Source organism: Streptomyces sp. NPDC001502 (assembly GCF_042894785.1).
Taxonomy (GTDB): Bacteria; Actinomycetota; Actinomycetes; order Streptomycetales; family Streptomycetaceae; genus Streptomyces; species Streptomyces kutzneri.
Window position 1 is genome coordinate 115,344 of the sequence record NZ_JBIAVW010000007.1, and the last position, 57,103, is coordinate 172,446.

45 protein-coding genes, 1 pseudogene and 1 riboswitch (2 of these 47 only partly in view) are annotated in these 57,103 nt (G+C 73.5%); of the genes and pseudogenes, 17 read left to right on the forward strand and 29 right to left on the reverse strand.

Annotated elements, in window-relative coordinates; all coding sequences use genetic code 11:
• The 4 genes from ACFY0D_RS14100 to ACFY0D_RS14115 all read right to left on the reverse strand — a co-directional run.
• Positions 1-678 carry the 5' end (the start) of an ATP-binding protein gene (locus tag ACFY0D_RS14100; RefSeq protein WP_390798591.1) on the reverse strand. The gene continues 924 nt to the left of window position 1, outside the view, so 678 of the gene's 1,602 nt are visible here — the first part of the coding sequence; the start codon lies at positions 676-678; its stop codon lies beyond the left edge, outside the window.
• Positions 679-765: 87 nt separating this feature from the next.
• A complete protein-coding gene (locus ACFY0D_RS14105; RefSeq protein WP_390798592.1) occupies positions 766-1,260 on the reverse strand; it encodes a cupin domain-containing protein in 495 nt (164 codons plus the stop codon).
• Positions 1,261-1,403: 143 nt separating this feature from the next.
• Positions 1,404-1,826 (reverse strand): DUF4267 domain-containing protein, encoded by a 423-nt coding sequence (locus ACFY0D_RS14110; RefSeq protein WP_390798593.1) that lies wholly within the window; start codon positions 1,824-1,826, stop codon positions 1,404-1,406.
• A 48-nt stretch (positions 1,827-1,874) separates the two neighbouring features.
• The gene (locus tag ACFY0D_RS14115) at positions 1,875-2,582 is read right to left on the reverse strand and encodes a hemerythrin domain-containing protein (protein WP_390798594.1); all 708 of its coding nucleotides are present in this window, start codon (positions 2,580-2,582) and stop codon (positions 1,875-1,877) included.
• A 118-nt stretch (positions 2,583-2,700) separates the two neighbouring features.
• On the opposite strand from ACFY0D_RS14115, the gene ACFY0D_RS14120 reads away from it, so the two are divergent.
• Positions 2,701-6,072: a BTAD domain-containing putative transcriptional regulator gene (locus ACFY0D_RS14120; RefSeq protein WP_390798595.1), complete on the forward strand. Its 3,372-nt coding sequence runs from the start codon at positions 2,701-2,703 to the stop codon at positions 6,070-6,072.
• Positions 6,073-6,191: 119 nt separating this feature from the next.
• Here the strand turns inward: ACFY0D_RS14120 and ACFY0D_RS14125 are convergent, their stop codons facing one another.
• Positions 6,192-7,427 carry a citrate/2-methylcitrate synthase gene (locus ACFY0D_RS14125; RefSeq protein ID WP_390798596.1) on the reverse strand — a complete coding sequence of 412 codons (1,236 nt, stop codon included), beginning with the start codon at positions 7,425-7,427 and terminating at the stop codon, positions 6,192-6,194.
• 65 nt (positions 7,428-7,492) lie between these two features.
• On the opposite strand from ACFY0D_RS14125, the gene ACFY0D_RS14130 reads away from it, so the two are divergent.
• Positions 7,493-8,659: a citrate synthase gene (locus ACFY0D_RS14130; protein ID WP_390798597.1), complete on the forward strand. Its 1,167-nt coding sequence runs from the start codon at positions 7,493-7,495 to the stop codon at positions 8,657-8,659.
• A gap of 24 nt (positions 8,660-8,683) precedes the next feature.
• The gene (locus tag ACFY0D_RS14135) at positions 8,684-9,784 is read left to right on the forward strand and encodes a CobW family GTP-binding protein (RefSeq protein WP_390798598.1); all 1,101 of its coding nucleotides are present in this window, start codon (positions 8,684-8,686) and stop codon (positions 9,782-9,784) included.
• 69 nt (positions 9,785-9,853) lie between these two features.
• Here ACFY0D_RS14135 and ACFY0D_RS14140 read toward each other — a convergent pair whose 3' ends face one another.
• Together ACFY0D_RS14140 and ACFY0D_RS14145 are read right to left on the reverse strand one after the other, a co-directional pair.
• Positions 9,854-11,932 (reverse strand): restriction endonuclease, encoded by a 2,079-nt coding sequence (locus ACFY0D_RS14140; protein WP_390798599.1) that lies wholly within the window; start codon positions 11,930-11,932, stop codon positions 9,854-9,856.
• Positions 11,933-12,031: 99 nt separating this feature from the next.
• Positions 12,032-14,488 carry a DNA topoisomerase (ATP-hydrolyzing) subunit A gene (locus ACFY0D_RS14145; protein ID WP_390798600.1) on the reverse strand — a complete coding sequence of 819 codons (2,457 nt, stop codon included), beginning with the start codon at positions 14,486-14,488 and terminating at the stop codon, positions 12,032-12,034.
• Between the two features lie 285 nt (positions 14,489-14,773).
• Between ACFY0D_RS14145 and ACFY0D_RS14150 the strand changes: the two genes are divergently transcribed.
• The 4 genes from ACFY0D_RS14150 to ACFY0D_RS14165 all read left to right on the forward strand — a co-directional run bounded on the left by ACFY0D_RS14150 (position 14,774) and on the right by ACFY0D_RS14165 (position 19,580).
• Positions 14,774-16,135: a M16 family metallopeptidase gene (locus ACFY0D_RS14150; protein WP_382540965.1), complete on the forward strand. Its 1,362-nt coding sequence runs from the start codon at positions 14,774-14,776 to the stop codon at positions 16,133-16,135.
• 20 nt (positions 16,136-16,155) lie between these two features.
• The gene (locus tag ACFY0D_RS14155) at positions 16,156-17,523 is read left to right on the forward strand and encodes a M16 family metallopeptidase (protein WP_390798811.1); all 1,368 of its coding nucleotides are present in this window, start codon (positions 16,156-16,158) and stop codon (positions 17,521-17,523) included.
• A 217-nt stretch (positions 17,524-17,740) separates the two neighbouring features.
• A riboswitch (cyclic di-AMP (ydaO/yuaA leader) is annotated at positions 17,741-17,900 on the forward strand.
• 12 nt (positions 17,901-17,912) lie between these two features.
• Entirely contained in the window at positions 17,913-18,716 is an 804-nt protein-coding gene (locus tag ACFY0D_RS14160; RefSeq protein ID WP_351156431.1) for a peptidoglycan DD-metalloendopeptidase family protein, read from the forward strand.
• Positions 18,717-18,902: 186 nt separating this feature from the next.
• On the forward strand, positions 18,903-19,580 hold the full coding sequence (locus ACFY0D_RS14165; RefSeq protein ID WP_351156433.1) for a GntR family transcriptional regulator: 678 nt from the start codon (positions 18,903-18,905) through the stop codon (positions 19,578-19,580).
• Positions 19,581-19,884: 304 nt separating this feature from the next.
• On the opposite strand, the gene ACFY0D_RS14170 is transcribed toward ACFY0D_RS14165, so the two are convergent.
• Positions 19,885-20,166, reverse strand: a complete 282-nt coding sequence (locus tag ACFY0D_RS14170) for an HPr family phosphocarrier protein (protein WP_030012489.1) — start codon at positions 20,164-20,166, stop codon at positions 19,885-19,887.
• Positions 20,167-20,349: 183 nt separating this feature from the next.
• On the opposite strand from ACFY0D_RS14170, the gene ACFY0D_RS14175 reads away from it, so the two are divergent.
• From ACFY0D_RS14175 to ACFY0D_RS14190, 4 genes are all read left to right on the forward strand, one after another.
• On the forward strand, positions 20,350-23,139 hold the full coding sequence (locus ACFY0D_RS14175) for a GNAT family N-acetyltransferase (protein WP_390798601.1): 2,790 nt from the start codon (positions 20,350-20,352) through the stop codon (positions 23,137-23,139).
• 50 nt (positions 23,140-23,189) lie between these two features.
• Positions 23,190-23,789 (forward strand): DUF5998 family protein, encoded by a 600-nt coding sequence (locus tag ACFY0D_RS14180; RefSeq protein ID WP_069924106.1) that lies wholly within the window; start codon positions 23,190-23,192, stop codon positions 23,787-23,789.
• Positions 23,789-24,991 carry an alkaline phosphatase family protein gene (locus ACFY0D_RS14185; RefSeq protein WP_390798602.1) on the forward strand — a complete coding sequence of 401 codons (1,203 nt, stop codon included), beginning with the start codon at positions 23,789-23,791 and terminating at the stop codon, positions 24,989-24,991. The genes ACFY0D_RS14180 and ACFY0D_RS14185 overlap by 1 nt, the downstream gene beginning before the upstream one ends.
• Positions 24,992-25,059: 68 nt before the next feature.
• Positions 25,060-25,710 carry a thymidine kinase gene (locus tag ACFY0D_RS14190; RefSeq protein ID WP_390798603.1) on the forward strand — a complete coding sequence of 217 codons (651 nt, stop codon included), beginning with the start codon at positions 25,060-25,062 and terminating at the stop codon, positions 25,708-25,710.
• Positions 25,711-25,873: 163 nt separating this feature from the next.
• Here the strand turns inward: ACFY0D_RS14190 and ACFY0D_RS14195 are convergent, their stop codons facing one another.
• The 17 genes from ACFY0D_RS14195 to ACFY0D_RS14275 all read right to left on the reverse strand — a co-directional run bounded on the left by ACFY0D_RS14195 (position 25,874) and on the right by ACFY0D_RS14275 (position 46,198).
• Complete coding sequence (locus ACFY0D_RS14195; RefSeq protein WP_390798604.1) at positions 25,874-26,992, reverse strand: NADase-type glycan-binding domain-containing protein; 1,119 nt, start codon at positions 26,990-26,992, stop codon at positions 25,874-25,876.
• Positions 26,993-27,033: 41 nt separating this feature from the next.
• Entirely contained in the window at positions 27,034-27,606 is a 573-nt protein-coding gene (locus tag ACFY0D_RS14200; protein WP_390798605.1) for a phage tail protein, read from the reverse strand.
• A complete protein-coding gene (locus ACFY0D_RS14205) occupies positions 27,603-29,570 on the reverse strand; it encodes a putative baseplate assembly protein (protein ID WP_390798606.1) in 1,968 nt (655 codons plus the stop codon). The genes ACFY0D_RS14200 and ACFY0D_RS14205 overlap by 4 nt, the downstream gene beginning before the upstream one ends.
• Positions 29,570-29,992 carry a GPW/gp25 family protein gene (locus ACFY0D_RS14210; RefSeq protein WP_030722541.1) on the reverse strand — a complete coding sequence of 141 codons (423 nt, stop codon included), beginning with the start codon at positions 29,990-29,992 and terminating at the stop codon, positions 29,570-29,572. Before ACFY0D_RS14210 ends, ACFY0D_RS14205 begins: the two co-directional genes overlap by 1 nt.
• Complete coding sequence (locus ACFY0D_RS14215) at positions 29,992-30,309, reverse strand: PAAR domain-containing protein (protein WP_390798607.1); 318 nt, start codon at positions 30,307-30,309, stop codon at positions 29,992-29,994. Before ACFY0D_RS14215 ends, ACFY0D_RS14210 begins: the two co-directional genes overlap by 1 nt.
• Positions 30,310-30,366: 57 nt before the next feature.
• Positions 30,367-32,184: a VgrG-related protein gene (locus ACFY0D_RS14220; RefSeq protein ID WP_390798608.1), complete on the reverse strand. Its 1,818-nt coding sequence runs from the start codon at positions 32,182-32,184 to the stop codon at positions 30,367-30,369.
• Positions 32,181-32,915 (reverse strand): LysM peptidoglycan-binding domain-containing protein, encoded by a 735-nt coding sequence (locus tag ACFY0D_RS14225; RefSeq protein WP_383509427.1) that lies wholly within the window; start codon positions 32,913-32,915, stop codon positions 32,181-32,183. Before ACFY0D_RS14225 ends, ACFY0D_RS14220 begins: the two co-directional genes overlap by 4 nt.
• Positions 32,916-32,988: 73 nt before the next feature.
• Positions 32,989-33,414, reverse strand: a complete 426-nt coding sequence (locus tag ACFY0D_RS14230) for a phage tail protein (RefSeq protein ID WP_390798609.1) — start codon at positions 33,412-33,414, stop codon at positions 32,989-32,991.
• 53 nt (positions 33,415-33,467) lie between these two features.
• Positions 33,468-36,506 (reverse strand): hypothetical protein, encoded by a 3,039-nt coding sequence (locus ACFY0D_RS14235; RefSeq protein WP_390798610.1) that lies wholly within the window; start codon positions 36,504-36,506, stop codon positions 33,468-33,470.
• Positions 36,507-36,510: 4 nt separating this feature from the next.
• Entirely contained in the window at positions 36,511-36,669 is a 159-nt protein-coding gene (locus tag ACFY0D_RS14240; protein ID WP_167739575.1) for a DUF6760 family protein, read from the reverse strand.
• A complete protein-coding gene (locus ACFY0D_RS14245) occupies positions 36,666-37,163 on the reverse strand; it encodes a hypothetical protein (protein WP_390798611.1) in 498 nt (165 codons plus the stop codon). The genes ACFY0D_RS14240 and ACFY0D_RS14245 overlap by 4 nt, the downstream gene beginning before the upstream one ends.
• Positions 37,160-37,600, reverse strand: coding sequence for a phage tail protein (locus ACFY0D_RS14250; RefSeq protein WP_030388073.1), 441 nt, complete (start codon positions 37,598-37,600; stop codon positions 37,160-37,162). The genes ACFY0D_RS14245 and ACFY0D_RS14250 overlap by 4 nt, the downstream gene beginning before the upstream one ends.
• A 34-nt stretch (positions 37,601-37,634) precedes the next feature.
• Positions 37,635-39,191, reverse strand: a complete 1,557-nt coding sequence (locus ACFY0D_RS14255; RefSeq protein ID WP_390798612.1) for a phage tail sheath family protein — start codon at positions 39,189-39,191, stop codon at positions 37,635-37,637.
• 198 nt (positions 39,192-39,389) lie between these two features.
• Positions 39,390-41,462 (reverse strand): ATP-binding protein, encoded by a 2,073-nt coding sequence (locus tag ACFY0D_RS14260; protein WP_390798812.1) that lies wholly within the window; start codon positions 41,460-41,462, stop codon positions 39,390-39,392.
• A 17-nt stretch (positions 41,463-41,479) separates the two neighbouring features.
• Positions 41,480-42,184 (reverse strand): DUF4255 domain-containing protein, encoded by a 705-nt coding sequence (locus tag ACFY0D_RS14265; RefSeq protein WP_390798613.1) that lies wholly within the window; start codon positions 42,182-42,184, stop codon positions 41,480-41,482.
• Complete coding sequence (locus ACFY0D_RS14270) at positions 42,181-45,348, reverse strand: hypothetical protein (RefSeq protein ID WP_390798614.1); 3,168 nt, start codon at positions 45,346-45,348, stop codon at positions 42,181-42,183. The genes ACFY0D_RS14265 and ACFY0D_RS14270 overlap by 4 nt, the downstream gene beginning before the upstream one ends.
• Before the next feature lie 178 nt (positions 45,349-45,526).
• Positions 45,527-46,198, reverse strand: coding sequence for a LuxR C-terminal-related transcriptional regulator (locus tag ACFY0D_RS14275; RefSeq protein ID WP_390798615.1), 672 nt, complete (start codon positions 46,196-46,198; stop codon positions 45,527-45,529).
• Between the two features lie 178 nt (positions 46,199-46,376).
• On the opposite strand from ACFY0D_RS14275, the gene ACFY0D_RS14280 reads away from it, so the two are divergent.
• Positions 46,377-47,735, forward strand: coding sequence for a hydrolytic protein (locus ACFY0D_RS14280; RefSeq protein ID WP_390798616.1), 1,359 nt, complete (start codon positions 46,377-46,379; stop codon positions 47,733-47,735).
• 220 nt (positions 47,736-47,955) lie between these two features.
• Here ACFY0D_RS14280 and ACFY0D_RS14285 read toward each other — a convergent pair whose 3' ends face one another.
• Positions 47,956-50,016, reverse strand: a complete 2,061-nt coding sequence (locus ACFY0D_RS14285) for a DUF4157 domain-containing protein (protein WP_390798617.1) — start codon at positions 50,014-50,016, stop codon at positions 47,956-47,958.
• A gap of 285 nt (positions 50,017-50,301) precedes the next feature.
• On the opposite strand from ACFY0D_RS14285, the pseudogene ACFY0D_RS14290 reads away from it, so the two are divergent.
• From ACFY0D_RS14290 to ACFY0D_RS14310, 5 genes and pseudogenes are all read left to right on the forward strand, one after another.
• Positions 50,302-50,910 (forward strand): annotated as a pseudogene (locus ACFY0D_RS14290) (thymidine kinase); the annotation flags it as partial.
• Between the two features lie 138 nt (positions 50,911-51,048).
• A complete protein-coding gene (locus ACFY0D_RS14295) occupies positions 51,049-51,504 on the forward strand; it encodes a hypothetical protein (RefSeq protein WP_390798618.1) in 456 nt (151 codons plus the stop codon).
• 132 nt (positions 51,505-51,636) lie between these two features.
• Positions 51,637-51,789: a hypothetical protein gene (locus ACFY0D_RS14300; RefSeq protein WP_390798619.1), complete on the forward strand. Its 153-nt coding sequence runs from the start codon at positions 51,637-51,639 to the stop codon at positions 51,787-51,789.
• A gap of 119 nt (positions 51,790-51,908) precedes the next feature.
• Positions 51,909-53,390: a UDP-N-acetylmuramoyl-L-alanyl-D-glutamate--2,6-diaminopimelate ligase gene (locus ACFY0D_RS14305; protein WP_390798620.1), complete on the forward strand. Its 1,482-nt coding sequence runs from the start codon at positions 51,909-51,911 to the stop codon at positions 53,388-53,390.
• A gap of 65 nt (positions 53,391-53,455) precedes the next feature.
• Positions 53,456-54,568: a M20 family metallopeptidase gene (locus ACFY0D_RS14310; protein ID WP_390798621.1), complete on the forward strand. Its 1,113-nt coding sequence runs from the start codon at positions 53,456-53,458 to the stop codon at positions 54,566-54,568.
• A 249-nt stretch (positions 54,569-54,817) separates the two neighbouring features.
• On the opposite strand, the gene ACFY0D_RS14315 is transcribed toward ACFY0D_RS14310, so the two are convergent.
• The 3 genes in view from ACFY0D_RS14315 to ACFY0D_RS14325 are tightly spaced (each overlapping or abutting the next) and all read right to left on the reverse strand, a layout consistent with a single transcriptional unit that may run on beyond the window.
• On the reverse strand, positions 54,818-55,828 hold the full coding sequence (locus ACFY0D_RS14315; RefSeq protein WP_390798622.1) for a pyridoxal-phosphate dependent enzyme: 1,011 nt from the start codon (positions 55,826-55,828) through the stop codon (positions 54,818-54,820).
• Entirely contained in the window at positions 55,749-56,819 is a 1,071-nt protein-coding gene (locus ACFY0D_RS14320; RefSeq protein WP_390798623.1) for a GHMP kinase, read from the reverse strand. Before ACFY0D_RS14320 ends, ACFY0D_RS14315 begins: the two co-directional genes overlap by 80 nt.
• Positions 56,816-57,103, reverse strand: partial view of a Rossmann-like domain-containing protein gene (locus ACFY0D_RS14325; protein ID WP_390798624.1) — the 3' end only. 570 nt of this gene lie beyond the right edge of the window; only the last 288 of its 858 coding nucleotides appear in the window; its start codon lies off the right edge, out of view; the stop codon is at positions 56,816-56,818. The genes ACFY0D_RS14320 and ACFY0D_RS14325 overlap by 4 nt, the downstream gene beginning before the upstream one ends.

Below are 57,103 nucleotides of genomic sequence, written 5' to 3' on the forward strand. Positions count from 1 at the left end.
GGAGTGCAGCATGGCCTCGCGCTCGGCGAGCAGGCCGGCGATGTCGGAGAAGGCCAGATCGCGGGTCTGCCGCTGGATCCTGCGGGAGAGCAGGTAGGCGGCGAGGGCGCCCGCCGCCAAGGCGCCGCCCGCGTAGGCGAGCAGACCGGGGATCGCGCCGAGCAGGCGGTCCCGGACGCTGTCGTAGGCGATGCCGACCGAGACGGCGCCGACGATCTCGCCGTCGGCCGCGAGGAGTGGGACCTTGCCGCGGGCGGAGCGGCCCAGGGTGCCCTCGTCGATCTCCATGACCTCGCGCCCTGCCAGGGCATCGCTCGGGTCGGTGGAGACGGGCAGCCCGATCCGGTCCGCGCTCGGGTGCGAGCGGCGGATGCCGTCCAGGTCGAGCACGACCACGTACTCGGCTCCGGTGGCCCGGCGGATCCGCTCGGCCGAGGACTGCACGGGGCTGTCGGCCGAGGCCCCGGAGTCCAGGACCCCGGCGGCCAGCGCGGGATCGGCCGCGGCGCTCTGCGCGATGGCCAGGGCGCGCCGCATGGCCTGGTCGTCGAGCTGGGCGCTCAGCGGCGCCAGGAACAGTCCGGTCGCCAGTACGGCGACCCCGGCGGCGATGGCCAGCTGGGTCAGCAGGATCTGGGAGACGGCCCGTCTGGGCAGCCCGAGGCGCCGAGCGCTCATGAGGGGGAACCGCATGGGCAGCAACGGTAGGTCGGCACCGGCACAAGCGGAACGCTTACGCCCGACTTGTCGGGTACCCCACTCCCGTCATGTCCGGACCGTGTTCCACACCTCACTGCGGGTGAAGTAGGTGTCGTAGAGCTCCTGGACGTCCAGGAGGGACTCCGGCGGCACTTTCCCGTAGGCGATCCGTTCCAGGTGGCGGAAGTACTCGAACCGTTCGATGCCCGGCGTGATGACGATGAGGATGTCGGCGTTCTCACCGGGCGCCGCGGCGAACGCGTGGTCGAGGCCGGGCGGCACGATGACGAGGTCGCCGCGTTCCGCGGTCACGACCTGGTCGCCCGACAGGAGCTGCGCGGTGCCGTCGAGCAGGTAGAAGAGCTCGGCGGACCGGGAGTGGTGGTGGGGCGCGGCCCCGTCGGCGCCGTCCAGCAGGCTCACCCGCTGTGTCGACAGGGCGCCGCCGGTGGAACCGCTGTCGGCGAGGAGCCGGATGGTGGTCGGGGCGCCGCCGATCGTCTCGGCCTCGGCCGAGCGCACGATCACCGATTCGTCGAAGGAAGGCACGATCAGGGACATGTCGTCTTCTCCTGGGGGATGGGGGATGGGGGATGGGGGATGGGGGATGGGGGATGGGGGATGGGGGATGGGGGATGGGGGATGAGGGATGAGGGATGGCGGATGGGGGATGTGGATCGGAGCCGGCGAGGGCGGGCGGGTGGTCAGGCCCGGGCCGGCTCGGTTGCGGCGCGGACGGCAGGGGCCGGACGCTCGCGCAGCAGGAGGCCCGCGGTCAGGGCGACGGCGAGGGCCGTGGCCCCGTGGACCCCGTAGGCATGACCCGCGGATCCGTCGTTGGCGAGGACGATCACCATGTCGCCGGCGGGGACGAAGGTGATCGCCGCCAGCACCCAGCCGAGCGCCCGGCGCTGCCCCGTGAGCAGGAGCGCGAGGACGACCAGACCGGTCGCGACATCACGTACGCCCTTGACGGCGAGGAAGGCGGCGCCGTCGTGCTGCGGCCAGGTCGGCAGCCCGAAGCCGGCGGCGGTGGCCTGCGGCGCGAACAGATAGCTGAGTCCGACGTACAGGATGAACGCGCCGCCGATGGCGGCCAGGGCGGTGGTGAGGTGCTTGAGGGACATGGGAGTTCTCCTGAAGGTGGGTGAGAGGGTCGGCGGAGGGCAGGGGGATCAGCGCGAAGCGGCGGCGCGGCGGACGGTGCGCATCCGGCGGACGTAGGCGGGACGCCCGACGGTGTGCCACAGCAGGCGCCCGGCGAGGGGCAGCGCGGCGAGCATCGCCGCGCGCTCGGCCCGGTCCGCGTCCTCCAGGACCATCCCGAGGAAGAACAGCAGCTTGGGCTTGGGCGTGGAGGCCAGGAAGTGCTCGCCCAGCCGGTCCCACTCGTGCGCGGACAGGTGGCGGGCGGCGAGCGGCAGGAGCGATTCCTCCTCGTCGTCCAGGTGTTCCAGCAGTACGGTCCGGTGCTCGGCGAGGACCGACACGAGCGTGTCGCGTTCCGCCTCCCCGGCCCGGTTCTCCCAGGCGGGCAGGGCCTCCCCGGCGGCCGCGAGAGACGCAGCCACCCGCTCGTGCTGGGCCTCCATGCGCAGGACGAGATCCGCTTCGAGGTCGACCCGGGCCATCAGCGGCGGCCACAGGTACGCGTCCTCGCCGTGGTGGTGGCCCGTCAGGCCGAGCCGGTAGTCGCGGAAGTGGTCCCCGAGGACCCGTGCCCGCGCCGTGTCGCCGGGGGCCACCGCGGCGATCAGCTCGACCAGCAGGCGTGCCTCGCGGCGCAGGCCGCGGTGGATGACCACCATCTCGTGGGTGTTCGGCCGTGCCGCGCTCCGGTCCGATCGCGGAGCTCGTGCCGTCTGTGGCTGCGTCGTCTTCATGGAAGGAGACTCGACGTCGGTACATGGAGGGTTCTTGGAAGGTACTTGGAAGGTTCCATGACGCCATTCGGCCTTGTGCGGAACGGAGTTGACCGATTCGGCGTACGTTGGTGGCGTCATGGTCCACATACGCGTACTCGGCTCCTTCGCGGCCGAGCGGGACGGCGAGGCGATCCCGCTCGGCGGCCACCGCCAGCGCTCCGTACTGGCCCTCCTCGTATCGGCGCGCGGCCGGGTCGTGTCCGTCGACCGGATGATCGAGGAGCTCTGGCAGGGGGCGCCCCCCGCCCGGGCCGTCGCCTCGCTCCAGGCCTACGTCTCCAACCTGCGCCGCCTCCTCGAACCGGGCCGGGCGCCGCGCACCCCCGCGCGGCTGCTGGTGAGCGCGCCGCCCGGGTACGCACTGCGGCTTCCCGAGGACGCCGTCGACGCCTGGCGCTTCGAGCGGCTGCTCGGCCGGGCCCGCACGGCCCTGCCCGCCGAGCCGGACACCGCCGGAGCCCTGCTCCGCGAGGCGCTGGCGCTGTGGCAGGGGCCGGCGTACGCCGAGACTGCCGACGAGCCGTGGACCCACGCCGAGATCATGCGGCTCGGCGAGCTGCGGCTGGCCGCCCGCGAACTCGGCATCGCCGCCGGGCTGCGGGGCGGCGCCGACATCGCCGGGGCGGTCGCCGAGGCCGCGTCGCTGACCCGGGACGAGCCGCTGCGGGAGGAGGCCTGGCGGCTGCACGCCCTCGCGCTGTGGGCGGCGGGGCGGCAGGCCGACGCGCTCTCGGCGCTGCGCCGGGCCAGGACGGTACTCGCCGACGAGGTGGGACTGGATCCGGGTGCAGCCCTGGTCGAGCTGGAGAAGGCGGTCCTGGCCCAGGACGACCGGGTGCTGCGCGAGGCCACGCGGTCACCGGAGCCCGTGGTGACCGTGGTGCCCGCATCGCCCGAGCCGTCCGTGGCGCCGGGCCCAGCGGCACGGCCGGTGCAGCCCGCGGCGCCGGCCGCCACCGGGGCCGAGCTGTTCGTCGGGCGCGAGGAGGAAGTGGAGCGGCTGACAGCGGCGGCGCACCGGGCCCGCGCGGCCGGCCCCGGCGTCGCGCTGGTCACCGGCGAGGCCGGGCTGGGCAAGACGGCGCTGCTGCACGCCCTCGGCGACCGGCTCCGTGCCGAGGGCTGGCTCGTCGCCTTCGGGCGCACCACCGACGCCGAGGGCGCGCCCCCCGCCTGGGCCTGGGTCGAAGCACTGCGCGCCGTCGCGGTGGCCGCCCCGCCCGGGCCCGCGGTGGTCGCCGCGCTCGCGCCCCTCCTGGCCGAGGGCGCTCCCGCCACCGGCCGTTCGGCCGGCGGCGAGGATGTCGCGGCCGGGCGGTTCAGGCTGCACCGCGCCGTCGGCCGGTGGCTGGCGGAGGCCGCGCGCGGGCGGCCCGTCGCCGTGGTCCTGGACGACCTGCACTGGGCCGACGCCGAGACGCTGGCCCTGCTGTCGGGCGCGGCAGAACTCCCCGCGGGCACCGCGCTCCTCGTCGTGGGCGCGTACCGGCCGGAGGACACGGAGGGCCGGCTCGGCGACACCCTGGCCGGACTGGCACGGCGTTCACCGGCCCGGATCGCGCTGCGCGGCCTCACCGAGGAAGCCGTGGCCGAGGTGGTCCGTGCCGTGGGCGGCCCGCAGGTCGACGCGGAGGTCATGACCGCGCTGGCCGAACGTACGGGAGGGAACCCCTTCTACGTCCGGGAGAGCGCCAGGCTGCTGGGCAGCGAGGGCTCGCTCGTGGCGCTGTCTGAGGTGCCCGAGGGCGTACGGGACGTGCTGCGCCGACGGCTCGGACGCCTCCCCGAGGCGGTGGTGGCCGTACTGCGCCTGGCCGCGGTGGCGGGAAGGGAGTCCGGCGTCGAGGTCCTGGCCGGGGCGGCGGACACCGGCGAGGACGGCGTACTGGGCGCGCTGGAGGCCGGTCTGCTCGCCGGGCTGCTGGTCGAACCCGAGCCCGGGCGGGTCCGGTTCGCCCACGCGCTGGTACGCGACACCCTGCTGGCGGACCTCAGCCGGCTGCGCTCCTCGCGGATGCACGGCCGGATCGCGGCCTGCCTGGAGCGACTCGCCCCGGACGATGTCTCCGCGCTGGCCCACCACCACGTACGCGCGGCCTCCTCGGCGACGGCGGCGAAGGCGGTCGGGTACTGCCTGCGGGCCGCCGGGCTCGCCGAGAGCCGTTTCGCCCATGACGTGGCCGCCGCGCTGCTCGCCGAGGCGGTGGAGTGCTTCGAGCGGATTCCCGCCGCGTCCGGCGGCGACCGGGACGCCGAGCGCGCCGAGCTGCTGGGCCGGCTGGTACGGGCCCAGGTGCGGGCGGGGGCGGTCATGGCGGCCCGCACGACCCGGCGTACCGCGATCGACCGCGCGGTCGGCGCCGGCCGGGACGACCTGCTGATCGCGGCGTTCACCGCATGGACCGAGCCGACCCCCTGGCAGACGCGGCCCTACGGCGTGGTCGACGGGCCGGTGGTGGAGCTGCTGGAGCGCCTGCTGGCGTGGCCCGGTCACGAACCCGCCGTACGGTGCGGGCTGCTGGGCGCGTACGCGGCCGAGCTGTCCGACGCCAAGGTGGCGGGCGTACGGGCGGCGGCGCGTGAGGCGCTCGCCCTCGCGGAGGGCACCGGGGACCCCGTGCTGCGGGCGGGGGCGCTCGCGGCGCTGGTCAAGGAACTCGACGCCGACCTGGAGTGGCCCGAACGCGCCGCACTGGGCGGGGAACTCGAACGGATCGGCGCCGCGCACGAGCTGCCGGGCCACCAGTGGTACGGGATGTTCATCCGCTCCACGGCGCTGGCCGCCGAGGGCGATGTGGCCGGTGCCCGTGGGCTCGTGGAACGGTGGACACGGTTCGCGCGGACCTACCGGATGTCCGGGCCGGTCGCCGTCGGCGAGACAGTCGAGGCGACCTGGGCCCACGTCGAGGGGCGGTTCGAGGAGGCGGAACACCTTTACCGGCTGGCGGCCGCGCGGATGGCCCGGCAGGGATCCCCGCACGCGGAGGGGATCCTGGCGGTCGCGATCGCGACGCTGCGGGTGAGCCAGGGGCGGCTCGCGGAGTCGCTGCCGCGGCTGCGGCAGGTGTACGCGGCCTTCGGCCCGCCGGCCGGGGACCTGCTCGCGGTAGCGCTGGCCGCCGCGGGCGAGGAGCGGGAGGCCCGCGAGGTCCTCGACCGGGCGGGGCCGCTGCGGACGGACTACTTCTTCAAGATCTTCGCGACCTTCCGGGCGATGACCCTGGTCATGCTGGGGGAGCGGACGGGCGCCGAGGAGCTGTACGCGGCCCTGCTGCCGTACCGCGACGCCCCGCCGCCCTCCTCCGGGTTCACCGTGGCGGTGCGCCCGGTCGCCCGGACCCTGGGCGAACTGGCCGTGCTGCTGGGCCGCGAGGACGAGGCCGTCGGCCACTTCGCGCGCGCGACGGCCATCGCCGAGCGGTGGCACAGCCCGTGGGGGGCCGCCTGAGGTCCGGGGCCGGAGCCCGGGCGAGCCCGACCCGATCCGATCCGACCAGACCCGACCCGATCCGACCCGATCCGACCCGACCCGACCCGATCCGACCCGGCCCGATCCGACCCGGCCCGTCACGGCATCGGCTGGGGCGGGCGGGGGCCGTGGTACTGACCGCTGGGCCGCATCCGCAGCGGCCGCTCCTGGTACTCCTCCAAGGCGTGCGCCATCCAGCCCGCCGTACGGGCCACCGCGAAGACCGTCTCCCCGGCCTCCGGCGGCATCCCGCACGACACCGTCAGCACGGCCAGCGCCAGGTCCACGTTGGCGTGCAGCCCGCCCTGCCGGGCCATCACCGCAGCCACCTCGCGCGCCGCACCCAGCGCCGGACCCGCCTGCTCCAGCCCTTCCAGCCGGGCGAAGAGCGCCCGCGCGCGAGGGTCCTCGCCCCGGTACAGCCGGTGGCCGAGCCCGGGGACCCGGCGTCCCGCCCTCAGGTATTCCGCCACCACCGGCGCGGCCCCGCCCTGTTCCAGCACCTCCACCAGCATCCGGTGCGCGAGCCGTCCGGCCGCGCCGTGCAGCGGGCCCTCCAGGGCCCCGAGCCCGGCGGACACCGCCGCGTACGGATGGGCGCGCGCGGAGGCGGCCACCCGTACGGCCAGGGTCGAGGCGGCCAGGTCGTGGTCGACCAGCAGGGCCAGCGCGAGGTCCAGCACGGCCAGCGCGTCCGGGTCCGGCTCCCGGGCGGTCAGCCGCGACCACAACTGCCGGGCGATCCGGCCGTCCCCGGGCCACTGGGCCGGGCCCGCCGCGGGCAGCGCGCCGACCAGCGTGGGGATCAGGGCGCGCGCGGAGCCGAGGACCGCCTCCTCGGACAGGTCGAAGCGCAGCGGATCCGCCACCGCCGCGGCGGCGACCGCCACCCGCAACCGGTCGATGGGGCCGCCGTGTTCCGGCAGCGCGGCCACCGCCCGCCGGGCCGCCTCCAGGGCCTGCGGGGGCGCGGTGAACCGGGCCCCCGGCGTGAGGGTGCCCGTCCAGAGCCACTCGGCGACCTCCTCGTAGCGGTACCGGGAGGCCAGCTCCACGGCGTCCACGCCGCGGAAGAAGTACCGGTCGGGCTCGATGAGGGTGAGCGCCGTCCGGACGGAGAGTTCCCCGGTGGGGGCCGCCGCCTCGCGCCGGCTCCGCCGGGCCAGCGCCTCCACCTCGGCGGCGTCGAAGCTGCTGCCCCGCCCGGCTGGATCGCGGCGGCTGGTGAGCTGGCCCCGGCTGACGTACGCGTACACGGTCGCCGGTTTCACCCCGAGTGCGCGGGCCGCCTCCTGCGTGCTGAGCCTGCGCCCGCTGTCCGTCTGGTCGCTCATGACGAACACCCTACAGATGGACGGATATATTGATTCAATCAATATTGACAGCGATTGAATCCATCATGGATGGTCGATCCATGAACACCACCTTGGAAGTACCCCGCGGCCTCGCGGGAGTCGTGGTCACCGAAACCGGGCTGGGCGACGTCCGGGGCCGGGAAGGCTTCTACCACTACCGCCAGTACTCGGCCGTCGAGCTCGCCGCCACCCGCAGCTTCGAGGACGTGTGGCACCTGATGTTCCGGGGCGCGCTCCCGGCCGACGCCGCCGAGCGCGCCGCCTTCGCGGCCGAGATCGCGCCCCTGCGCCGACTGCCCGAGGAGGTGCGGGACGCCCTGTCGGCCCTGGCCCGGGCCACCCGGCTCTCCGGCCCCCTGGCCGGGCTGCGCACCGCGCTCTCGCTGCTCGGCGCCTGCGCCGGCTTCCGCCCGGTCTACGACCTCGACCCCGGCCGCCGGGCCGCCGACGCGCTGGCCGCCTGCGCCGCCGTACCGACCCTGCTGACCGCCCTGCACCGGCTCGGGCAGGGCCTGGAGCCGGTGGAGCCGCGCGAGGACCTCCCGTACGCCGCCAACTACCTCTACATGCTGACCGGCCGGGAACCCGACCCGGTCCGGGCCCGCGCGGTCGAGCGGTACCTGATGTCCACCGTCGACCACGGCTTCAACGCCTCGACGTTCACCGCCCGGGTGATCGCCTCCACCGGAGCCGATGTCGCCGCCTGCCTGACCGGGGCGATCGGCGCGCTCTCCGGCCCCCTGCACGGCGGCGCCCCCAGCCGGGCCCTGGACACCCTCGACGCCATCGGTACCGTGGACCGCATCGGGCCGTGGATCCGCGAACGGGTCCTGGCGGGCGACCGGATCATGGGCTTCGGCCACCCCGTCTACCGCACCGAGGACCCCCGTTCCCGCATGTTGCGCGAGATCGCCCTCCAGTTCGGCGGTCCCCTCGTGGACTTCGCCGTCGAGGTCGAGCGCCAGGTCGAGGAGATCCTCGCCGAACTGAAGCCCGGCCGGGAACTGCACACCAACGTGGAGTTCTACGCGGGCGTGGTCATGGAGCTCTGCGGGCTCCCGCGCGAGATGTTCACACCGACCTTCTGCGCGGCCCGCGTGGTCGGCTGGAGCGCGAACATCCTCGAACAGGCCACCGACTCGAAGATCATCCGTCCGGCCGCCCGGTACACCGGCCCCACCCCGCCCCACCCGGTGCCGTCCCTGCGCTGACGGAGCCTCGCTACGATCGACCGGGTGAACAGCAGGCAGCCCATCCCCGTCGTCGTCCTCGCCGGTTTCCTCGGATCCGGCAAGACCACCGTGCTGAACCACCTCCTCGCCAGTCGCGGGGGCACCCGCATCGGGGTCGTCGTCAACGACTTCGGATCGATCGAGATCGACGCGATGTCGGTGGCAGGACAGGTCGGGGACTCCATGGTCTCCCTCGGCGGCGGCTGCCTGTGCTGCGCCGTCGACGGCAGCGAACTCGACGCGTACCTGGAGAAGCTCTCCGCCCCCGCCCACCGGATCGACGTGATCGTCATCGAGGCGAGCGGACTGGCCGAGCCCCAGGAGATGATCCGGATGCTCATGGCCAGCGAGAACCCGGCCATCCGGTACGGCGGCATGGTGGAGGTCGTGGACGCCGCCGAATTCGACGCCACCCGGACCAGACACCCGGAGACCGACCGCCACCTCGCCGTCGCGGACCTGGTGGTACTCAACAAGACCGACCGGGTGGACGCGGCCGAGCAGGCCCGGATCGAGCAGGAGCTCGCCGTGCTCTGCGCCCCGGGCACCCCGGTCATGGCCACCGACCACGGGCGGATCGATCCGGAACTGCTCTTCGACCGGCGGCCCTGGACCGAGACCCGCGGGCAGCTCTCCTTCGAGGACCTGCTCGCGGAGGCCGACGGCCACGGCCACGACCACGGCCACGACCGCTGCGGTCACACGCACGCCGCGTACGAGAGCACGGAGTTCACCTCCGAACAGGCCCTGTCCCCGCGCCGGTTCATCGACTTCCTCGACCGGCGTCCGGCCGGGCTCTACCGGATCAAGGGCTTCGTCCACTTCGGCGTACCCGGGCACGAGGAGCGCTACGAGATCCACGCGGTCGGCCGCTTCCTCCGCTTCGCCCCGGGACCCTGGGGGCGGGGCGAAGCGCGCGTGAGCCGGCTCGTCCTGATCGGCTCCGGCACCGACGGGCCGGGTCTGCTGCGCGAGCTGGAGGCCTGCCGCGAACCGGCCCCGCACGAGGCGCCCCCCGAGAGCATGTGGGGCGTACTGCGGTACGTCGCCCGGCCCGCGGAGCCCGGGCACGAGGTCCCCGGGACCGGCCCGGACGAGACCTGAGGGTGTCACCACCCTCACTCCGCTCACAGCACTAGGCCGCCCCATCCGGCAAGATCCGGAAGAGACGGCCTAGGCGACCTCGACCCCGAACTCGCCCAGCAGGTCCTCCAGGCCGCCGCGGTAGCCCTTGCCGCCGATCACGAAGTCCCAGTCACCGTTGGAGCGGTGCCGGAACGAGCCGAGGACCAGGGCGGTCTCGCCGGCACGCCCGTCGGAGACGTCCAGTCGGCCCAGTTCCTCGCCGCCCGCGGACAGCAGCCGGATGTGGGCATCGGTGAACCCGGCCAGGTCGGCGTGGGGATCGACCTCCGGGTCGATCGCGGCCACGAGGACCAGCCGGTCGGCCTGCGACGGCAGGGCGTCGAAGGAGACCTCCAGCGCCGCCTTGTCGGGCGCCGCGTGTTCGCGGGCCCGTACCGAACCGTCCGGGGTCCGCGGGTTGTTGAAGAAGACGAAGTGCTCCTCGCTCAGCACCCGGTTGCCCGTGCAGACGAGCGCGCACACGTCGAGGGCGACCGAACCCGACCAGGACATGCCGAGCACGTTGTGGTCGGCCGGGGGAGCCGGCTCCGGCTCGGGCGCCCGCCGCGCGGGCGCCGCGGCGCTGCCGCCGCCGAGCCGGCCACGCAGTCCGTACTGGTGGAGCAGCTCGACCAGGTCCGCCCCGGGAACCAACTCCAGCGGCTTGCCGTTGGCAAAGGTGTACGACCCCGGTCCGAAGGACGCGGTGGTGACCAGCACCCCCTTGTTCGCCCCCTTGTCCTGGACCGTGCCGTACAGATCACGCACGGCCGTCGGCGGCACCGTGTTCCGGTAACGCTTGACCTGCACCACGATCCGCCCGCCCCGGATCGGCGCCGGGTCCACCGCCTCCACGTCCACCCCGCCGTCGCCCGACCGCTGCGTGGTCACCGCCTCCATGCCCATCGCCCGGAACAGCTCGGCGACCAGGTTCTCGAAGGCGATCGGGTCCATCACGAAGAGATCCGGCTCGTCGTCGTCCGCGTCGCCCGCGTGCCCGCCGTGGCTGACGACACCTCCGCCGACCTCGTCGGGCCGGCGGCCGGGGCGTACCGCCGTCAGCTGGTCGGGCCGCGCCGACAGCAGGCCGCCCAGCCCCGAAACCAGACAGTCCACCGCGCTGACCTGCTCCAGCCGCAGCCCGGCGAAGGCGTCGCGCGCCGCCGGCACCGTGGCGAGCACGAACCGCGCCTCCTGGCCCGTCACCGGATCGTGGCAGTCCACGAAGCCGTTGACCACGACCGAATCCAGTACGCCGAACTCGTCCGCCGCGTACAGCTCGCGCACCACCAGCAGCACGCACTGGGCCAGCAGGTCCCGGTACAGCGCCCGTCGTTCCGTGACCGGGCGGGGCTTCACCTTGTCCTGATCCGTGCTCGGCAGGTACTGCACCGCCCGTGCCTCCGGTACGACGGCGTAGCCGGGCAGCTCCCAGTCCAGCACCAGTTGGCGCGCGGCCGGGTCGTACGCTGCCGTCACCTGCCTCGGCAGCGCCTCGGGCCAGCCCGTCGAGGCGTAGAGAGCGGCCGAGAAGTACTCCACCGCCGCCTCGGCGTCACCCGCGCGCAGTGCGTCGGCCAGCTCGGTGAGTCCGCCGTTGTGCGCCCGCATCCCGGCGAGCTGCTCCGCCGCCCACCGGTCGTACTGCTGCCGGTACGAGGCCAGTTGCTGCCGGCGCTGCGCCTCCGCGGCGTTCGCGGCCTGCCAGGCCTGGGTGTAGCGGGCGTGCGCCTCCCGCTCCGCCTGCGCCCGGTGGTTCGAGCCGAGCGTCCAGCCGCTGCTCTGCCGCTGGAAATCCTCGATGCGGGGCATCGGCACCGGGTGCGCCAGGGCACCGGGGTCGAAGGGCTGCAGCCGGTCGGGCCGGGCCAGGGCGGATATCCGGAACGCCGGTGCCCGGCAGCCCGCGGCCAACAGGCCCTTGAGGGCTTCGACCTCGGCGTCGAGCTGCGCGGTACGCCGCAGGGCCTCGGCCTCGCGGTACTGCCGGTGGCTCCGGTTCGCGTCCCGTTCGTGGGCGCGCTGCCGGCGCTCGGCCTCGCGCTGCTGGACCAGCTGCGTCTGTTGCTGCCGGCGCTGGGCCTCCGCCCAGTTCCCGATCAGTCCGCTGCCCGCTCGACGGCTCATCAGCTGCGTTCTCCCCCCACCGCGTCCACGGGGAAAACACTAGTCGGCATTCGGGTGGTACGTCCCCCCGGTCGTACCACCCGAATGCCTTCCCGCGACCTACAGCGCGGCTCCCGCCAGCGCCGCGACCGCCGACGGCAGTGCCGCCCCCGAGCCGTCCCGGCGCGGGTCCACGGCCGGCAGCTCGGCCGGAGTGCCGTTCGCCGCCGCCGCGCGGACGGGGGAACCGCCCGCCCAGGCCAGGACCAGTACGTCCTCGCCCTTCAGGAACCGCTGGCAGCGCACGCCACCCGTGGCCCGGCCCTTGCGCGGGTACTGGTCGAACGGGGTCAGCTTCCCGGAGGTCACCGAGTCGTCCAGGGTGCCGTGCGAGCCCGCCACGGTGAAGACCACGGCGTCCCGCGCCGGGTCCACGGCCGAGAAGTGGATCACCTTGGCGTTGTCGGCGAGCTTGATGCCCGCCATACCGCCCGCGGGGCGGCCCTGCGGGCGGACCTGGCCCGCCGGGTAGCGCAGCAGCTGGGCGTCGTCGGTGATGAAGACCAGGTCCTCCTCACCCGTGCGCAGCTCGACCGCGCCGACGATCCGGTCGCCCTCCTTGAGGGTGATGACCTCCAGCTCGTCCTTGTTCGCCGGGTAGTCCGGCACGACGCGCTTGACCACGCCCTGCTCGGTGCCCAGCGCGAGGCCCTGCGAGGACTCGTCCAGCGAGGTCAGGCAGATCACCTTCTCGTCCGCCTCCAGCCCGGAGAGGAACTCCGAGACCGGTGCGCCGCCCGCCAGGTTCGGCGCGGCGTGCGTGTCCGGCAGCTGCGGCAGGTCGATCACCGACAGCCGCAGCAGCCGCCCGTACGAGGTGACCGCGCCGACATCGGCCCGGGCGGTCGCCGCGACCTGCGAGACGATCAGGTCGTGCTTGGCGCGGGCGCCGCCCTCCTCCTCCGGCAGCGCCTCGCCGTTCGCCGTACGCGCGAGCAGGCCCGTCGAGGACAGCAGCACCCGGCACGGGTCGTCCGCGACCTCCAGCGGCACGGCCGCCACCGCGGTGCCCGCGGACTCCAGCAGCACCGTACGGCGCTCGGTGCCGAACTTCTTCGCGACCGCCGCCAGTTCCGAGGAGACCAGCTTGCGCAGCTCGCTGTCCGACTCCAGGATCCCGGTCAGCTCGTCGATCTCGCCCGTCAGCCGGTCGCGCTCGGACTCCAGCTCGATCCGGTCGAAGCGGGTGAGCCGGCGCAGCGGGGTGTCCAGGATGTACTGGGTCTGGATCTCGCTCAGCGAGAACCGCTCGATCAGCCGGGACTTGGCCTGCGCGGAGTTGTCGCTGTCCCGGATGAGCCGGATGACCTCGTCGATGTCGAGGAGCGCCACCAGCAGGCCCTCGACCAGGTGCAGCCGGTCGCGGCGCTTGGTGCGGCGGAACTCGCTGCGCCGCCGGACGACCTCGAAGCGGTGGTCGAGATAGACCTCCAGCAGCTCCTTGAGGCCCAGCGTCAGGGGCTGCCCGTCCACCAGCGCCACGTTGTTGATGCCGAAGGACTCCTCCATCGGCGTCAGCTTGTAGAGCTGCTCCAGCACGGCCTCCGGGTGGAAGCCGTTCTTGATCTCGATGACCAGGCGCAGGCCGTGCGAGCGGTCGGTGAGGTCCTTGACGTCGGCGATGCCCTGGAGCTTCTTCGAGCCGACCAGGTCCTTGATCTTCGCGATGACCTTCTCGGGGCCGACCGTGAAGGGCAGTTCGGTGACGACCAGGCCCTTGCGGCGCGCCGTCACGTCCTCCACGGCCACCGTCGCGCGGATCTTGAAGGTGCCGCGGCCGTTCTCGTAGGCGTCCTTGATGCCCGAGAGCCCGACGATCCGGCCGCCCGTGGGCAGGTCGGGACCCGGCACGAAGCGCATCAGCGCCTCCAGGTCCGCCTGGGGGTACCGGATCAGGTGGCGGGCGGCGGCGATGACCTCGCCGAGGTTGTGCGGGGGCATGTTGGTGGCCATGCCGACCGCGATCCCGGACGCGCCGTTGACCAGCAGGTTCGGGTACGCGGCGGGCAGGGCTACCGGCTCCCGCTCCTGGCCGTCGTAGTTGGCGGTGAAGTCGACGGTGTCCTCGTCGATCGACTCCGTCATCAGCGACGTGGCGTCGGCCATCTTGCACTCGGTGTAACGCATCGCGGCCGGCGGGTCGTCGTTGCCGAGCGAGCCGAAGTTGCCGTGGCCGTCGACCAGCGGCAGCCGCATGGAGAAGGGCTGGGCCATGCGCACGAGGGCGTCGTAGATCGACGCGTCACCGTGGGGGTGGAGCTTGCCCATGACCTCGCCGACGACACGGGCGCACTTCACGTAGCCGCGGTCGGGGCGCAGGCCCATCTCGTTCATCTGGTACACGATGCGCCGGTGCACCGGCTTCATGCCGTCCCGGGCGTCGGGCAGGGCGCGGGAGTAGATCACCGAGTACGCGTACTCGAGGAAGGAGCCCTGCATTTCGTCGACGACGTCGATGTCGAGGATCTTCTCCTCGAAATCCTCCGGCGGCGGGGTCTTCGTGCTGCGGCGGGCCATCGCTGCGCGGCTCCTTAACCAAAATGGGGTGTGCTGGGTGTCGGGCGGGGTGTCTTGCTGGGTCTTGCTGGGTCTGGCTGGGTCTGGCGGTCTTGTGGTGTCCGGCGAGGGTACGACGCGGACCATTGTGGCCCGGCGCACCGACAACGCCGACTCCGACCCCGGGGGTCCCCCGGACGGAGTGCGGGGGAGTGACCCGGGAACTTATCCGGCGGTCGGCGCGCTTGCATACAGTGGCAGGTCGATAAGAAATCTCTGCATCGCGATCGAAGGGACCACATGCCCATGGGTCACACGGCCACAGCCCAGGCCGGCTCCGGCGGCCTGACAGCGACCGAGCACCGGCTGGCCAACGGCCTGCGCGTGGTGCTCTCCGAGGACCACCTGACCCCGGTCGCCGCGGTCTGCCTCTGGTACGACGTAGGCTCGCGCCACGAAGTCAAGGGACGCACCGGCCTGGCTCACCTCTTCGAGCACCTGATGTTCCAGGGGTCGGCGAGCGTTCCCGGCAACGGGCACTTCGAACTGGTCCAGGGCGCCGGCGGTTCCCTCAACGGCACCACCAGCTTCGAGCGCACCAACTACTTCGAGACGATGCCGACCCACCAGCTGGAGCTCGCGCTCTGGCTGGAAGCGGACCGGATGGGGTCCCTGCTGGCCGCCCTGGACGACGAGTCCATGGAGAACCAGCGCGACGTCGTCAAGAACGAGCGCCGCCAGCGGTACGACAACGTTCCGTACGGTACGGCCTTCGAGCGGCTCACCGCCCTGGCCTACCCCGAGGGCCACCCGTACCACCACACCCCGATCGGCTCCATGGCCGACCTGGACGCCGCCTCCCTGGAGGACGCGCGCACCTTCTTCCGTACGTACTACGCGCCCAACAACGCGGTGCTCTCGGTCGTCGGCGACATCGACCCCGAGCAGACGCTCGCCTGGGTCGAGAAGTACTTCGGCACCATCCCCGCGCACGACGGCAAGCAGCCGCCCCGCGACGGCTCGCTGCCCGACATCATCGGGGAGCAGCTGCGCGAGGAGATCGTCGAGGAGGTCCCGGCGCGTGCGCTGATGGCCGCCTACCGGCTGCCGCACGACGGCACCCGCGAGTGCGACGCCGCCGACGTGGCGCTGACCATCCTGGGCGGCGGCGAGTCCTCGCTGCTGCACAACCGGCTGGTACGCCGCGACCAGAGCGCCGTCGCGGCCGGCTTCGGCATGCTGCGCCTGGCCGGGGCGCCCTCCCTGGGCTGGCTGGACGTCAAGACCTCCAGCGGGGTCGAGATCCCCGCCATCGAGGCGGCCGTGGACGAGGAGCTCGCGCGGTTCGCCGCCGAGGGCCCGACGGCCGAGGAGATGGAGCGCGCCCAGGCGCAGCTGGAGCGCGAGTGGCTGGACCGGCTGAGCACGGTGGCCGGCCGCGCCGACGAACTGTGCCGCTTCGCGGTGCTGTTCGGCGACCCGCAGCTGGCGCTGACCGCCGTCCAGCGCGTCCTCGACGTCACCGCCGAGGAGGTGCAGGCCGTGGCCGCGGCCCGACTGCGCCCGGACAACCGCGCGGTGCTCGTCTACGAGCCGCTCGCGGCCGACGAGTCCGACCAGCACGACGAGTCCGACGACTCCGACGAGAACGAGGGGGCGGAGCAGTGAGCGAGACGGCAGCCGTCACGATGACCTTCCACCAGCGCCCGCAGGCCGGCGAGCCGCAGCCGTGGGCCTTCCCGGCCCCCGACCGCGGGCAGCTGTCCAACGGGCTGACCCTGCTGCGCTGCCACCGGCCGGGCCAGCAGGTCGTCGCGGTCGAGGTCAACCTCGCCGCCCCGCTCGACGCCGAGCCCGAGGGCCTGGACGGCGTGGCGACCATCATGGCGCGGGCCTTCTCCGAGGGCACCGACAAGCACTCCGCCGAGGAGTTCGCGGCCGAGCTGGAGCGCTGCGGCGCCACCCTGGACGCGCACGCCGACCACCCGGGCCTGCGCGTCTCGCTGGAGGTCCCGGCCTCCCGGCTGCCCAAGGCGCTGGGCCTGCTCGCCGAGGCGCTGCGCGCCCCCGCCTTCGCCGATGCCGAGGTCGACCGGCTGGTGCGCAACCGGCTCGACGAGATCCCGCACGAGCTGGCCAACCCGCAGCGCCGCGCCGCCAAGCAGCTCTCCAAGGAGCTCTTCCCGGCCACCCTGCGGATGTCCCGCCCGCGCCAGGGCAGCGAGGAGACGGTCGCCCGGATCGACTCCGCCGCCGTACGCGCCTTCTACGAGGCCCACGTACGCCCCGCCACCGCCACCGCGGTGGTCGTCGGCGACCTGACCGGCATCGACCTGGACGCCGTGCTCGCGGACACCCTGGGCACCTGGACGGGCAACACCGCCGCCGCCCGCCCGGTGCCGCCGGTGACCGCCGACGACACCGGCCGTGTGGTCATCGTGGACCGGCCCGGCGCGGTCCAGACGCAGCTGCTGATCGGCCGGATCGGGGCGGACCGCCACGACCGGGTGTGGGCGGCCCAGGTGCTGGGCACGTACTGCCTGGGCGGCACCCTCACCTCGCGCCTGGACAAGGTGCTGCGCGAGGAGAAGGGGTACACCTACGGCGTGCGCGCCTTCGGCCAGGTGCTGCGCTCCACCGCGGACGGCAAGGGCGCCTCGATGCTCGCCATCAGCGGCTCGGTGGACACCCCGAACACCGGACCGGCGCTGGAGGACCTCTGGAAGGTGCTGCGCACCCTCGCGGAGGGCGGTCTGACCGACGCCGAACGCGATGTCGCCGTGCAGAACCTGGTGGGCGTGGCCCCGCTGAAGTTCGAGACGGCGGCCTCGGTCGCGGGCACCCTCGCCGACCAGGTCGAGCAGGAGCTGCCGGACGACTACCAGGCGCAGTTGTACGCCCAGCTCGCCGAAACGGGCACGGTGGAGGCGACCACGGCGGTCGTCAAGGCCTTCCCCGCGGACCGGCTGGTCACCGTCCTGGTGGGTGATGCGGCGCTGATCGAGGAGCCCGTGCGGGCTCTTGGGATCGGCGAGGTCACGGTCGTCTCCAACTGACCGGCGGATGACGGCTCATTGAGGGCCGGCTGAAGGTTTCGGCAAGGGGTTCTGGTGACTTGGTCACCAGAACCCCTTTTGTCCGTTTAGTGGTGAGGTTGCTTGTATGTGGTGTGGCGTACGCAACAAAAAGCCGTGTCTGTTTGGCGATTGACTGATGATCCGCCTAGCGTCGGCCGTGCTGTCCGTCAGTTGTGCCCGCCGCACCCGCGGCACCGGGCAGCGATCGCCGAGTCCCCGTCAGGCGCGAGCCTGGGGAGCCGGGGACCCACATGAGTCCCTGGGGTGAATCGGACCCCCTCGCAAGAGGAGATCCGTAGGAGACCTTCCTGCTCCGAACCCGTCAGCTAACCCGGTAGGCGAGAAGGAAGGAAAGGATCAAACCCTTCATGGCGTTTGGCAGTCGTCCCGCTGGTACCGGTAAGCACCGTGGCTCCAGCCGTCTGAGCAAGAAGACCGCCGGCTACGCCGGTATCGCCGCGATCGCCACCACGGGTGTGGTCGGCTCCCTCGCCGCCCCGGCCTTCGCCGCGGACAACCACAGCAGCAACATCGGCCAGGACAGCGGCCTGGGCGCCGTGGTCGTCGCCGAGGACCTCGCGGGCGACATCGCCGACCAGGCCGAGTCCCAGCACCGCGGCGCCGAGCAGGACGCCGTCAAGGCGCAGGCCGAGGCCGACGCGAAGCAGCGGGCCGCGGAGGCCAAGCGCCTCGCCGAGGCCAAGGCGAAGGTCGAGCGCGAGGCCGCCGAGCGCGCCGCCCGCGAGGAGGAGCGCAAGCGCCTCAACACCTTCGTCGCCCCGGTGGACGGCTCGTACGTCAGCACGCAGTACCACGCGGGCGGCGGCATGTGGTCCTCCGGCAGCCACACGGGCATCGACTTCCACGCCGCCTCCGGTACCTCGGTCCACGCGGTGGGCGTCGGTACCGTCGTCGAGGCCGGCTGGGGCGGCGCGTACGGCAACAACGTCGTCATCAAGCACAACGACGGCACCTACACCCAGTACGGGCACATGACCTCGCTGAACGTCTCCGTCGGCCAGCAGGTCACCCCGGGCCAGCAGATCGGCCTGTCGGGCTCCACCGGCAACTCCAGCGGCCCGCACCTGCACTTCGAGGCCCGCACGGGCTCGCAGTACGGCTCGGACATCGACCCGATCGCGTACCTGCGCTCGCACGGCGTCAGCCTCTGACCCCGCCTCGCGCACCGCTTCACCGAAGACCCCGGCTCCCCGAGCCGGGGTCTTTGTGTTGCGTCTTTGTGCAAATGTTTCGTATTTCTGGCCGCTCTCGGAAATTATCGTGTGTTGCAATAGAGTCGCAGCGCACGCATGTGCGTGCAATGAGGCTGGCAGTCGGAAATAGGCGGAGGTTCGGTCTTGCGTATTCCTGCGCACGCGGTATGCACAGCAATCCGCGACGACATCGTCTCCGGGGTGTTCGAGCCGGGCGGCCGGCTGACCGAGGAGGTGCTGGCCCGCCGGTACGGGGTCTCGCGCGTCCCGGTGCGCGAGGCCCTGCGGACCCTGGAGTCCGAGGGGTTCGTGACCACGCGGCGCCACGCGGGCGCCTGCGTGGCCGAGCCGACCGAGCAGGAGGCCGCGGACCTGCTGGAGCTGCGGATGCTCCTGGAGCCGCTGGCTGCCGCCAGAGCCGCCCGGCGGCGCACCGACGCGCACCTCAAGGTGCTGCGCGGGCTGGTCAGGCTGGGGCAGGAGCGGGCCAGGCGGGGCCAGGGCGAGGACCTGCGGTCCCTGGGCGGCTGGTTCCACGAGACGCTCGCACAGTCCTCCGGCAGTCCCGGGCTGATCGCGCTGCTCACGCAGATGCGGCACAAGATCGCGTGGATGTACGTGGTCGAGGCGCCGGCCCGGCCCGTGGATTCCTGGGCGGAGCACGGGGCGATCGTGGACGCGGTGGCGCGCGGCGACGCCGAACGGGCGCGGGCGCTGACCGCGATCCACGCCGACCGGGCGGCGGGGGCGCACCGGCTGCGGCTCCGCCCGGCGGTGAGCACTTCGCAACCTGCCGTAAACATGTCGAGCGGCCGGCATTAACAGGAGCCGTATACAAAGGGTGGGACCGCGTGAATTCGCTGTCCGGTGGCCGGCCCTTTTCGTGTCGGGCCGATTTGCCCTGCGTAATTCCCGCGGATCCGAATTCCGCGTGCGCCGGATTCCGGCGGGCCTTTTCCCTGCCGACCGGGATTTCTTCGGAGCCCTCCATCCGCGGGGGCTGCGGTTCCGCGGTGCGAGCGCATCGGGCGGGCCCGACGCGCGGCAGGGCCCCGTACGCGAACGACGAAGCCGCGGCCCCCGGATCGGGGGCCGCGGCTTCGCGCGTGAAGTCGAACCCGAAGGGTCAGACGGTCTCGGGGAGCTCCTCGAGACCCTCGGCGACCAGCTTCGCGAGGCGGTCGAGCGCGGCGTCCGCACCCTCGGCCTCGGAGGCGAGGACGATCTCCTCGCCGCCCTGGGCGCCCAGGCCCAGGACCGCCAGCATGGAGGCGGCGTTGACGGGGTCGCCGCCGGACTTCGCGATGGTCACCGGGACGCCGGAAGCGGTCGTCGCACGGACGAAGATCGAGGCGGGACGAGCGTGCAGGCCCTCGGCCCACCCGACGTTGACGCGGCGCTCTGCCATGGTGATGCCCTTCAGGTTCTTACGGTTGTCTAGACCAGTCTCTCACGACGTCCGGAATGCTCGGACCTTCCTCCGGCCTGAATTTTCCGCCGTTCGACCTTCCCCAGCTTGCACTGATTTGTCCTGTACTGCCTCGGCGCCGCGCGAGCGCTCCACGGCCTGATCCGGCCGTAAGGTAGGCCCATGACCATCGAGTCGGACCCCTCGTACCCGGCCCACTGGGAAGCCGATGTCGTCCTGCGCGACGGCGGCACCGCCCGGATCAGGCCCATCACCACCGAGGACGCGGGCCGGCTCGTCAGCTTCTACGAGCAGGTCTCGGACGAGTCGAAGTACTACCGGTTCTTCGCCCCCTACCCCCGGCTCTCCGACCGCGACGTGCACCGCTTCACGCACCACGACTACGTGGACCGGGTCGGGCTCGCCGCGACCATCGGCGGGGAGTTCATCGGCACCGTCCGCTACGACCGCATCGGCGCCGACGGCCGGCCCGCCTCCGGACCCGCCGACGAGGCCGAGGTCGCCTTCCTCGTCCAGGACGCCCACCAGGGCCGCGGGGTCGCCTCCACCCTCCTCGAACACATCGGCGCGGTGGCCCGCGAGCGCGGCATCCGGCGGTTCGCCGCCGAGGTGCTGCCCGCCAACACCAAGATGATCAAAGTCTTCACGGACGCCGGCTACCAGCAGAAGCGCAGCTTCGAGGACGGCTCCGTCCACCTCACCCTCGACCTCGAACCCACCGCCGAGGCCCTCGCCGTGCAGCGCGCCCGCGAACAGCGCGCCGAGGCCCACTCGGTGCAGCGGCTGCTGGCCCCCGGCTCGGTGGCCGTCGTCGGAGTCAGCCGCTCCGGTGCGGGCGTGGGCGCGGCCGCACTGCGCAACCTGCGCGACAGCGGCTTCCACGGCCACCTCTACGCCGTCAACGAGGCCGTCACCCGCGACCTCCTCGACGGCGTGCGGGCCTACCGCACCGTCGAGGCCATCGGCGCCCCGGTCGACCTCGCGGTGATCGCGGTCCCGGCCGACCGGGTCCCCGACGCGGTGGCCGCCTGCGGCGAGCACGGGGTACAGGGGCTCGTCGTCCTGTCCGCCGGATACGGGGAGAGCGGCCAGGCCGGACTCGCCCGCCAGCGCGAACTGGTGCGGCAGGTGCGCTCGTACGGGATGCGGCTGATCGGGCCGAACGCCTACGGGGTGATCAACACCGCGCCGGAGGTGGAACTCAATGCCTCCCTGACCCCCGCGCCGATGCCCACCCGCGGTCGGATCGGCCTGTTCACGCAGTCCGGGGCGATCGGGATCGCCCTGCTCTCGGCCCTGCTCCGGCGCGGCGAGGGCCTGTCCTCCTTCGTCTCCGCGGGCAACCGCGCCGACGTGTCCGGGAACGACATCCTCCAGTACTGGTACGACGACGAGGCCACCGACGTCGCCCTGCTCTACCTCGAAACCCTCGGCAACCCGCGGAAGTTCACCCGGCTCGCCCGCCGGACGGCGGCCGTCAAACCGGTGGTCGTCGCCAAGGGCGGCCGGCACAGCCCGGCCGGGCACGTCGTCCCCGACACCCGGCTGCCGGAGGCCACCGTCTCTGCCCTGCTGCGCCAGGCCGGCGTCATCCGCGTCGACACGGTCACCGAGCTGGTGGACGTCGGCCTCCTGCTGGCGGCGCAGCCGCTGCCCGCCGGGCCCCGGATCGCGATCCTCGGCAACTCCGAATCCCTCGGGATCCTCACCTACGACGCCTGCCTCACCCAGGGCCTGCGGCCGCTGCCGCCGCTGGACCTGACGACGGCGGCCGCGCCGGCGGACTTCCGCGCCGCCCTGACCGACGCGCTCCGCTCCGAGGACTGCGACGCGGTGGTGGTCACGGCCATCCCGTGGGTGAGTGAGGACGATCCCGCGGACGACCTGGCCGGCGCCCTGCGCGAAGCCGTGGCCGAGTACCCGGGCAAGCCGGTCGCGGTGGTGCACGTCGAGCTCGGCCAGCTCGTCGAGGCTCTGTCCGCCGTGCGCGGGGTCCCGCACTCCGCCCCGGCCCGGAGCTGGGGCCCCGCAGCGGACCCGGAGCACCTGGGACCGGCCGGGCCGCCGGCCGCCGCCGGCGACAGCATCCCCAGCTACCCCGCCGCCGAACGCGCGGTGAAGGCCGTCGCCGAAGCCGTCCGGTACGGGCAGTGGCGCCGGGCCACCGCCGACGACGACGGTCGGGTCCCCGAGTACGAGGACATCGACGAGGCCGGGACCGCGGACCGGCTGGCCGGGCTGCTGGCGGACGTCGACCCCGACGCCGTGCTGACCCTCACCGACTGGGACGCCCGCGAGCTGCTCGCGGGCTACGGGATCCGCGTGCTGCCCACCCTGCCCGCTCCGAGCGCCGACGCGGCGGTCCGCGCCGCCGGGGTGTTGGGCTACCCGGTGGCGCTCAAGACCACCGCGCCGCACCTGCGCCACCGCGCGGACCTGGGCGGCGTACGCCTCGACCTCACGAACGAGGCCGAGCTCAGACGCTCGTACGAGGAGCTCGCCGACGCCCTGGGCAAGCCGGCCGAGCTCCAGCCCGTGGTGCAGGCCATGGTGGCGCGCGGGGTCGACACCGTCGTCCGCTCCGTCATCGACCCCGCGGCGGGCGCCGTCCTCTCCTTCGGGCTCGCCGGCGTCGCCTCCGAGCTGCTCGGCGACACCGCGCACCGGCTCGTCCCGGCCACCGACCGGGACGCCGCCGGACTGATCCGGTCCATCCGGACCGCGCCCCTGCTGTTCGGCTGGCGCGGCAGCGACCCCGTGGACACCCCCGCCCTGGAGGAACTGCTCCTGCGGCTGTCCCGCCTCGTGGACGACCACCCCGAGGTGATCGGCGTCTCACTGGAACCCGTCGTGGTCGCCGCCGAAGGCGTCTCCGTGCTCAGCGCCACCGTCCGCGTCGCGCACCCGCCGGCCCGCGGTGATCTCGGCCCGCGGACCCTCCCCAGTTACTGACCGGGTACGGCGCGGCCTGAGGGCCCCGTACGGGCCTTAGGATGGACCTCATGGCGAAATCCGGTACGACGACCCAGGGGCTGCGCACGGCGATCGAGCGCAGCGGCTACTACCCGGCCCTCGTGGCCGAGGCCGTGGAGGCCGCGGTGGGCGGCGAGCCGATTTCGTCGTACCTGGTCCACCAGGAGACGACCTTCGACTCCAACGAGGTGCGCCGCCACGTCACCGTGCTGGTCCTGACCGGCAACCGCTTCATCGTCAGCCACACCGACGAGCAGGCCGCCGACGCGGGGTCCCCGTCCCCGTACGCGACCACGTCCACCGAGTCGGTCAAGCTGTCCAGCATCTCCTCCGTGGTGCTCAGCCGTGTCGTCGCCAACCCCGAGTCCTACACCCCCGGCACCCTGCCCCGCGAGGTCGTCCTGACCATCGGCTGGGGCGCGGTCTCCCGGATCGACCTGGAGCCGGCCGCCTGCGGCGACCCGAACTGCGACTCCGACCACGGCTACACCGGCAACTCCACCGCCGACGACCTCAGCCTGCGGGTCAGCGAGGCCGGCGACGGGCCGGAGGCAGTGCGCCAGACCCTGGTATTCGCGCAGGCCCTCAGCGAGGCGACAGCGGCGACGTCTTCCCCCTCCGCCCGCTGATGGCGTACTCCGCGGCACAGGAGTGGCCCGAGCCGGAGCTGCTGGACCTGGCCGGCGCCCCCGTCCCGGAGTACGGCGCCGGGTCGCTCGCCGACCTGCTGCCCACGCTCGTGGCAGGCCAGGGCGTCCCGGGTTTCACGGCCGCCATCACCGAGCTGACCCCGGCCGACCGGAACTGCGTGTTCCTGGTCGACGGCATGGGCTGGGAGCAGATCAAGGCCCACCCGGACGAGGCCCCGTACCTCACCTCCCTGCTCGGCAGCTCGCGCGGCGGCACCGGCCGCCCGATCACCGCGGGCTTCCCGGCGACCACCGCCACCTCGCTGGCCTCCGTGGGCACCGGCCTGCCGCCGGCCCGCCACGGCCTGCCCGGCTACGCCGTGCGCAACCCCGCCACCGGCGAACTCATGAACCAGCTCCGCTGGTACCCGTGGACCTCGCCGAAGCCGTGGCAGCCGTACCCGACCGTCTTCCAGCAGGCCGACAAGGCCGGGGTGGCGACCGCCCAGGTGTCCTCGCCCGCCTTCCAGACCACCCCGCTCACCAAGATCGCGCTGAGCGGCGGTACCTTCCTCGGCCGGATGACCGGCGAGGAGCGGATGGACCTGGCGGCCGAGCGTCTCGCCGCCGGTGACCGCTCGCTCGTCTACACGTACTACAGCGAGCTCGACGGGGCCGGCCACCGGCACGGCGTGGACTCCGACGCATGGCGCGGCCAGCTGATGTACGTGGACCGGCTCGTCCAGCGGCTCGCCGAGCAGCTGCCGCCGCGCACCGCCCTGTACGTGACCGCGGACCACGGCATGGTCGACGTCCCCTTCGACGAGGACTCCCGGATCGACTTCGACGAGGACTGGGAGCTCGGCGCCGGCGTCGCCCTGCTGGGCGGCGAGGGCCGGGCCCGGCACGTGTACGCCGTGCCGGGCGCGGAGGCCGACGTCCTGACCGTGTGGCGCGAGGTGCTCGGCGACCGGTTCTGGGTCGCGAGCCGCGAAGAGGCTCTGGAACTGGGCTGGTTCGGCGCGCCGGGGGAGTGCGACGAGCGCGTGCTCGGACGCATCGGCGACGTGGTGGCGGCCGCCCAGGCCGATGTCGCGATCACTGCCTCGCGCAACGAGCCGAACGAATCCGCGCTGGCCGGGATGCACGGCTCCATGACCGCGGCGGAGCAGCTCGTCCCGCTCCTCGAAATCCGCACCTGACCCTCGCCACACACCGCCCGACCCGCCGCCCACCACCTGCCCACGACCCGAAAGGTCTCGTACTTCCCATGCCCGAGCTGGTGTTCTTCTCCGGAACGATGGACTGCGGAAAGAGCACCCTGGCGCTCCAGATCGCGCACAACCGCGACGCGCGGGGACTCCAGGGCGTGATCTTCACTCGTGACGACCGGGCGGGCGAGGGCAAGCTGTCGTCGCGGCTGGGTCTGGTGACGGAGGCGGTCGAGGCGCCGGAGGGCATGGATCTGTACGCGTATCTGGTCGCCCAGCTGTCGAAGGGCGGCAGGGCGGACTACGTGATCGTGGACGAGGCCCAGTTCCTCGCCCCCGAGCAGATCGACCAGCTCGCGCGCATCGTGGACGACCTCGGCCTGGACGTCTTCGCCTTCGGTATCACCACGGACTTCCGCACCAAACTCTTCCCCGGCTCGCAGCGCCTGATCGAGCTGGCGGACCGCCTGGAGCAGCTCCAGGTGGAGGCCCTGTGCTGGTGCGGGGCCCGCGCCACGCACAACGCCCGTACGGTGGGCGGGGAGATGGTGGTCGAGGGCGCCCAGGTGGTGGTCGGCGACGTGAACCGTCCGGCGGAGGAGATCGGTTACGAGGTCCTCTGCCGCCGCCACCACCGCCGCCGCATGACCTCGGCCGCGGCCCAGGCCGGCGCCCTCTCCCCGGACGTCCTCCCGGTCAACCACGCCTGACCGTTCTCCCCCTTGCCCATTTCCATGGTCGTTCGCGGGATGGTGGAGCGTCCGCGGTGAAGGACGGGTCCTCGGAGGCGCCCAGGCTGGTGGCGCCGAACAGCCGGGCGTACCCCTCGGGGTCGAGGCCGGACGGCAGCCTCGTGCGTGACCCGCCGGACTGTCAGCTCCGCTGGAAGAACTCCACCTCGGCCAGGGCGACATGGCGGTCCGGGGCCGACCCGGCGGTTGCTTCGAGGGTCAGGCGGATCGTCGTGGCGTCGCTGATGCCGGTGGGGAACGTCTGTGGGCCGGGCTTGTCGCTCAGGGCGAGCTTCTTGCGGACCTTCTGGCCGTCCTCTGCCGTCACTTCCATCTCGATCTGGAGCGCCCGCCCCTGTTTCGCGTACTCCTCCGGTGATGACGAGGCGCCGTTGGTGATGATCACGTCGACCAGGCGGAACGGTTTGGCGAAGGTGTACGTCACCGAGGCACCGGGGCCGGGCGCGCCCCAGTAGCGGTTGCTGAGCCCGTCCGTGGCGTGGCTCACCGGGTGCCCGGGCAGCTCGGCGCTCGCCTCGACGCGGGTCGGGGTCACCGCCTTGGCCTTGCCGAGCTTGTCCCGGGCGTCCTCGAGCAGGTGGCGTCCGGCCGGCAGCATCAGGAAGCCGGCCGCGCACAGGGCCAGCACCACGGTCAGGGTCACCAGGAAGCGCACCATTCGGCCCGAGCCCGCCCGCGTGCGGCGGCGAAACGGCCAGATCGTCCGCCACCACGGCAGGGGAGCCGGTGTGGTGCCTGGCGTCAGCGGCGCCGCGCAGCGGCGACAGAAGCGGCGGTCCGGCGGGTTGGGCATGCCGCAGGCGGGGCACGGCACCCCGGCCACGTCGTCGCTCCCCGCAGCGGGACGCACGACCGGGCGCGGCGCGACAGCCTTCGCGGGCCGGACGGGCTGCGGCGAGGCGACCGGCGGAGCGGCGACCGGCGGAGCGGCTGCCTGCGGAGCGGCTGCCTCCGGGGAGGCAGGCGGTGCGGCGGCGGGCGCTGCTTGCGGGGTGCTCTCCGCATCGCGCGTCCTGCGGGCGGTCAGGTCCTCCCCACCGGCCGGACGGGCCTCCGGCGGCGGTGTCCGCGTGGCAGCGGGCTCCGGCGGGGAAGGATCTGCTCCTGAGGGTCCGGGCGGGTCGGACTCCGCGTCGGCGGGCGGCCGGGAGGCCACCGGCTCCGGGGCCGTGGCCCGGGGGGCGGTGCCCTCCGACCAGCCCAGGTAGGCGCCGCAGTTGCCGCAGAAGTCGTCCGTCACGCCGTTGGACGCCCCACATACGGGACACGCACGCAACGCCGTCACCTCCCTTCACCTGCGGGCGGCCCGGACAGGACCTCCACCCGACAGACCGTGTGCACAGGGCACAGGGTGCGGACGAGCGAGCGGACCCGGTCCGCGTCCACTTCGTATGCCTCTCGCCCGCGGTGCGGCCACACCCGTACCAGGACCTCGTCGGCCGGGGGAGGGGGCAGCTCGGCACCGGCCGTACGGGACCAGGTGGCCCCGCCGTCCCCGCTGACCTCGGCGGACACGCCCAGCACCAGGCGCAGGGCCTCGATCAGGCCGCGCCGCGTGCCGCGCCACCGGTGCAGTTCCACCGCGCGTGCCACCGCCTCGCGCCGCAGCTCGATCGGCCACCGCGACTCGTCGTCGACGCCGACCCAGGAGGCCAGCCAGGACAGGAAGTCGGCCGGGGCCAGCCGGGGATCGAGGTAGGAGGGCAGGTTGTCGAGGGTCGTGAACACCGGGGCCAGGACCGTGTCCAGCCCCGCCGTGAACCGCTGGGCGAAGTCGTCGTCGGCGTACAGCGCGGGCAGCTGCTCGCCGATCGGGTGCCGGCTGGGCAGGCCGGGGACGGCGGCCCGGCTCATCCGCGCACCTCCGTCTCCGGCGCCGTCACGACCACCTGGTGCTGGTAGGAGAAGACCAGCGTGGCCGCGCCGATGTCGATCCGATCGACCGGGGCGCCGCGCCGCCCCGTGATCGGGTCGGCGGCGAACATCCGGATCTCCTCCACCAGCACGTCCCCGATGGCGCGTTGCAGTACGCCGAACACCTCGCCGTACTGCACGGGCCGCCCGAACGGCCAGCCGGTGCCGTCGGGCCCGCCGTGCAACGGGTTGAGGTGCCGGAACAGCGCGGCGAGCGCCGCCTCGCGCACCCGGTCGGCGTCCCCGGCAGGCGCCGACAGCCGGGCGACCACGGTGACGCCCTGGTAGACGGGCGGCTCCACGACGAGGCGCGTGCCGATCAGGCGCCGTTCGTCGAGGGTCTTGGTGATCGTGGTGAGCACCTGGTCGGAGGGGATCAACTGCTCGAAGCGGAGCCGGTCGCCTTCGTCGGCCACCGCGTCCGGCACCACCAGGACCCGTACCGCACCCGCGCCACCCCCGCCGTCCGTGGCGGGCAGACAGCGGACCCGGCGCACCGAGGGCGCCGCCTGGCGGGCGATGATCTCGTAGTCCTCGGCGGTCACCGCGCGCTCCTGCATGCGCAGCGTCTCCGGCGCCCGCAGCTTGGCGTTGGCGATCGTCTCTCCGGCGACACCGCCGCGCGCCGCCTCCCGGTTGGTGACCCGGGCGACGTACGGGACGGAACTGCGCAGTAGGGAGATCGCGCCGCGGGAGACGTTGCCCGACGGGCCGCCCCCGGTGCGGTAGCGGGCCACGCGGACCTGGGAGCCCTTGGGCGGTACGGCCCCGCAGGGGCGCAGGGTGCCGTCGGCCTCGCGCAGCACCGGCGGGAACGTGAACTCGCCGGTGCTCGCGTCCACGCGGACGTGCCGGTCGTCGGGCCCCGAGCGGCCGAAGTGCTCCACCACGTCCCATCGCTGCCATCCCTCGGGGGAGGACACCTCCACCACCGGGGGCTCCCCGTCGAGCAGCACGGGCGGGCGGCCGAGCCGGAAGGTCTGCCCCGCCACCCCCTCCGACGCGCCGAGCGGTACGTCGGTCACCCGCTCGGCGTGCTCCACGGTCATCGTGCCGCCGACGGTGAAGACGGCGGCCTCGCGCACGGTCGGGGACTCCGAGTAGAACGGCTGGCCGGCCTCCGGCTCGGTGACCCGGCAGCGCAGCCAGCCCGCGCGGGTCCCGCTGATCAGCGACGCGGCGTGCCCGGCCGGTACGTACACGATGACCTCACCGGGCCGGTTGAGACCGCCGGTGCTGTCGGAGTCGGTCTCGCAGCGCTGCCACCGGCCGCCGTCCCACGCCTCCCACACCAGCGGGGGCTGGCGCGGGTCGACACCGACGCCCTCGACGCGGCTGTCCAGGCGGACCGCGACCACGCAGCGCGGCACCGCGGTCGGCAGGCCGAACAGCAGTGCGTCGCCGGGCTCGGGAGTCGCCTGGAAGCACGGTATGTCGCGGCCCTCGGCGAGCGCACCGGTCCGGTCGGTCAGCTCACCGGTGCGGGGCGCGGTGACCAGCCGCGTCAACTCGCTCGGCACGATCCGCAGATCGTCGGCGGTGGCGAAGACCACGGCCTCCTCGGTCTCGCCGGCCGCGGTCGTCACCTCGGTGCCCGCGGGCAGCGTCACGGTGTCGGGCTGCGGAGCCGACAGCCAGAAGTCGATGTCGGCGACGGCGGCCGACGGCGGGTACAGCTGGATGCCCAACAGGTCCAGGAACGCCAGGTAGTTCTTGTCCGGGACCCGGTTCAGCCGGTACAGCAGCTGGTCCACGAGGTAGGCGAACGTCTCGATCAGGGTGACGCCCGGGTCGGAGACGTTGTGGTCGGTCCACTCCGGGGCGCGCTGCTGCACGTACCGCTTCGCCTCGTCGACGAGTTGCTGGAACCGTCGGTCGTCCAGGTTGGGGGAGGGCAGGGCCATCAGTCCGCGACCATTTCCTCGGCCCCCTCCTCGGAGGGGATCGTGTAGAAGGGGAAGACCAGGTTGCGCCGGTCGTTGGTGGTGCGCACCGTGTAGTGCACATCGATGTAGAGGGTGCCCGCCTCCACGGAGTCGAAGGCCACGACGACCTCGTCCACCGCGATCCTGGGCTCCCACCGCTCCAGTGCCTCGCGCACCTGCTGGGCGACCCGCCCGGCGGTGTCGCCGTCGCCGGGGGCGAAGACGTACTCGTGGATGCCGCAGCCGAACTCGGGCCGCATCGGCCGTTCGCCGGGCGCGGTGCCCAGCACCAGCCGGATGGCCTCCTCCAGCTCCCGCTCCCGCTCGACCATGGCGATCCCGCCGGTCGGCCCGACCCGCAGGGGGAACGCCCAGCCGCGCCCGATGAACCGCTCGCTCATCACACACCCCCGATCAGGACGTTCGGGGCGCCGGTCAGGACCATTGCGCCGCACGTGGTCTGGTCGCGCGCCCGCGCGGCGGGCAGCCCGCCGATGAGTACCGTGCCCGCGGCGAGCCCGGCCGGGTTGGGCACGATCACGTTGGCCGGTCCCAGCGCCGCGTGCGGCGGGATCGGGCAGACGTGAAGGCTGCCCATGACGGCTGCGGGCAGGCCGCCGATCAGCACCGTCGCAACCGCCGCGGCGGCGCCGGGCGGCGGCGTGGCGAGCCGGCCACCGTGGTTGGTGGGGTCGCCGGTACGGGCTGCGGCTGGCATCGGGTGCTCCTCGGGGAAGGCGGTCGTGGTGCAAGGGCAAGTGACATGGAGGAGCTCTTAGTTGATCCTGATGAGTCGGGCCTTGAGGACGGCGAGCAGGCCGCCGTTGACGGTGACGTCCGAGGTTCCGGACACCCGCACCGACCGGCCGCCGATGCTGACCCCGGCGGTTCCGTCGATGTCCACCTGACGGCCGGACACCTTCACGGTGCCCTGTCCGGCGTCCAGCGTGATGCCGTTCTTGTCCAGGAGGACGGAGGTCAGCGGACGGTTCCGCCCCGCGTACACGGTGAGCTCGATCCGGTCCCGGCGGTCGTCCATCCGTACTTCCAGCCGCTCGTCCCCGGTCACCAGCCGCAGCCCGGAGGGGCCCGGCGCCGCCGCGTCCAGCAGCTCCACGCGGTGGCCCGAACGCGACACCACCGAGCGCCGGTTGACCTTGCCGCTGGTCTTGTCGATCAGCGGTACGTCGTGCGGTGAGGGCTGGTCCACGCCGTTGTAGAGCCCGCCGATGACGTAGGGACTGTCGAGCAGTCCCTGCTCGAACCCGACCAGCACCTCGTCGTTGACCTCGGGGCTCACCACACCGCCGCCCCCCTTGCCGCCCCACTGGACGGTGCGCACCCAGTCGGTGACGTAGGTGTCGTCGAGCCAGGGGAACTTCAGGCGTACCGCGCCGCGTTGGGAGCCGTTCGGCTCGCGTACGTCCGTCACCACGCCGATCGCCAGACCGGGGATGCGCGGGCCGCGTCCCGGCGCGTTGGCACCGGTCACCAGGCCGGTCAGGGAGCGGTCCGGGCTGGCGCTGACCCACACGGTGGTGCGGTACCCGCCGTGCGGCTCCAGGACGTGCTGCACGGCCGTCGCCGTGTACCGGCCGGAGAACGCCTGCCCCACGTTGCCGAGTGCCACCGGCTTGCCCGCCCGCAGCAGCGGGTTCCCCTCGGCCACCGCCTCCAGCTCGCCGAAACCGGCGCTGGTCTGGGCCGCCGCCGCTTTCGCGACCGCCGTCGTCTCGGCCTGCGTACGGTACGGGGTGTCGGTGACGGCCACGGCAGACTTTCCGAACCGTGCGGCGAACTGAGGGCTGAGGCCCGGCACCACCGTGTCGCTGACCACGGACGGCTGCTCGGCGACCAGCGGCCGCTTGGTGGTCACGTCCCAGCCGCGCACCTGCACCTTGGAGGCGCCGTCGGCGGCCGACAGCGAGGCCCGCAGCGCCAGCAGGTTCCGCCCGTACTCCAGGACCATCGGGTTGCGCGTGGCCGACGTGGACGGGGCGGGTGCCCCGGAGGCCTTCACGGGCTTGGTGAACTGGAGCAGCCCCTTGTCGTCGACGCGCACCTGCGCGCCGCTCTCGCCCGCGAGGAACTGCAGGAAGTCCCAGTCGGAGACGTTCGCCTGGGACAGCTGCTTGTACGTCACCGGCGCGGCCTCCACCTTCCCGACGGCCAGTCCGGCGCCGGCGGCCACCTTGCGGACGATGGCGGCGGCCGTCATGTTCCGGTATGCCACGACCTTGCGGCCGCGCTGGAGGCGGTGCGCCTTGGAGTAGGCGCGTACGACGGTGAACGAGCCGGTGCGGTCCCGGTCGATCTCCAGGGCCGTGACCTCGCCGTTGAACAGCCGCTCCCGCGCCTGCCCCTTCACGGTCATCACCGACACCCGCAGCGGGCTGCCGATGGTGACGCCGGTGGCGCGCAGGAACTCGTGGTCGGGGTCACGGTAGGTGAGTACCGCGGTGTCCGGCAGGCCCACGTTCTCGTCCACCACACAGCTCACCAGTTGCGCCGCCCAGATCTGCGGCAGTTCGCCGGGCGCCTCCACGATCGGGTCGGCCGCGAACGACCGGCCCCCGGATTCGGACGGGCTCACCGTTGCTCCTCCTCGCCGTCGCCGTACGGGTGTTCCTGCAGGGCCGGCACCACGAGCTCGGTGCCGGGGGCGAGCGCCATGGGGTCGTCGATGCCGTTGGCCTCCGCGATGGCCCGCCAGGCCGTCGCGTCGCCGTACTCGCGCCAGGCCAGCATCGCCAGACTGTCGCCCGCCACCACGATGTGCGTGCTGCGGGCGGTGCGTGCGCCGGAGGTCGGGTTCTGGCCGGCCGGGTCGACGCTCGCCTCCTCGATGGACAGCGAGCAGGTGGCCCGCAACGGCTTGCCGTCCACGTCGAAGAGCGTGTACGACACCGACAGGTTCGACAGGACCCCGTCGAACGACGTCGTCCGCGCGCTGCCCCACTCGAAACGCACCCAGGGGCTCGCCGGCTTCTTGCGGCCGAGGCTGGCCGGGGTCGGTACGCACGCCTTCATCAGCTTCTCCACCGCCTGCTCAACCGAGTTGTCGTGGGTGGCGGTGGCGTCCAGGAACACGTCCAGGCTCAGGGTGCGCGGACCGCTGCCCACGAACTCGGGCAGCGCCGACTGCCCCGCCATCCGGGACGGGGACCGCCGCCACTCGGTGGTCTTGCCCAGCTGCAGGGTCGAGGGGTTGAACTGGAGGTCGAGCTTCGCGATCGTCCCGCCGGGCTTGGCCCCGACCGAGGCGGGGGGCTCTTTGAGGGTGAGCTGGGCCCTGGCGCGGCTGGCGCGTGCCGATGAGGCCATGGCGTGGGCTCCCTTCCGGAGCGGGGTCGACGGGGTGAGGGCGAGGACGAACAGGGGGTGGGGTGCCGGGCGGTCAGGAGGGCAGCAGCCCCGTGTGGGCGATCTCCAAGGTCTCCACCGCCGCCGCGGAGTTGGCGGGGTCGAAGGACGGCCCCTGCCATCTCACCGGGACGACCCCGAACACCTGCCAGCTGATGATCCGGCTCAGGTCGGGCCGCAGGGCCACGATCTCGCCGTCCTTGGGCTCGACCCGTCGCAGCGTCTCGTCCAGCCAGCGGCCGATCTTCGCGGTGTCGGCGGTGACGGGCCGGGTGAGGGTGATGTTCGACCAGGTCACGCGGCCCGGCAGCTGCCAGGTGAAGCCGTTGTTGCCGCCCTCGGCGTAGCTCTCCATCTCGACCTCGGCGCCCATGCCGGAGCAGGTGTGGAAGGCGCCCAGGTCGTTGCCGCCGATCGCCAGCCGGAAGAACACGCTGGTCGCGAAGATGTTGTCCGTCATCGGTCCGTCGTCCGTTTCTCGTTCGTACGTGTTTCTCAGCGTGCTCAGCGTGCTCAGCGGCGGCCGTCGAAGGGCCGGCCCGCGCGTTCCCGGCCGCGCCGCAACTCGGTGCGCAGCAGGCGGGCGACCGGATCGAGCAGACGGCGTGCCAGATCGTCCAGGTCGAGGTCGCCTCCCTGCTGCTGCGGCACCGCATCGCGCGAACGCTCGTGTCGGCCGGCCGCCGTGGTTCCCTGCGCCGTGGCCGGGCGTCGGTCGCCGCGGGTCGAGGGCGCGGCGGTCTGGACACTGATCGGACCGGGGGTGCTCCGGCTGCCACCGGTGTCGCGCTGCACCGGCGGCGTGCTCGCCGGTGGCGCGGTGCCGGTCGCTGCCGGGGAGACGGCGGGGGCCGTTGTTCTGGGCCGCACCACGGGAACGGGCCGCGCCGACGACGCGGCCGCCACGGACGGCTGGACCACGAGCGGCGGCGCGTGCGGGCCCGTCACGGGCAGCGCGGTGGCCGCGACGCGAGCGGGGGCGGCCGACGTGGGCGCCGGGCGCACGGCGTGCACGGGCCGCGGGCCGTGACCCGGGAAGGCAGAAGTACGCGCCGGTGTCGGCGCGGTCGTTCCCCGTGGCCCGTCGGAGGCTCGCTGGACCTGCTGCGGTGCGGTGGACGGGGCGGGCCAGCGTGCCGCGACCACGGGACGGCTTGCCGGGCGGGGAGCCGGGGCAGCCGCGCTCCCCATGTCACGGGTGTCGAGGGGCAGGGGCCGTGCAGCCAGGAGCTGGAGGGTGCGGGGCGCGGGCGCCGCCGCGGCGTTGCGGGTGTGGTGCGGGGTTCCGCCCCGGTCGGTGACGGGGAGGGCGACGACGAGCGGGACCGGGCCGGTGCCGCGGGCCGGCGACGGCCCGTCGCTGCGCCGGGACCGGGTGGGTGTGCCGGGCCCGGCCGGGGACGGAGCGGTGCTCTGCGGGGTCGGGAGGTCCGGCGAGGTGGCGGTGGCCCGCTGGACGAGCGGGGGAGCACCGGCCGGGCCGCCGGGCGTCGGGGCCGGGGAGGTCGTTGCGGGGGTACGGCGCTGCACGTCGCCCGCGCCCAGCAGAGGCGCGTGGACGGACGGTGCCTGGGGCCGCGCGGCGTCCGTGGGCGCGGGCGCGCGCTGAACGTCGGCGGGGGAGCCGGGCCGTGCCGCTCCGGACCGGGCTGAGGGGGACGTGGGCACGGCGGCGCTCGGCGGCAGTGCGGGCAGGGGCGCCCCCAGGCCGGTGCGGACCCGTGGCGTGGACTGTCCCGAGGCCGGACGGTCGGCGGCGGGTTCTGCCTGGCGTTGGACCATGGGCATCGCCGGGGCGGGCGCGGAGTCGGATGCCGCTGCGGGGCGGCCCGACGGCGTGGCCGTGGACGGCAGTTCGGCGAGGGGGGCGCCGAGGGGTGCGCGGGTTTGCGCACGCTGCACGGCCGTCTGCGGGTCGGCCGTGGTGGTGACCGGGGCCGGACCGGGACGGTCGGCGGCGGGTTCTGCCTGGCGTTGGACCATGGGCATCGCCGGGGCGGGCGCGGAGTCGGATGCCGCTGCGGGGTGGGCCGACGGCCCGGCTGCGGCGGGCAGATCAGTCAGCGGGGCGCCGAGCGGTGCGCGGCTTCCCGCACGCTGCACGGGCGTGTCCGAGTCGGCCGGGGTCACGGCCGGGACCGGGGCCGTCTGCGCGGGTGCGGATGTCGGAGCGTAGGTGGGACGCACGACGGACACGCGGCGCCTGGGGGTGGCAGGGACCCGGGCCACGGTCAGCGCACGGCCGGCGGCGTGCGGCCGGACCACGGTGGTACGGGTGCTGCCGGAGGCCTCAGGGTCGGGCAACTCCCCGCTCGTACCGCCGTGTTGGGCGCCCACGGCCGCCGCGGCGGGCGTGGACCCCGTGGCAGCGGCGGGTGCGCCGGAATCGGACGTGCGCGCCGCGGCCCGCTGGACGGGAGCGGTGGACGCGGCAGACGGACCGGACGGAGACGTGGAGGTACGCCCGGCGGACGCTGCCCGGGCTGCCGGGGCACCTTCGGCGGATGCCCCGGGGACCACCGCGATGCGCCGGATCAGCGGGAACCGCGGAGGCGTCGGCGTGCGGCCGGGCGCGGCCGGGGACACGGCGGTGCCGCTGCCCGTCGCCTCGGCCCGCTGCACGGCGGGAGCGGGTGTGCCGAGCACGGCTGCGGAGTGCGTGGGCGTGAGGCCACGGGTACCGGGCGCCCCACCGGTCGGTGCCGGGCCCGACGCCTCCGTGCCCGACCGGACCTCCCGCGCGCCGCCACGGGCGGTGGCACGGGCGACTGCCGGGCCCGGTGCCACGCCGCCGCCTGCGGCAGAACGCGAGGGCTCGCCGCTGCGGGACGGCGATGCGGTGTTCGGCGTGGACGGGCCCGTGCCCGCCGCGGACGCGGGCGCAGACCCGGGCACGCCCGGTCCGGACACCGCCGGACCCGCCGCCGGCCCGCGCGTACCCGAGGGGCTCGCAGGGGACGACGTAGCGCTGGACGACGCGGCGCCGGACGAGGGGGCGCCGGACGAGGGGGCGCCGGACGAGGGGGCGCCGGACCGCACCCGGCGCGAGATCTGCGGGGTGTCGCGCTTCGGCGAGGTGTCGCGCTTCCGCGGTGCGCCCGGTGCGCCCGGAGCCGCGGTCCGTACCTGCTCGAACGGTTCCTCCGCCCCCGGCGCGGTGTCCGCCTCGGACGGGATCCGCAGCGCACGCAGCAGCAGCGGGCCGCCGCCGCTGTGGGTGGGGCGGGTGGTGGCGGGGCGGGCGACCCCGCGCACGAGACCGGCCGGGGCGGACGGCAGGAGGGCGTGGGCGAGCCCGGTGTCGAACGACGGATCGCGCCACGCGGCCAGGCCGGACCGGAAGGCCAGCCCGTCGCTGACGCCCATCGGTGCGCGGGACACGGTCAGTACGGGCGGCGCCGTCATGCGCCAGCCACCGTCCCAGTTGCCGGGTACGCCGACCTCCCGTGCGGCAACCGCGGACGCCGGGCCGCCGGAGGGCGCCGTCTCCCGCCGATCGGTCGCGGCGTCCGGCACGGCGGCGCGCCGACGCAGCCTGTCCCGCCATGCCATGTGTTCAACCGCCTTCATTCACACGGGTGTTGATACGAGCTATCTCGGTGACCCACTCCTGTCGCTCGCCATGGGTCAGGTCGAGGATCTCGTCGCGTTGCCAGTGGAAGTGGTAGGCGATGTACGCGATCTCCTCCCTGAGCCGGGGGAGGGCGTACGTCACGATTCCCCCAGGCGCCCACCGGAGAGGTCGACCTCGAAGCCGCCTTCGCAGTGCGGGCAGGTGACCGCCGCGCGGGTGTGCCCCTCGCTGTTGACGCGCCGGTAGAAGTCCTGGAGGAACGCGACGTCGGTCGCGTACATCCGCTCCACGATCCCGGCGTGCACGTCGGTGATCGTGCCGAGCCGGGTGATCACCTGGCTGAGCAGCACCACGCTCAGGTACGCCGGATTCTCCTTGACCCGCAGATCGATCTGCGGGCGCAGCTCGTCGCGGGCGGTGGCCAGGCGCATCGAGCCGTGCCGGTGCACGGTGCCCGCCTCGTCCACGTATCCGCGCGGCAGCTCGAACTCGAACTCGGTGCGCAGCCCGTGGTCCTCGCGCGGGGCCGCAGCGGCGGCGGCCGGGGGTGCCGCCGCCTGCTCCGGGGCCTGGGCGGGCGCCGTGACCTGGAGGATCTCCTCCAGGCTGCCCGCAGTGACCGTACGGCGCCTCATTCGACGATGATCTCCTCGAACACGATGGTCACGGACTCGGTGGCCGCGGCGGACTCGCCGGCCTTGAGGGAGGGGCCCTCCCACTTGGAGGCCCAGCCCTGCATCAGCTGGATGCGGCGGACGGTCGCACCCGTGGAGTCCTTGATCTCGATCGTGAGGTTCTGCCGAGCGGTGTCGACGGCCCCGTTGTTCAGGGTCTCCTTGATCCACTTGGTGAACTCGCTGCTCTTGTCGAGTCCCCGGGTGATCGTGACCTCGCCCGCCTGGCGGGCGCCGGGCTGCTTGCGGATGATCTGCTTGCCCTCCGCACTGACCTGGCGGACCTCGACGACCTCCTCCTCGACGGTCAGGCCGCTGATCTCCTGGATCGATTCGACCAGGTAACCACCGAGCTGTACGCCGAAGATATGAGTGGAAAGAGCATCGCCCTCTGCCATGACTGTCCTTCACCTTTCCTTGCTGTTGCGGCTGTCACTCGTCGACGAGGCTGGTGCTGTCGGAGAACTGGGCCAGCCGGAACACCACGAACTCGGCGGGCTTGACCGGCGAGACACCGATCTCGCAGACCACGCGGCCCTGGTCGATCGACTCCTGCGGGTTGTTGTCCCGGTCGCACTTGACGTAGAACGCCTCCGCCGCTGTGCGGCCGAACAGCGCGCCACGACGCCACTCCTCGGTGAGGAACGCGGTGACGTTGCGCCGGATGCTCGACCAGAGCCGGTCGTCGTTCGGCTCGAAGACCACCCACTGGGTGCCCAGGAGGATGGACTCCTCCAGGTAGTTGAACAGGCGGCGCACGTTCAGGTAGCGCCAGGCCGGATCGGAGGAGAGGGTGCGGGCGCCCCAGATCCGGATGCCCCGGCCGGGGAAGGCCCGTACGCAGTTCACGCCGATCGGGTTGAGCAGGTCCTGCTCGCCCTTGCTCAGGCGCAGTTCCAGGTCCACCGCACCGCGGATCACCTCGTTGGCGGGAGCCTTGTGCACACCGCGCTCGGCGTCGCTACGCGCCCACACACCGGCGATGTGGCCGCTCGGCGGGACGGTCGTGTTGCGCCCGGCGGCCGGGTCGAAGACCCGCACCCACGGGTAGTAGAGGGTGGCGTAGCGGGAGTCGTAGCCCGCCTCGTTGTTGCGCCAGGTACGCACCTGCTGCGCGGAGAGCCCGGGCGGGGTGTCCAGGACGGCCACCCGGTCGCCCATCTGCTCGCAGTGCGAGATCACCGCGAGCTGCACGGTGCGTACGCCTTCGGCGTCGATGTCGCCGCGCTGGTAGGCGCTCATCAGGTCCGGCACCGCGACCATGGTGATCTCGTCGATGGTCTCCAGGCCGGCAAACCCGGTACGGGCGGCCGCGTCACCGACGTACTCGGCCGGGTCGAGCCGGGACACCTCGCCCTGGCCGGCCGGAGCGGGCCCGTCCGGGGCGTCGGGCAGGGCCACGGTCTGGGTGGCGGGCCGGGTCTGGATGGCGCCACGCTGCTCGGTGACCTCGATCAGCTTCGAGGCGCGGGCCTGGGTGACGAGGTAGCCCTTGACGTTCTTGCGGGCGGACACCTCGTAGGTTTCGGCCACCTGCTCGCCCTGGCGGACCAGGACCTTGAAGCGGTCCTCGGGCGGGTTCTCGCCGTCCGCGTCGGCGATCTCCACGGACACGCCGGTGACACCTGGCCGGGCCGCGACCAGGAAGCCGCCGAGCTCGGCCGGCTCCACCGCGCGGGTCTGGGGGCGGCCGCCCGCGGCGGCCGGGGCGGAGGCGTCCTGGCCGGACCCGCCGATGCGGACGACGTACGCGGCGCCGCCGCCGTTGGCGAAGTACCCGTAGACCGCGTGGGCCAGATAGGTGCCCTCGGTGAAGCCGCCGAAGTGCTGGCTGTACTGGTCCCAGTTGGTGACCAGCGTGGGCTCGTGGAACGGGCCGCTCTGGGCGAACCCGACGAACGCGGCGACGGCGGTGCCGACCCCTTCGATCGGGCGAGCACCGGACTGCACCTCCTCCACGTACACGCCCGGGGTGAGGTACGTCGGCATGCTCGCTCCTTCGCTCTGGCTGTGCTGTGCTGCGTTGCGCTGCGCTGTGCTGCATTTCAGGTCTGTCCACAGCCTTTCCGGCGGCCGTCGCCGGCGGCAGGGGCGTTCGGACCTGGCCGGGGGCAAGTGCGCTGCCCTCCCGGTCGCCCCCGCCGGACCTGCCAGGCAGCACACCCGGCCCGTCCGCCGCCGCCCGGCTCACACGTGCGTGACCTGGTCCACGTACGGTCCGAACTCGCCCTCCAGGAGCAGGCGGCCGAGCTTGCGGTACTCCTGGGCGACCGCCGTCACCACCTGGGGCATGGTCAGCGGCTCGCCCGATGCGGCCGCGGAGTAGGCGGCGGTCACCGCGCAGGCCCGGATCGAGCCTCCGGCCAGTTCGAACCGGTCCGCGCAGAAGGCGAGATCGAGGTCGCCGGCCCGGGGCAGCCGGTCGCCCAGGCACCGCTCCCACAGGGCCAGGCGCTGGGTGGCGTCGGGCACGGGGAAGTCCGCGATCACGTCCAGGCGGCGGGTGAACGCCTCGTCGAGGTTGGCCCGCAGGTTGGTGGTCAGGATGGCGATGCCGTCGAAGGACTCCATCCGCTGGAGCAGGTAGGCCGACTCCATGTTGGCGTGCTTGTCGTGGGCGTCCTTGACCTCCGAGCGCTTGCCGAAGATCGCGTCGGCCTCGTCGAACAGCAGCACCGCGTTGACGGCCGACGCCTCGGTGAAGATCCGCTCCAGGTTCTTCTCGGTCTCGCCGACGTACTTGTCGACGACCGTGGACAGGTCCACCACGTACAGGTCCATGCCCAGATCGGCGGCCACGACCTCGGCGGACATGGTCTTGCCGGTGCCGGAGGAACCCGCGAACAGCGCGATCACCCCGCGCCCGCGCCCGCCACCCGGCCGCATGCCCCACTGCCCGAGCACCTGGTCGCGGTGGCGGGCGCGTACGGCGAGTTCGCGCAGGCTGCGGTGGGTGGGGGCGGGCAGCACCAGGTCGTCCCAGCCCACCGCGGGCTCCACCCGGCGGGCGAGGCGGGCGAGCCCCGCGCCGTTCTGGGCCCGTACGGCGGTGCGCAGGTCGCCGGGGGAGACCGGGCGGCCGTCGAGCGAGGCCGTGCGCACCGCGGTGTCGGCGGCGCGGCGCAGCTGCCCGGCGTCGAGCCGGTGCGCGGACACCGAGCGGGCGAGGGCGTCGGCGTCCCCTGCCGCGCCGTGCTCCCCGGCGGCCCGCTCCAGCGCGTGCCGCCAGCGGGTGACGTGCCGGCCGGGGTCGGGGGCCGCCACCGTCAGGGTGACGGGGGTGTCGGCCGCCCAGGCGGGCTCCCAGCCGCCCGTCCCGTACGTGAACAGGGGGATGCCGCGCAGCACCGTGCACAGCGTGCGCAGGACGCGGGCCCGCTCATCGGGCTTGTCGGGCAGTTCCTCCAGCGGCCCGAGCAGTACCCCGGCGCCCGTCAGGCCGGCCTCGCGGGCGGCGGCGCGGGCGAGTTCGGGCACGGTACGGGCGTGGTGGGCCAGCGCCGCCGCGTCCAGGGCCAGGGGGCTCAGCCCGCACGCGCGCAGCGCGGCGGCGGCCAGGCCGACGGGATCGCCGCCGCGGGTCCGCAGGTGGACGTGGCCGGTGCCGCTGCCGGCCGCGGCGACGGCCCGGTGCAGCTCGGCCGGGTCGACGGCCGGGTCGTCGGCGGCCTCGCCGAGCACGTCGGCCAGCCGCGGGTCGGGCGAGGTGTCGCCCAGGAGGTGGGCGGTGACCCGGTCCGGGACGGCCAGCACCCGGGACAGGGGCGGCCGTTCGGGCTCGGTGACCTCCAGCAGACCGCCCGCGACGAGCGGCGCGGTGGGGGAGAGCCGGAACCGCGCGGCCGCCGCCCCGGTGCGGCCGCACAGTTCGAGGGCGAGGCCGACGGTGGGCCGACGGCGGGTCAGGTCGTCGTTGAGGTAGCCGTAGAGCTGTTCGAAGCGGGCGTCCAGGTCGGGCGCCAGGGCGACCAGGAGCAGGTCCAGGTCGAGCGGCGTCAGCGCGAAGCGCGTGGCGAGGACCTCGAGCGGCGAGCCGGGCGGGGGGCCGGCCGGTGCGAGCGCGGGCAGGCCGGGGTCGTGCCGGGCGTCCAGGATGCGGGCGACCGCATCGGGGGTGAGGTACTGGCCCCGGTAGGGGTCGTCCGGGTCGGGATCGACGGCGCGCCGCAGCGCCACGGCCTGGCGCACCCGCTCCTCGACGATCTGGAGCCGTGTCCAGAGGTACGGGGTCGTGTCGGCCGGGGTCGCGGGCGCGGCCATCGGCTGGATGGTCTGCGTCACGGCTGCCGTTCTCCTCGTCGGCGGCGCGCGGGAGCCTTCGGCCGTTCCCGGGAGCCGCCGAAGCCCTCCGGTCCCGGCTCGCCCAGCTCGACGTAGCGCAACCGGCGCGCGTTGTCGGTCTCGTCGGGCTCGGCCTGCGGTACGGAGCGCACGACGAGCCCCTCGGTGACCGGCGGGGCCGTGACCCTGCTGATGCCTGCCAGCGGTGCCTTCACGCGCAGCCCCAGCGACGGCTTCAGCTCGCCGCCCAGCGCCGACCACACGTCGGAGGCGGCCGGTGCGTCCATCCCGGTGCCCCCCGCGTCCACGTCCACGAGCAGGCCGAGTTCGGCGAGCGTGCCACCGAGCAGCCGCGGGGGCAGCGTGTCGGTGGACACGAGGACGGCCAGTACCTGGGAGAGCAGCCGGTGCTCGTCCTGCGGTCTGCTCGCCCACGCGGTGACCAGGTACGTCAGCTCGAACCAGCGGGGCGGGGTGCGGCGCGCGACGACGAACCCGTCCGCGTCGTACACCTCGCCCGCGCCGCTGCCGCGCCGGGTGTGGTCCTCGCGGATGTCGTACAGGAACACGCAGACCGTGGGCGCGCTGCGGCGCGCCGCCCAGTCACGCGTCGGCGCGTCGAACACCACCTCGACGCCCGACGCCTCCAGACCGGACTCCGCCAGCAGCCGGCGCAGCCCCTCGTCGACCTCGTGGATCACCGGCGGGTCACCTCGCCCGGCGGCTGCACGGTGCCGTTGACCACGAGGAAGTCGGTCTGCACCGGGGAGAAGCCGGGGCCGCTCGCGATGATGACGCGGGGGCCGGTCTGGTCCTTGGCGAGGATCAGCAGCTGGCCGATGAACGTGCCGTCGGGCCGCGGGACGGTCGGTGCCGCCGCCGCCGTGATGCCCGGCTTCCACGTGAACCGCACCGGCACGCCGGGCGGGAAGTCCTCGCCGCGCACCGAGGTGACGAAGCCGGGCTTGCCGATCGGCGGCACGGCGACGATGCGCGGCTGGAGGATGCGCAGCTGCTGCTCGGCGGTGTTGTCGCCGGGGTCGGCGTCGGTGCCGGTCGTGGTGAGGTTGCCGGTCACCCGGCCGGTGAGCGCCTTGTCGGGGTTGAGGACGACCTGGAGGACGGTCCGGGCGCCCGGTGCCAGGTCTGGCAGCGCGCACACCCAGGTCTGGTCGCAGCCCGGCGGGGGCCCGTTGTGGGGCACGCCTTCGGGGAGGCCGATGCGCAGCCGCAGGCCGGTGGCCAGGGCGTTGCGGCCGTTGCGGACCGTGTACGTGATGACGACGCGGCCGCCCACGTAGCCGGGGTTGGGCTGCGCGGTGACGCGCACTCCGGGGCCCGCCGCGGGTGCGGGCGGCTCAGGCTGCGGCGCGGGCGTCGTCGGGGTCGGAGTCGTCGGGGTCGGAGTCGTCGGGGTCGGCGTCGGCGGGGTGGGGGTCGGCTTCGGGGGTACGGGTGCCTCGCGTACCGGCACCACGGTCCGGTCGGCGTTGTCGCTGGGACGGGGGTCGAGGACGGTGCCGGTGACCGACCAGTTCACGGGCTGGTCGCCGGGGGTGACGCCGGTGAGGGTGACGGTCACCGGGACGGTGGTGCCGGGGGGCACCACGCCCAGGGCGCAGGTCAGTGTCGCCGGGTCACAGGTGGCGCCGGGTGCGGTGAGCGCGGTGACGCTCACGCCGGGCGGGGGCGCGACGGTCAGCCGGGTGCCGGGTGAGGCCGCCGGGCCGTGGTTGACGACGTCGACCCGGACGGTGGCGGAGCCGCCGACGGTGAGCGGCGCGGCCTTGTCCGGTGCCTGGACCGCGAGGTCCACGGACTGCTGCACGCTGGGTTCCTTCTGGCGGCCCGGCAGGCCGGTGACGAGCAGGTTGTGGGCGCCGGAGGCCACGTCCACCAGTTTCAGCTTCTCCGGGCTATTGGGGGCGCGGGAGCCGCGGGCGCTGAGTACCAGGCTCTTGCCGTCGGCGGTCCAGGCGGCGTCGCGAGGCTGGAAGGGTCCCTTGTCCGTGGGTTCGGGCAGTTCCCGGCCGCAGGCTCCGGGGACGTCGCGGGCGGCGTCGGGCAGCAGGACCCGGCAGGTGCCGCCCGCCGTTGCGGCGAGCAGGATGCCGCTGCGCTCGTCGACGCGGCCGCCGCCGTTCTTGCGGTTGAAGGCAAGGGTGGCGCCGTCCGGTGAGAAGGCCGGGCTGTCGTCGATGACTTCGCAGGCACCGAAGCAGACGGTGGCGCTCAGGTCGCGCTGCTGGTCGAGCCGGTTCACGGGCACGGTCCAGATGTGCTTGTTGCCGCCGCCGCCGTTGATCACGAGGTTGCGGGTGAAGGCCAGGGTCGTGCCGTCGGAGGACCACGTGGGCTGGGCGTCGCCGCCCTTCGGCTGGCCCGCGGGCGGGGTGACCTCCCCGCGGATCGCGCCGGTGGTGGCGTCCGCGATCAGGATGCGCGACGGGCCCGCGGCGCCGCCGGGCGAGGTCCGGGTGAAGGCGAGGGACTTGCCGTCGGGGGAGAACGTCGGGTCGGTGTCCCGGTCCTTGGGGCCGCGGCCGGCGAGCGGCAGGGGCGCCGCGCGGGAGCCGTCGGCGTCCGCGATCCAGATCCGTTCGATCCGGCCGTCGGGCGTGTCCTCGAAGCGGGTCACCACGATCCTGCGCCCGTCGGGCGTGTAGTTCTGCCGCTCGGTCCACGGGTCGAACCCGGGGGCGGGCTGGAACAGCGGGTCCTTGGTGGGGTCGGTGTTGGTGTCGGCCGCCGGGTCCTCCTTGAGGATGGTCAGGCCGAGGTCACGGGGGTCGGAGCCGTCCATCCGGGCGTCCTGCAGGGTCACCACGTGCGGCCCGGCGGCCGAGGTGCGCTCGACCACCACGCCGCCGCCGTTCAGCGGACCGAGCCAGGTGGGCGGGCCGACCTCGCGGTCCTCGCTGAGCACCACCTGGGGGGTGTTCGCCGAGTGCGCGGGTACCCGGAAGACGTGGTCCCAGTCGCCCTCGCAGTCACAGGTGCGGTCCGGGCTGAGGAAGAGCACTCCGTCCCCGTCGGGCAGCCACGCTGCCCCGCGGGTACGCCAGCCAGCCTGGGCGCCCGCCAGCAGCGGCCCGTCGCCGCGCCCGTCGGTCCACCGCAGACGGGGCCCGGCGGATCCGGTGGCGGTGTAGGCGATGACGTCCCGGTTCGCCGCGACGTCCTTCGGGTTCCACACGGGCTCGGTGGCCGCGCCGTTGGCGGGGTCGGTGACGCGGGTGGCGGCGCCGCCCCGCAGGGGGCGTACGTAGACCTGCCGTCCGGCGGCCCGGTCCTCGTCGCTGGAGTACGCCAGGCGCCCGCCCTCCGGCGAGACCGTGGGGTGCTCCTCGTTCGCGGGGGTGTCGGTCAGCCGGGTGAGGCGGGTGCCGTCGGTGCGCACCTGCCACAGGTCGCGCTGGGTGCCACCGGACCCGGCGGGCGGCGCCGAGTCGAAGACGACCGTCCGGCCGTCGGGGGTCAGCCGGGGGTTCGCCACGTCGAGGCCGCTGGTCAGGCGGCGCACCGAATCGTCCGCGGACCGCAGGTAGACCTGCGGGGTCCGCTCGTCGCGGCGACTGGCGAAGACCAACTGGTCGCCCAACGCGGCCGGCTGGAGGTCCTGGTGGGCCGGTCCCTCGCCGAACAGCGGGGTGCTGGACGTGCCGGTCGCCACCCCGCCCAGGCTGCGGTGCCGCGTACCGGCGTACGCGACCCGGCTGTCACCGGCGTCGGCCGCGAGGGTGCGTGCCTCGGCGTTGCCGGGGCCGGTGGCCGCCGTCACCGCGAGCAGGGGGACCACCAGCAGCAGCGACGCGCCGACTCTCCCCCAGCGGGGTTGCCGACCGCCGGATCCACCCGTGCCCATCAGGGTCCACCTCACCGTCCGGTGCAGCATCTACGTATGACCCCTCCACCCTGCGGCCCCGCACGTGCGGACCGGCAGGGCCGCGGGGCCGGACCCGGGGGAAGCACCGGGTGCGCTTTCGGGCAGTGGCGGCGGGGCCCGCCCGCCCGCCCGGCCGGCTGCCAGGCCCGCCGTGCGGTCAGATCAGCCCGTTGCGCAGGGCGTAGCCGACCGCATGCGTGCGGTTGCGCAGTTGCAGCCGGGTGATGACCTCGTGCAGCACGTTCTTGACGGTCCGTTCGGAGTACGAGGTCTTGTGCGCGATCTCCGAGGTGTCCAGGCCCTCTGACACCAGGCGCAGCATGTCCGCCTCGCGCGGGGTCAGCGTGGACAGGGACACCGCGCGCGGGTCGAGCGCCGAACGCTGGAGACTGCCGACGTGGTCGAGGAGCTTCGCGAGCAGGTCACCGGGCAGCACGCCCTCGCCGTTCGCTATCGCCAGGACCAGCCGCAGGAGCCGGTCCTGGTCCGCCTCGGAGCGTCGCAGCACCGCGGTGACCCCGCAATCGATGGCGCGCTGGAGCGCGTCCCCGGATTCGAACGTGCCGACCACGAGCCCGGTGCGCGTGTCGGAGTTGTGCCGCAGCCGGTACAGCAGGGCGGCCGTCTCCTCGTCCACGCTGTCCACGGTCACGAGCGACACCTGCGCGCCGTCGGCGCCGGAGTCGTCGACGAGCTCGATCTCCGGTCGCTGGCGCAGCTGGTGGACGACCCCGACGCGCAGGATCGGGTCAGATGCGTACACGGCCACGGTGACCCGTTGGCCGGCGCCGGATGAGGGGGCGGGTCCGTTGTTCTCAGGCTGGGGCATGTGTCGTACCTGTTCCGTGATGCGTACGTCGGGACGCGGATGGGGAGGGATGGTCAACAGGGGTCAACAGGTGTTTGGGTGCGAGGAGTTGAGGACAGTCCGCGGGGGCATCGGGGCTGCCCGGAGCGTTGCCCTCACGCCCTTGGAAGTGGCCGGGGCGTCGCCCTAGCGTCGAGGGGTGATATCCCCAGCAGCCTCTTCCAGCCCTGGCGCGCCCGACCTCGACATCCCGCCGGTATCGGTGACGCCGGGCGGTACCGCATCCACCAGCCTGACCGTCCGCAACGACAGCGACATCGTCGAGGCGTACCGCCTGGAGGTCGTCGGCGACTGCGCTGCGTGGACCACGGTGGAACCCGAGCGCGTCTCCCTCTACCCCGGCACCTCGGAAACGGTGACGATCCACCTGGCCCCGCCGCGTTCGTCGCAGGTGAGGGCGGGTGATGTGCCGCTCGCCGTGCGCGTGCTGCCCACCGAGCACCCCGAGTCCGTGCGGGTCCCCGAGACCACCGTGCACATCGAGGAGTTCCGGGAACTCCGCGCAGAGAGCGCTCCCAAACGCCGCCGCGGCTGGCTGCGAGGGCGCTATCGACTGGCCGTGCGCAACGAGGGCAACGCCCCCGTACGGCTCGGATTCACGCCCGCGCAGCCGGGTGAGGAGCTGAAGTTCGACTTCGCTCCCGCGGCACTGAAGCTGGAACCGGGGGAGTCGGCGGAGGTGGTGCTGAAGGTCCGCACCGGCAAGCCGGTGTGGTTCGGATCCCCGGTCACCTGGCCGTTCACCGTCGAGGTGGCCGAAACGGGTGAGGGTGACGGCGAGGACGGCAAGGAGCGGCAGGAGCCGGGCGCCGTCCGGGCCCCGCTCGAGGTGGAGTTCGTCCAGATCCCGATCTTCCCGACCTGGCTGCTCGCGGTACTGGCCGCGCTGCTCGCGCTGCTGCTCGCCTGGTTCATGCTGGTGCGCCCGGCCGTGCGCAGCACGGCCAAGGAGGCCGCCGACCAGGCGGTCCAGAACAGGCCCGCGCCCGCTGCGGACGCGAACGGGCAGATCCCGGGGGCCGGCGGCGGCAACCAGCCGGGCGGCGGAGGCAAGAGCCCCCAGCCCGGGACGGGCGGTGGCGGTGCGGGAGCCGGGGCGGGTGCCGGAGCCGGGTCCGGGTCCGGCGGCGGCGGCGCCGGAGGGCAGCAGAGCTCGGCCACCATCGACCTGCAGACGGGCGGCGGGCAGACCGAGACCGGCGCCTACACGGTGCCCGCTGGCAAGGCGTTCGGGATCACGGACATCGTTGTCGCCAACTTCCAGGGCGACGAGGGGGTGGTGACCATCAGCTTCGGTGACCGCAAGATCACCACGATCGCGCTGGAGACGTTCCGCAACCAGGACTACCACTGGGTCACCCCCATCAGCATCACCGAAAGTCAGACTGTGACCGTCCAGGTGACCTGCGCGAAGCCGGGCACCCCTGCCACCGGTCGGCAGGCGCAGGAGTGCCACGAGGTGCTCAACGTGAGCGGTGTGCTGAGCGACCTCAGGTGACCCAAGCGGAACAGCCATCGTCGGTCAGGTCGTGCGGCAGGGCAAAGGGCGCCTTTGCCGCATCGTCCGGAAATCGGTACTCCGGCGACCGTTCAGGTGCCCGTTCTTCGACCGTACGTTCTCATCCCGGCGGCCCCAGAGCAGTGAACTCGGGGCCGCTGGGCAAGAGTTGACCGAGCCAGAAAAGATGGCTTGATCTCGACTAGGTCCTGGGCTCCGGTCAGTGCGTGGGGACTCCCACCTTCTGACCGGAGGCCAGGAGCACCTCGGCGGCGCTGAGGTCGACCGTGTTCGGCAGCATCGCCTGCGGCCGCAGCAGGTCCTTGAGGAGAAAACGCATCAGATCGGCGCCGGACATCGCCTTGAGCCGGTCCGCGAGCTGCGGGTTCACCTCTCCGAGGCGCTGGATCTCCACGACCGCCCGCTCCACCAGACCCGGCACGATGTCCCGGCCCATCAGGGTGTTGGACCGCAGCCGCTCCGGATGGACCTGCTCCTGCGTGCCGGAACCGTAGGTCATGGTGCTGTGCGGGTCCGACAGCGCCTGGGTCGTGGTGAAGAGGACCTGCGTCCTGCGCTCCGGGTCCTTCTCGTTCTGCATCGCCTCCATGACCTGCTCCATGTCCAGCGAGTCGGCCGCCGCCCCCGCCCCGATGTCGAACTTCCGCACCGGCAGGGAGAACTCGGGCGAGAAGCTCTCCTCGCGGGTCCCCAGCCTGCCCTGCGTCTGCGCCGGGTCCTCGGGCTTGGCGCGCACGGTGGGGTACTCGCGCTGCGCGAAGTCGCTGAGCATCAGCCAGCCCTCGTTCATCAGGGGGGATTTGGCGAGGGGGATCTGGATCCGGGCCGGCTCATCGCCGCCGAACCGCGTCTCGCGGAACGGGCTGTCCTTCACTTCCAGGAAGAAGAAGACGAAGCCCTCGTTGGCCAGGACGTGCTTGTCGTACGCCTCCGAGTTGTTCGGCGCGTCGGGGTTCGCCCTGAGTAGCTCGGTCTTGGACTTCATCTGGTTCTGGGCGAGCATCGTCTCGGCCCGTGACCTGCCCGTGTAGTGGCACAGCACGCTCTGCTGGAGCTCGGCCGTCAGCTTGGTCTTCACGTCGGCGACCCAGTTCCGGTCACCCCGGCCGTCGGCGATCTCCTTGGTCATCCCGGCCCGGTTGAGCTCCGACAGTTCGCGGAAGTAGCTGGCCCCGTGCATCTGGAACGCGGCCGCGCTGTCGGCCCACTGCTCCTGCTGCCACAGCATGCCCTTTTCGGTCATCGCCTCGAACGGCTCCCGCGCCGCGTCGGGGAACTCGTTGTCGCGGACGAGCTGGTCGTTCACCAGCACCAGCTCGTCCTTGACGACCTTGAGCGCGGCGGACAGCCAGGGCTTGACGGCCGCGGCCGCGTCCTCCTCGGCCGGGGCGAACTCCTGCGTGAGGTCCGTCAGCGCCATCATGCAGTGCATGGGGTCGCGGTTGGGATCGTTGTCGTATGCGGCGATGCCCGCCCGCACCCGCGCCACCAGGTCGTCCGGCGGCGCCTGCATCGTGCGGGTCTTCGCCATGAACCGGCCGAACATCCCTCCGGCACGCGGCGGGTCGGCCGGCAGCGTGGAGCCGAGCTCCTCGGGCCCTTTGCGCTGGACGACGGCCCGCTCACCGGACACCGGCGCGTGCGTGCCGTGCCCCTCGCAGGCGGCACGCTGTACGTCGGGTGCGGGCGCGGCCATGACCCGGCTCGCGTTGGCCTCGGCCTCCCGCTCGAAGCGGTCGCCGGGGTCGCTGACCCGCAGCCCGTGGCCTGTGTCCGTGCCCGCGACCGGCCCCTGCCGCTGCTGGATGACATGGGTGAGCTCGTGGGCGAGGGTGTGCTTGTCCTTCCCGCCGTCCGTGACGACCACATGGCTGCCCGAGGTGTACGCCCGGGCCCCGATCTCGGCCGCGGACCGCTGCGCGAGGGGATCGGAGTGGACCCGTACGTCGGAGAAGTCGGCGCCGAGCCGGTTCTCCATCTCCTCGCGCAGGGGTGCGTCGAGCGGCCGCCCGGGCGACCGGAGCACCTGGTGCGCGGTCGCCCGCTGGACCGGTGCGTCCTCATGCCCGGGGCCGGCGCTGTGGCCCGCCGCGAGCATGCGCGCCACCGCCGCGTTGCCGACGGACCGCTGGAGCGCCGACAGCGTCGCCGCCGCGGGAGCGGCGGAGGCCCGCTCCTCGCCCGGACGCGCCTGCCGGGACGGGGCCGAGCTGTCCTTGGAGGCATCGGCTGTTGTCTTGTCGCGGGCGGGGATACGCATGGGGCATGCCTTTCGGGGATGCGGCGGGACGTACACCTGCTTACCCGCGAAAGCCGTCTGGGGACATGTCCCTTCGGGCAGACCTGGGGGAACACCCCGCTGCTCCCGCCGCGCCACCACCCGCTGCGTGGGCACGAGGCCCGAACGGCGTTGCACCCTGGAGGCCGTCTGCCGCGTTCAGGGCCTTGCCGCCAGGCATGCTCGCCGAGGCTCAGGGAGTGGGTGAAGCGGGGCATGGCGCAGTGTCATGGAAGTGACCTGACCTGAGTTGGAGGATGGTCGAGAAAGAGCACTCTGGCGCTCCAGATCGCGCACAACCGTGACGCGCGGGGACTCCAGGGCGTGATCTTCACTCGTGACGACCGGGCGGGCGAGGGCAAGCTGTCGTCGCGGCTGGGTCTGGTGACGGAGGCGGTCGAGGCGCCGGAGGGCATGGATCTGTACGCGTATCTGGTCGCCCAGCTGTCGAAGGGCGGCAGGGCGGACTACGTGATCGTGGACGAGGCCCAGTTCCTCGCCCCCGAGCAGATCGACCAGCTCGCGCGCATCGTGGACGACCTCGGCCTGGACGTCTTCGCCTTCGGTATCACCACGGACTTCCGCACCAAACTCTTCCCCGGCTCGCAGCGCCTGATCGAGCTGGCGGACCGCCTGGAGCAGCTCCAGGTGGAGGCCCTGTGCTGGTGCGGGGCCCGCGCCACGCACAACGCCCGTACGGTGGGCGGGGAGATGGTGGTCGAGGGCGCCCAGGTGGTGGTCGGCGACGTGAACCGTCCGGCGGAGGAGATCGGTTACGAGGTCCTCTGCCGCCGCCACCACCGCCGCCGCATGACCTCGGCCGCGGCCCAGGCCGGCGCCCTCTCCCCGGACGTCCTCCCGGTCAACCACGCCTGACGGGCCGGTCCGTGTCCGTTCATCCGGGCGCGATGGGCCGGGTGCCGAAGCCCACCTGGCCGCGGACGGCGGAGCGCCCCGTGCCGAGGGCCGGCAGCATCCACGACACAGACCGGTCCGAGCCCGAGGAGCCGCAGGTTGGTGCTGCGGATCGCGGAGGGCGGCGGCGTTCGGCCCGGCGAGCAGGGGGAGCTGTCGGACGACCCGAAGGTGACCGTGATCCATCGCCCGTTCAGCAGATCCGGTGGAGCGGCCATGGTCATGGTGCAGCAGGAAGCGTATCGCCGAGAGCTCGAATACCTGATCCAGTACGCGCACGACGACTGGCTCGGGTTCTCCGTCGTCAGCGGGTCGGTGGGCAGTCTGCTCGGACGCGGCGCCTCGTTCGAGGCGCAACTGGGGCTGCTCCTGCGGATCGTCGGCGATCTGTATGACGCCGGAGCGCGAGCGGGCGATCTGACGGAGTCGACACGCGAGCCGTTCCTGCAGTGGAGGGCGGACAAGGCCGAGGTCTTGATGCGGATCGCCGCGGAGGCTGAGCCGCATTCCCGATTGCCCGACTCCGGCGATGTCTGCTGGTTCACGGTGCCGTGAGCCGGAGAGGGGTCTCCCGCGGCACGACATTGATCTCCAGGAGTGGAAACCGGGTCCGGGTGCGCCGCACCGCGCGCTCCGCCGCCCTCGTACCCGGCCGTCGGGCCGGCGGGTGGGCCGTACACTCGGCCCATGGGTCGCACACGTTCCTCAAGGCAGTGCCTGCAGCAGGCCGCCTTCGGGATGCGCCCGGCCGCCGGGGTTGCGACCGTCGTCGACCCGGCCGGCGAGGCCCTCGCCGTAGCGCCCAAGACGCGCCGTACGGCCCTGCACGGCCACGGCTAGCGCTTCGCGCCTCCGGCTCCTCCGCTCCACATCACCACAGCAGCTTCCCGGCATGCCGCCGGCGCTGCCGCCTGGCTACGGCCGCACGCCCGGGCCCGAGCCCCCTCGAAGGGATCATTGTGAAGCTGAGCGAATTGCTGGCCGGGCAGGAGCACCACGTCCTCCAGGGTGATCCGGACACGACGCTGATCACCGCGGGAACCACCTTCGACGCCGACCGGGTGATGCCGGGCTCGCTCTTCATCGCCGTACCCGGACACCGGGAGGGCGGCCCCGCCTCCGTCTCGCCCGCCCTGGCCCGGGGCGCCGCCGCCGTACTCGTCGACGGCAGTGAGCCCGCCCTGCCGGCCGCGGTATGGCCCCCGGGCACCTGTGCCGTCCGGGTACCCGACACGCGGACGGCCGCCGCGGTGGTGACCTCCCGCTACTTCGGCGAGCCCGGGAGGCAGATGGACATGGTGGCGATCACCGGCACCAACGGGAAGACCTCCGTCTCGTACATGGTCGAGTCCGTCCTGCGGATCGCCGAGGGCGCCAGGGTGGGGGTGATCGGCACCGCCGGCAGCAGGATCGGCGATGAGCCGATCCCCATGCCGCCCTCGGTGCTGACCACGCCGGAATCTCCCGATCTGCAGTACCTGTTGGGGTACATGCGCGACCGCGGGGCCGCCGGCGTGGTGCTGGAGGCCACCTCGATGGCGCTGCTGACGCACCGGGTGGACCGTACGTTCATCGACGTCGGGGTCTTCACCAACCTCACGCAGGACCACCTGGACGACCACGGGACGATGGCGGACTACCGGGACGCCAAGCTGCGGCTCTTCCAGGGCCTGTGCCGGCGTGCGGTGGTCAACGCCGACGATCCGGTGGGCGCGTCCATCGTGTCGATGATGCCGGGTGCGGTGACCACGTACGCCCTGGACCGCCCGGCCGACTACCGGGCCACCGACCTTGAGGTGAGTGCCTCGGGCACGCGGTTCACCCTCCAGCACGCCGGACGCGCCTACCCGGCTTCGATCCCCGTCCCCGGCCGGTTCTCGGTGGCCAACGCGCTGGCCACGGTGGCGGCCTGCCACGTGCTGGGGCACGAGCTGGGCCCCCTGGTCGACGCGCTCGACCGGATGCCGCCGGTCCCGGGCCGGCTGGAACGCTTCCGGACCCCGCTGGGCACCTCCGTGATCGTGGACTATGCCCACTCGCCGGACTCCCTGGAGAAGGTCCTGACCACCATCCGGGGCTTCGCCCGCGGCCGGGTGATCACGGTCTTCGGCTGCGGCGGGGACCGCGACACCACCAAACGGGCCGAGATGGGCCAGATCGCCGGGACCCATTCCGACCTCTGTGTCCTGACCTCGGACAACCCCCGCAACGAGGACCCCGAGGCCATCCTGGACCAGGTCTCGCCCGGCCTCACGGCGACCGGCACCCCCTTCCGGCGCTACGCCGACCGCCGCCGGGCGATCGCGTTCGCCCTGTCCGCGGCGGGCCCCGACGACACGGTCCTGATCGCCGGCAAGGGCAGCGAACCGCACCAGATCGTCGGCGAGGAGCTGCTCCCCTTCAGCGACATGGCCACCGTGCGCGAACTGGCCCAGTCCTAGACCCTGCGCGCAACCAGGCTTCTGCGCTTCCGGGGCCCGCCGGGCGTGCCCCGTATCGTGAGGGCATGAGGATGTACCAGAGCACTGCTGTGCGTGTTGACGCGATGCTCGAAGACTTGCGTACGCTCGTCGAGGTCGAGTCCCCGTCGCGTGACCTCGATGCCCTGAACGCGTCGGCCCACGCCGTGGCGGCGGTCATCGAGAACCGGCTGGGTGGGCGGGCCGTCCTGGTGGCGAGTCAGGCCGGGCCGCACGTGCACTGGTCGGGCGGAGGTGATCCCCGGGTGCTGATCCTCGGTCACCATGACACGGTCTTCCCGCTCGGCACGCTGGGGCGCCGCCCCTTCCGGGTGGAGGGCGGGCACGCGACGGGCCCTGGGGTCTTCGACATGCTCGGCGGTCTGGTCCAGGCGATTCACGGCCTGGCGGCGCTGGACGACCTGTCGGGCGTGGAGGTTCTGGTGACCGCCGACGAGGAGGTCGGTTCCGGTTCCTCCCGGGCCCTGATCGAGGAGCGGGCCCGTGCCTGCGGCGCGGTGCTGGTGTTCGAGGGCGCGGCCGACGGCGGGGGCCTGAAGACGGGTCGCAAGGGGTGCGGCACGTTCGAGGTGCTCGTCAGGGGGCGGGCGGCCCATGCGGGGCTGGAGCCGGAGGCCGGGGTGAACGCGCTGGTCGAGGCGGCGTACCAGGTGCTGGACATCGCGGCGCTGAGCCGGCCGGAGATGGGGACGACGGTGACGCCGACCGTGGCGTCGGCGGGAACCTCGGACAACGTCGTTCCGGCGGAGGCGACGGTGCTGGTCGATGTCCGGGTCGAGTCGGCCCTGGAGAAGGAACGCGTCGAGTCGGCCATGGCGGCACTGGCTCCGCATCTGGACGAGGCGGAGATCGTGGTCCGGGGGGCCGTGGGCCGGCCCCCGATGCCGGAGTCGGCGTCGGCGGAGCTGTTCGAGATCGCGCGGCGACTGCTGCCGGGCATCGAGGGCAGGGCGGTGGGTGGCGGCAGCGACGGCAACTTCACGGGCGCGTTGGGGGTGCCTACGCTCGACGGCCTGGGAGCCGTCGGCGGCGGTGCTCATGCCGACCACGAGTACCTGGTGGTGGACGCGATGGCGGAGCGGGCGCATCTCGTCACCGCACTGGTGAACGCGATCCGCGACGGCGGAATCGGCCGGTGACCCGTCCCGGCACGTGCGGCTGACCGACGGGCGGGGCGCGGTCAGGCGGCGTAGGGCGCGGAGGCCTGCGATGCCGGGGACGGCCGACAGCGCGACGGCAGATCGGCCCGAGTGCGGCTCGCGGGCCCGAGGACATCCTGCGGCGGGCGGCGGCCCACGCCGCGCGCAGCGGCGCCTCCGTGTCCGCGTACGGGCGGCACAGAGCCGGAAGGCCGGCGGAGCGGGGTGCTCCGCCGGCCTTCCGGGGGGTCACCGCAGCGGCCGGCCGCCCGGGGCCCGGTTCCAGCGCATCCGGGACCAGGGGAGCGCGAGTTCGGCCCGGGCCGTGACCTGGTGCGGGGTCAGGGAGTCGACGGCGGCGGCCTCGCCGTGGCGGGCGTACACGCTGTCCACGTACCGGTGGCCGGTGTCCGCGGCGATGAACACGACCGTACGTTCCGGGGCCCGGGACCGTTCCCAGCGGGCGGCGAGGTAGCCGGCCCCGGTGGAGAGCCCGGCGAAGACCGCGTGCCGCCGCAACAGATCCACGCTGCCGGCCAGCGCGGCGTCGAAGGAGATCCAGTGGAGCGTGTCGTAGGACGCGTGGCTGACGTTCCCGAAGGGGATGGAGCTGCCGATCCCGGCGATGATGATCTCGGGGTCGGCGACGTGCTCGGCGCCGAAGGTGACGCTCCCGAAGGGCTGCACACCGACGAGTTCGACGTCGGGGGAGTCCTCCCGGAGGTAGCGGGCGAGGGCCCCGGTGGAGGCGCCCGAGCCGACCCCGCCGACCAGGGTCAGGGCGCCGCCCCCGCCCGTCGAGCGCCGGATCCGCTCGGCCACCGCCCGGTAGCCCAGGTAGTGGATGTCGTCGTGGTACTGCCGCATCCAGTGGTACCCGGGGTGCTCCGCGAGGATCTCGTGGATGCGCTCGACCCGCCGCTTCTGGTCCAGCTTCAGGTCCTCGCAGGGCTCCATCCGCTCCAGCGTCGCCCCGAGCACGGCCAGTTGGGCGCACAGCGTGTGATCGACGGTCGTCGAGCCGACGATGTGACAGCGCATCCCGTGGCGGTGGCAGGCCAGCGCGAGAGCGTACGCGTAGATCCCGCTGGAGCTGTCCAGCAGCGTGTCCCCGCGCCGTACCACCCCCGTGTCGAGCAGGTGGCGGACCGCCGCGAGGGCGGAGACCACCTTCATGCTCTCAAAGCGCAGGCAGACGAGCCGGTCGTCGAGGCGTATCAGGTCGGGCCGGCCGATGGCCTCCGCGATGTGCTGGTCCACTCGGGAACTCCTTGGTCGTCGGGACGGGCTGGACGGGCTGGACGGTCGGAGCGGGCGGGAAGGCCGGGACGGGCGGGAAGGTCGTGAAGACCCGGGTCGCGGCGATGCCGTTGCTCTCCAGGGCCCGTACGCAGCCACGGACCCGGTGGCGCAGGCCCGGGGCCGCCGGGTCGAGGAGCAGACCGGCCACCGCACCGCTGTGCGCGATCTGGACCCCCAGGGCCCCGAGCCGCCGCCCGATGCCGACGAGGGTGTCGAACTCCGGGTGGCGCAGCAGCTGTTGGCCCCGCCGCGCGCTGGCGCTCGCGACCTGGCCCAGCAGGGCGGCGTCGCCCGTGGCCACGGCCCGCCGCAACAGCGTGCGCAGCCGCTCGAAGGCGCGCACGTCGCTCTCGTCGTACGTACGGACCGGCAGGGCGAGGGTGTCCACGGGCGCACCCCCGCCCAGGGCGCAGCCCACGACCACGAGGGGCGGCAGGCAGGGACCGAGGGCCTCCAGCACCCGCCCCTCGCGCTGGGCGAAGAGCACCGGGCGGGCGTCGAGCATGAGCGGGTCGCTGGCCAGTTCGGCGCGCACCGCCAGCCGGGCGACGGTGCCGGGGGCCAGCCGCACCCCGTAGGAGTCCGCGACCGCGCGCACGACGGCGATGACATCACTGGTGGAGCTGCCCATGCCGAGGCCCACCGGGAGGTCGCCGGTGATCCGCAACTCCCCTCCGCAGGGCGGCTCCCGGCGCAGCGGCGCGCATTCCTCGACGGTGAGGGCCGCCGCGCGGGCGGCCTTCGTACGGTCGCCCGGCAGGACGGTGAGCTGCTCCGGCGGGGTACCAGGACGCCGGGTGAACTCGGCCCGGCTGCCCATCCCGGTCATCGGCAGGGTGACCAGGCCGGCGCACCGGCGCCCGGTGGCGTCGAGGAAGACGCCCTGGAGGATCTCGCCGTGGTGACAGGAGGCGTGCCCGGCGCCGCGGCGCGCGGTGGGCGCGATCACGGCCGTCCCGCCGTGCGGTAGCGGTACAGGATCGTCGGGTCGGCGCTGAACTGGGAGAAGGGGAAGGGCTCCGCGGACACGGCGGTCACCCCGGAGCCGAGGAAGGCCCGGGCGACCGCGCTGCCGCTCTGCGCGTAGACGACCAGCGGGATGCCCCGGGCGCGGCAGCGTTCCAGGACGGTGTCGAAGGAGCCGTTGCCGAGGGTCATGCCGGTGGCGACGACGGCGTCGGCACGCTCCAGCACCTCGTGCATGTCGGTGGTGACGGGATCGCCCCACTGGGT

What these genes read in the sequence shown, in the direction of transcription:
- ACFY0D_RS14105 (WP_390798592.1), bottom strand. Translation starts at nt 1,260, where the DNA reads ATGTCCCTGATCGTGCCTTCCTTCGACGAATCGGTGATCGTGCGCTCG.
- ACFY0D_RS14110 (WP_390798593.1), bottom strand. Translation starts at nt 1,826, where the DNA reads ATGTCCCTCAAGCACCTCACCACCGCCCTGGCCGCCATCGGCGGCGCG.
- ACFY0D_RS14115 (WP_390798594.1), bottom strand. Translation starts at nt 2,582, where the DNA reads ATGAAGACGACGCAGCCACAGACGGCACGAGCTCCGCGATCGGACCGG.
- ACFY0D_RS14120 (WP_390798595.1), top strand. Translation starts at nt 2,701, where the DNA reads ATGGTCCACATACGCGTACTCGGCTCCTTCGCGGCCGAGCGGGACGGC.
- ACFY0D_RS14125 (WP_390798596.1), bottom strand. Translation starts at nt 7,427, where the DNA reads ATGAGCGACCAGACGGACAGCGGGCGCAGGCTCAGCACGCAGGAGGCG.
- ACFY0D_RS14130 (WP_390798597.1), top strand. Translation starts at nt 7,493, where the DNA reads ATGGATGGTCGATCCATGAACACCACCTTGGAAGTACCCCGCGGCCTC.
- ACFY0D_RS14140 (WP_390798599.1), bottom strand. Translation starts at nt 11,932, where the DNA reads ATGAGCCGTCGAGCGGGCAGCGGACTGATCGGGAACTGGGCGGAGGCC.
- ACFY0D_RS14145 (WP_390798600.1), bottom strand. Translation starts at nt 14,488, where the DNA reads ATGGCCCGCCGCAGCACGAAGACCCCGCCGCCGGAGGATTTCGAGGAG.
- ACFY0D_RS14150 (WP_382540965.1), top strand. Translation starts at nt 14,774, where the DNA reads ATGGGTCACACGGCCACAGCCCAGGCCGGCTCCGGCGGCCTGACAGCG.
- ACFY0D_RS14155 (WP_390798811.1), top strand. Translation starts at nt 16,156, where the DNA reads ATGACCTTCCACCAGCGCCCGCAGGCCGGCGAGCCGCAGCCGTGGGCC.
- ACFY0D_RS14160 (WP_351156431.1), top strand. Translation starts at nt 17,913, where the DNA reads ATGGCGTTTGGCAGTCGTCCCGCTGGTACCGGTAAGCACCGTGGCTCC.
- ACFY0D_RS14170 (WP_030012489.1), bottom strand. Translation starts at nt 20,166, where the DNA reads ATGGCAGAGCGCCGCGTCAACGTCGGGTGGGCCGAGGGCCTGCACGCT.
- ACFY0D_RS14175 (WP_390798601.1), top strand. Translation starts at nt 20,350, where the DNA reads ATGACCATCGAGTCGGACCCCTCGTACCCGGCCCACTGGGAAGCCGAT.
- ACFY0D_RS14180 (WP_069924106.1), top strand. Translation starts at nt 23,190, where the DNA reads ATGGCGAAATCCGGTACGACGACCCAGGGGCTGCGCACGGCGATCGAG.
- ACFY0D_RS14185 (WP_390798602.1), top strand. Translation starts at nt 23,789, where the DNA reads ATGGCGTACTCCGCGGCACAGGAGTGGCCCGAGCCGGAGCTGCTGGAC.
- ACFY0D_RS14190 (WP_390798603.1), top strand. Translation starts at nt 25,060, where the DNA reads ATGCCCGAGCTGGTGTTCTTCTCCGGAACGATGGACTGCGGAAAGAGC.
- ACFY0D_RS14200 (WP_390798605.1), bottom strand. Translation starts at nt 27,606, where the DNA reads ATGAGCCGGGCCGCCGTCCCCGGCCTGCCCAGCCGGCACCCGATCGGC.
- ACFY0D_RS14205 (WP_390798606.1), bottom strand. Translation starts at nt 29,570, where the DNA reads ATGGCCCTGCCCTCCCCCAACCTGGACGACCGACGGTTCCAGCAACTC.
- ACFY0D_RS14210 (WP_030722541.1), bottom strand. Translation starts at nt 29,992, where the DNA reads ATGAGCGAGCGGTTCATCGGGCGCGGCTGGGCGTTCCCCCTGCGGGTC.
- ACFY0D_RS14215 (WP_390798607.1), bottom strand. Translation starts at nt 30,309, where the DNA reads ATGCCAGCCGCAGCCCGTACCGGCGACCCCACCAACCACGGTGGCCGG.
- ACFY0D_RS14225 (WP_383509427.1), bottom strand. Translation starts at nt 32,915, where the DNA reads ATGGCCTCATCGGCACGCGCCAGCCGCGCCAGGGCCCAGCTCACCCTC.
- ACFY0D_RS14230 (WP_390798609.1), bottom strand. Translation starts at nt 33,414, where the DNA reads ATGACGGACAACATCTTCGCGACCAGCGTGTTCTTCCGGCTGGCGATC.
- ACFY0D_RS14235 (WP_390798610.1), bottom strand. Translation starts at nt 36,506, where the DNA reads ATGGCATGGCGGGACAGGCTGCGTCGGCGCGCCGCCGTGCCGGACGCC.
- ACFY0D_RS14245 (WP_390798611.1), bottom strand. Translation starts at nt 37,163, where the DNA reads ATGAGGCGCCGTACGGTCACTGCGGGCAGCCTGGAGGAGATCCTCCAG.
- ACFY0D_RS14250 (WP_030388073.1), bottom strand. Translation starts at nt 37,600, where the DNA reads ATGGCAGAGGGCGATGCTCTTTCCACTCATATCTTCGGCGTACAGCTC.
- ACFY0D_RS14255 (WP_390798612.1), bottom strand. Translation starts at nt 39,191, where the DNA reads ATGCCGACGTACCTCACCCCGGGCGTGTACGTGGAGGAGGTGCAGTCC.
- ACFY0D_RS14260 (WP_390798812.1), bottom strand. Translation starts at nt 41,462, where the DNA reads ATGGCCGCGCCCGCGACCCCGGCCGACACGACCCCGTACCTCTGGACA.
- ACFY0D_RS14270 (WP_390798614.1), bottom strand. Translation starts at nt 45,348, where the DNA reads ATGGGCACGGGTGGATCCGGCGGTCGGCAACCCCGCTGGGGGAGAGTC.
- ACFY0D_RS14275 (WP_390798615.1), bottom strand. Translation starts at nt 46,198, where the DNA reads ATGCCCCAGCCTGAGAACAACGGACCCGCCCCCTCATCCGGCGCCGGC.
- ACFY0D_RS14285 (WP_390798617.1), bottom strand. Translation starts at nt 50,016, where the DNA reads ATGCGTATCCCCGCCCGCGACAAGACAACAGCCGATGCCTCCAAGGAC.
- ACFY0D_RS14300 (WP_390798619.1), top strand. Translation starts at nt 51,637, where the DNA reads ATGGGTCGCACACGTTCCTCAAGGCAGTGCCTGCAGCAGGCCGCCTTC.
- ACFY0D_RS14310 (WP_390798621.1), top strand. Translation starts at nt 53,456, where the DNA reads ATGAGGATGTACCAGAGCACTGCTGTGCGTGTTGACGCGATGCTCGAA.